The organism is Fictibacillus sp. Mic-4 (genome assembly GCF_049843615.1).
GTDB classification, from domain to species: Bacteria; Bacillota; Bacilli; order Bacillales; family Fictibacillaceae; genus Fictibacillus_A; species Fictibacillus_A gelatini.
The window spans coordinates 1-52219 of the sequence record NZ_JBBHZM010000027.1 but is presented as its reverse complement, the minus strand read 5'-3'; the positions used below and the strand labels follow the sequence as shown (position 1 = coordinate 52219).

Genomic DNA, 52219 nt, shown 5'->3' with positions numbered 1-52219 from the left:
GGCCTGTGTCGGACAATAAAATGAGTATGTTGTCCAAAAGTAAGATTTTCTTGTCTAAACCGGATGATTTATTGTCTAAATAAGATCACTTATTGTCCGAGAACGAAATCATTTTAAATGATGTAACGATTCGTGATCGTTTTTCCTCATTTCACAGGTGTTCTTAAAATAAGAATGTCCTATTACTGAAATCAAAACTATTTTTCTAGAAGGAATACTAGAATAAGAGGCCGCCCCGGCTAATTGGAACCGGGACGGCCTCGACGTCCGTTTATTGAACATATTTGCTTAAGAAATTCGTTACCTTTTTCTCATATCCGACCGGGTCGACTTTGTGCGACATACCGTGGCCCGCGCCGTGGACAACATACAATTCCTTTTCACTGCCGCAAGCGTTGTAAAGCTCATAAACCATTTTAAACGGGACAAAGACATCTGCATCCCCGTGGATGAAAAGCATTGGGGTATGTGATTTTTTAACCTGTTCTAATGCAGAAGCCTCTTCAAACGAATATCCTGCCCTTATTTTCGTAAGCAGGCTCGTACTCTGCACTAAAGGAATAGGCGGCAGATGATACATGCGCTTCATTTGATAGGAAAGCTCATCATCGACTGATGTATAAGCGCAATCCGAAACAATCGCCTTCACGTTTTTAGGCAAGTTCTCCCCGCTCGCCATCGATACGGTTGCCCCTCCCATAGACACCCCATGAAGGACAATTTCTGAGTCGTCCCCTACTTTTTGAATAACGTAACGAATCCATTTCACATAGTCTTTTCGCTCTTTCCAGCCAAATCCGATATAATTCCCTTCGCTCCTGCCGTGACCCCGTGCATCCGGCAACAACACGTTGTAGCCCAGCTTTTCATAATAAAATTGGGCATAGGGCCCCATTTCTTTCGCTTCCCCATTATAGCCATGGGCAATAATCACCGTCTTCCTCGTTGGCGATTTCGCCTTTAAATAATACCCATGGAGCTTCAATCCATCATCAGATTCAATCGAAACGTCTTTAAGCGGCATCTCTTCCAGCCAATTTATTTCTTTTACAGCCGGCACGTGATTTAGGCCGGGGTCATCATTTAAAAAACGTTTATCCGACCGGCTTACCGCCACATTGTAAAAATAAAAACTCGCCCCAATATCGGCTATAACTATTAGCACGAAAAAAATGAGCAACACTCGCCATATCCTTTTCTTCATTGAAATCCCTTCCTATGGTAAATAGACATTTATTCTATAGTTAAGGGTAAGCGATAAAGGTAACATTTGTCTATTCATTATATAAAAAGGATGCCTCACTATTTTCAAATAGGAAGCATCCTTCGCGTTTATGATCCATTTTTTCTTCTGAGGGCGAAGCTTGCCATAATGACAAGGGCTACAATGAGTGAACAAAGCGTGCCGATGACAGGGGAGGTGAAGACAATGCCGACAAACGTCGCTAAGAGTGCAATCAATGCCATCCAGGACGTGTATGGAAAGCTCTTCACATGAAAGCCTTCAACTTTTTCCCCTCTTTTCCGGCTTTTTAAATGGGCTGCCGTTAAGAGAATCCATGTCACTAACACTCCGAAGCTCGGCAAAACCATAAGGTAATCAAATGTTTTTCCTTTTGCAAAAAATGCAATGATTACGCCAATATAGAGAAATGATGTACTGGCAAGCAGCGCCCGAACCGGAACTTTATTTCTCGATAGTTTTGCGAAAAATCGCGGCGCTTGCCCGTCTAACGCCTGTGTGTAAAGCAAGCGGGATGCCGCATACATCCCTGTATTTGCAGCGGACAGAACAGCCGTTAAGAGAACAAAGTTCATAATTCCGCCGACATACGGTATGCCTACCGTATGAAATACCGTAACAAACGGGCTCTCTTCTGTTCCTACCTTATTCCACGGCACTAAAGAAACGATGATGAGAAGAGGCAATACATAAAAGATTAATACACGGAAAATGACATTTCTTGCTGCACGCGGAATCACTTTTTCCGGATTTTCTGTTTCTCCCAATGTCATCCCGATCATTTCAGTACCGCCAAAAGAGAACATGACGACAAGCATAGATGCCGCTATTCCTTTAATTCCGAGCGGAAAGAAGCCCCCGTGATCCGTTAAATTCTTAAAACCAACAGCCTCGTGATCCCCAAAACCAATGAGCAAAAGCGCTCCGCCTAATATTATAAATACCGTTAGAACGGTGATTTTTATCGCAGAGAGCCAATACTCTGTTTCTCCAAATATTTTTACAGCCAATACATTTAAAACCGTAATACCAATCGTTATAAGCAACGATAACAACCAGAGTGGAACATTTGGGAACCAATATTGGAGAAAAGCTGATGCTGCCGCAATCTCTGCGGCCATTACGAGCACCCATGTTATCCAGTAAAACCATCCGGCAAAAAAACCGGTGAATGGCCCCAACACGGCCTGGATTAAATCGCGGAGAGTCTTTGCTTTCGGATTGCGAATGGCAAGCTCCGCAAGTGCCTGCATGACAAAATATAAAATAAAGCCTGCAAATAAATAGGAGATGACAACACCAGGGCCGGCGAGATTAATCGATGAACTGCTGCCTTTGAAAATCCCTGAGCCAATCGCCCCGCCTAATGCAATCATCATAATGTGCCTTGCTTTCAATCCTCGAGCCAATTCTTGTTTATTCGAACTCATGTTGCATGCTCCTAACTTTAGCGCATATTTTCTTTGTATTATTAAAATAATATTCTTTTAATTTACCGCTTCTTTTTCCTGATAACAACGATCGATCTATAAATAATACTATTCAAAATAATATAGAATTTCAAGAACATTTTAGAAAACGCTTACAAAATGTTTTATCGACACTTACAACCTATTTTTCCAATACCCGCCAGTGCAAATCTTGATTTATGCATTATTTTAAAGTGTATGATATGTTAGTTTTAGAAGTTTCATATAAGAGAATAAGAGACATATACCTTAAAATAACCAGGTTTTATAAAATAGGGAGATGATTAAAATGGGGTTATTGAACAAAGGTGTAACTGTTTTAAACTTCGATGAAACTTATGATTCTCAAGCTACACTTCAATCTTATCCACATGAAGAAATAGACTTCCGCCACTTACAACACGTCAATTTATTTTGCGAACACGACTCTTTAAATGAAATTAAACGAAACTTAAGTAAAAGAAAAAACAGAGGGATTACGTTTATCGGAAGCGGCAATTACCATTATGTAACATTCTCGCTATTAAACGAAATACGTACTCCTTTTACGCTCGTTTTATTCGATAATCATCTTGACCTTGACTTATCGAAAAACAAGGAGAAGCGTGTGCTTTCCTGTGGCTCCTGGGTATCGTTTGCCCTTGAATACATTCCCATGCTGAAACAAGTTGTTATTATTGGGGCTTCACACGCTGCCAGCATCCCTTCAACCATTTCAAATGTTGTCATTTTTCCAGGCAAGTCCCAACAAGTTTATTCTTCAAAACTCATACTTTCTACCATTCCGACAGAAGCCGTTTATATAAGCATTGACAAAGATGTACTCATTCAAAGAGACGCGATAACCAATTGGGATCACGGAAATATGGAACTGCGTACTTTAATTCATTTTCTAGATGACATACAAACACATAAACATGTCCACGGAGTTGATATTTGTGGTGAAATCAATGCATCACCTCTTGATCGCCTTCTACCGCATTACAAGGCAATGATTCGCAAAAACGAGATTGCGAATATCAACATTTTACAATCCTGTTTGAGCAGCACTTCTCACGATGTCAGGGGAGCATAATCGATTCCTTATAAAGGCATGAGGGCTATTCGACTCAATCGAAATAGCCCTCATGCGATTTACCATCTATTCGCTAATTACTTCTTAACAAAGTTGTGGTTCAATTTGTTCCTTAGCCTACTTTCGACTGGGTGGTTCTACACCATCTGTTTCGATCCGCGGCTCATCCAGGGAGAGCGAACAACCCAATATTAGAATAGAAGTGAGCTAATTGCGCATACAGCTGTATCTTACGGCGCTTTGATCAAATGATCGTCCACCGATCCAGGTCCATAACTAAAAATTACAGGCCTTTTGCTTCAGTGCAAAAGGCCTGCCGCTCTTTCTTATCGGTTATCGACTTTCTCAGGATAAAGGTCGTGGTTCATTAAACGGAAATTCGCCATCTCTTCATATTTGGTGCCCGGTTTCCCGTAATTGCACCATGGGTCGATGGAAATCCCCCCGCGCGGTGTAAATTTCCCCCAAACTTCAATATATCTCGGATCAAGCAACTTGATTAAATCATTCATGATGATGTTGACACAGTCTTCATGAAAATCCCCATGGTTCCTAAAACTGAAGAGATATAACTTAAGGGATTTGCTCTCCACGATTTTTTTATCCGGAATGTAGGAAATGTAGATCGTCGCAAAATCCGGCTGATTCGTTAACGGGCATAAACTGGTAAACTCCGGACAATTAAATTTTACGAAATAATCCCGGTCTGCATGTAGATTATCAACTGCCTCCAACACCTCAGGAGCGTATTTGAACGAATATTGAGTTTGTTTATTACCAAGCAACGTCAAGTCCTTCAGACCTTCTTCATGGCTTCTGCCAGACATAAAAAAACCCCCTTGTCATGCGCCGCATCTTAAAACAAGAGAGTTCCGCCAGCCATCTATCTTAACTAAAAAGGATAAAAAACATATAAAGCCACGTCCAGTATGGACATGGCGAATCGTCATGTATCCATAGTTTTTTATAGAGGGTTTCAGCTATGAACCTCTCCCATTTAAGCACGGGCATTCACTTTTCTATTTTGATGATAATGAACAAACAGGCATCCGTCAAATGGATTTTTTTCCATCAGAGCATTCATCCCTTAATGCGTCTTTCCACAAAACATGTCAGTCTTTTTTCAAAAATGTGCCCGGCATCACTACAGCTACCACTTCTCCGCGTGCGCAAACCGTGCCATTAGCAACAACTTCCACATCTACTTTCCACTTTTTCGGGTGGATTTCCTCCACCGTCCCAACCGCTTTTAATGGTACGCCATGTGGAGTCGGTTTTAAAAAATCTACCTTTAAGGAAGCGGTTACAAACCGAGGTGGTTCGGCCCCATCTCCTGGTTCATGCCCGTTTTTCCGATGCAGAGCCAGAGCAGCCGAACCCGTTCCGTGGCAGTCGATTAATGAAGCAATCACTCCACCGTAAACAAAACCAGGCAACGCTGTATGTTCCGGCTCCGGTGTATAGATCGTAACCGTATGTTCCCCTTGCCAGCCCGTCCGAATATGATGCCCCTTTTCATTCAACCGGCCGCACCCGTAGCACCATGCAAAATCATCTGGATACTCATCTTGAATCGCTTTTACGATGTTTTCTTCCATCGGATCTCCCCCTTTTTCAGAATAGTATAACATAACGCAGGATTACATTGTTGTAATTAGGTGGGATAAAATCGAGCCTTGCAACAGGAGAAAATCTATAAGCTGGTTCTAATTGGACAAAATTAGACACTGTGATGCGAAAATTGGCTTTTAGATTGGTTCTATCGGACAAAATTGCGCTCTGTGACGAAGCCACTGAAAAAGTTCCTTTTAATAAAAAACTAAAATTTTCGAAAAACCAAAACCCAAAAAAACAGTATTTTTCACTTAGGAAGTGGGGGATAGCATCGTGTTTACAATGCATTTCGCTTACCAAAGTGGGGATGTATTTTTTAGGAAAAAGCATTTTTGAAAATTTCTTGGACTTTTTCAGTGACCTCCTCTGTGACGTAAAAATTGTTCTTGAGACTGATCCTAAAGACCAAATTCGCCCCCTATGACTGGAAATAAGTCAACAAGAAAAGCGCATCAAAAGAGATGCGCTTCTTCAACTTAAATGGCTTTGTCTTTTTTTATTTGCTTACTTCTTAACTGGCCGCATGCGGCATCAATATCCGTTCCGTGTTCCTGGCGAATAACACAATTGATGCCGTTTTTCTTTAATGTGTCATAAAAAGCAAGGACACTTTCTTTTTCCGATCGTTGATATTGGCTATGTTCATCTACCGGATTATATGGAATTAAGTTTACATAGGCAAGGTGCCGCTTGTCTTTAAGGAGCTCCGCCAATTGAAGGGCTTCTTCCTTATGGTCATTTACGTCTTTCAACAAAATATATTCGAATGTAATTCTCCGGTTTGTTTTTTCAATATAATAATCAGCCGCTTCCATTAGTTTTTCAATCGGATATGCGCGATTGATTTTCATAATTTCTGTTCGAAGTTCATTGGTTGGCGCATGCAGGGAAATCGCGAGGTTCACTTGCAATTTCAAATCGGCAAATTCATAAATTTTCGGCACAATTCCGCTTGTGGAGACGGTAATATGCCGGGCACCGATTGCCAGCCCCTTCTGATCCTTAATGACCTGGATGAAATCGATCAGGTTTTCGAAGTTATCAAACGGCTCGCCAATTCCCATGACAACGACGTGGCTCACTCTTTCACCTTGTCCTGCATGATCCAAATGATGTTGGACGTTCATAATTTGTTCTACTATTTCGCCGCTCGACAGGTCGCGACTTTTCTTTAATAGACCGCTCGCGCAAAACGTACATCCGATGTTGCAGCCGACCTGTGTCGTGACACATACAGACAAGCCGTATTTATGCCGCATTAAAACCGTCTCAATCAGATTGCCGTCTTGCAACTGAAATAAAAATTTAATCGTTCCGTCCGCAGATTCTTGCTTCACCTTTTGCTTTAGCGTGTGAATAACAAAATGCTCTTCCAACAACTCGATGCACTGTTTATTGACATTTGTCATATCGGAAAAGTGCGTGACCCTTTTTTTATATAGCCAGTCCCATACTTGTTCGGCGCGGAACCTTTTATGCCCCCGCTCCGTAAGCCACGATGTAAGTTGATCTAATGTTAATCCATAAATGGATGGTTTATTCATTGGTTACCCTCTTTTCAAATACATTGCAATTACATTCTATACTACTGAAAATCATTTCATGCCGCAACCCGAAAGCAAATTATGGCATTTCGAGTTAAAGAATATTCCTGAAATGCATCAGAGAAAATAACCTTGTATGAAACAACAACGAGGAGGTTTTTCAATCATGGCATTAGTACCTTATGATCCATTCAGGCAGCTTGCGAATATGCGGAAGGAGTTCAATCATATCTTCTCCGATTTCCCTTCCCTATTTGAAACCGAACATCATGTAGGCGGCATTCGCGTCGATGTTCATGAAACAGCAAATGAAGTCGTTGCAACCTGTGACATTCCCGGGTTGGAAAAGAAAGAAGATGTCACTATTGATATTGAAAATAACATGCTGACGATCAGCGGGTCGATCCATAAATCCCATGAAATCAACGAAGAAAATATGCATAGAAAAGAGCGTTATGTCGGCCGTTTCCACCGGTCCATCACTCTGCCAGGCCCCGTATCGCATGAAGGGGTAAAAGCAACGTATAAAAACGGCGTTCTTGAAGTGAGGATGCCTAAACTGACGAAGGATACCGGCAGAAAAATTGATGTGGAGTTTCATTAGAAACAAGAGGAGAGGCGGGCTGCCTCTCCTTTTCTCATCCTTTATTTTACCATTTGTTGAATGATGTCCCGATTGCGCTGTTTGAAAACGTCATTATGGGAAGATACCATTGCATGTTTGGCCGCATTAGGCTCGATAAACCGTTTTGCTTGATTAACGGCGTTTGCGGCATCATGAAACGCGCCGGCAATTAAATGCAATTTTCCTTCATGCATTAAAATATCGCCAGCCGCATAAAGCCCCGGAACAGATGATTCACTGTTTGCATTCCCCTTAATGTAAAAATCATCTGCCATCGCTATTTCCAGTTTACTATTTTTCAATAATGTTGCATCCTGTTCATAGCCATGGCTGATCACGACTTCATCTACTGGCAAATACGAAACTTCTCCTGTTTGATGGTTCGTAAGTTCCACTTGTTCGATGACTTCGTGATTGGATGAGGCGATCAATTTTGTAATCGAAGTATGAAAAAAACAATCGGCACTGCTCGTTAGAAGTTGTGTGACTTGAGCTTCATGACCGGTTAAAGCCCCTTTTCGATAGGTGACATACACTTTTTTAGCAATGGGCTCTAATTCGTTGGCCCAATCGACCGCCGAATCCCCGCCTCCTGAAATGATGACCGTTTTCTCCTTGAATTGTTTAAGCGACTTTACCGTATAATGTAAATTCGCCACTTCAAATCGTTCAGCGCCTTCGATTTTTAACTTTTGCGGCGTAATAATCCCGCTTCCGACTGCGACAATAACGGTCTTTGAAAAATGCCTGGCTCCGGATGCCGTATGCAATACGAAATAACCTTCATCATTTTTTGTCATTGACTCCACTTTTTCATTCAAAATCACTTCCGGGTTAAATGTTAATCCTTGCTTTACAAGCTGGTCGATCAATTTTGCTCCGGTAATGGGGGGCTGACCGCCAACGTCCCAGATCATTTTCTCAGGATAGACATGAATTTTCCCGCCTAGTTGTGGCTGGTATTCAATAATCTTCGTTTTCATTTCCCGTAGCCCGCTATAAAAAGCGGAGTACAGACCCGCCGGACCTCCTCCGATAATTGTCACATCAAATAATTCCTGACGCTTCATTTCTGTTCACTCCTCAACTATTCCGAGCAAATGATTATCATTCTCAATTAAATATACGATATTTTTTTAAAACCTACAATAAAAAAATAGGTTGACAACGAAAAAAAAGTCGTATTATAGTTAGTTTGTGAACATTAGTGATAATGATTATCATTATTGATAAAAGCTGAACATTGGGGGTTACATCATGGTTCGCCTTTATACCGAAAGCTTAAATATTGGCTATGGTGAACAATTAATTGTGAAAGACGTGAGCGTTGCCATTCCCGATAAAAAGGTGACAACGATCATCGGTTCAAATGGCTGTGGAAAATCAACGCTACTGAAGGCCATTACCCGGATTCATAAACAACAATCAGGGGCTGTCATTTTAGACGGGGAAAATATTGCGAAAGAAAATACGAAAACCCTCGCAAAAAAAATGGCGATCCTCCCGCAAACTCCGGAAAGCGCAAACGGTCTGACCGTCGGTGAACTCGTTTCTTACGGCCGCTTCCCTTATCAAAGAGGCTTTGGCCGACTGTCCAAAAAGGATATTGAAGCCATCGACTGGGCGCTTGAAGTAACGGGGACGTCCGGCTTTAAATTCCGCCCGGTCGACAGCCTATCCGGAGGCCAGCGCCAGCGCGTCTGGATCGCTATGGCGCTGGCCCAGGAAACCGATATTATCTTTCTTGATGAGCCAACGACGTATTTGGACATGGCCCATCAGCTGGAAGTGCTCGAGCTTTTGCAAAAGTTGAACACTGAGCAAGGGCGCACGATCGTCATGGTTCTTCATGATCTAAATCAGGCTGCCCGGTTTGCCGATTATATGATTGCATTAAAAGATGGAGAAATCGTAAAAGCGGGAGATTGTGAAGAAGTGATGAACCGGGATGTATTGAAAAAAGTATTCCAGATTGATGCTGAAATCGGGCGCGACCCAAGAACGAACAAACCAATGTGTATCACATATGACCTAGTTAAAGGAGCGTAACCATCGTGAAAAAGATTATACTTCCGATTATTCTTATATTCACACTTATTCTCAGTGCTTGCGGCAATTCTTCTGAAAGCAAAAATGGCGAATCGCCGACCGACAACAAAAAAGAAGAAATGATGACCTATCAATCGGAGAATGGGCCGATCAAAGTTCCGGCCCACCCTAAACGTGTCGTCGTTCTTTCTTCGTTCGCAGGGAACGTTATGTCTTTAGGTGTTAATATCGTCGGTGTCGATTCCTGGTCGAAAATGAATCCCCGTTTTCAAGATAAATTAAAAAATGCCGAAGAAGTATCTGATGAAAATATAGAAAAAATCATGGCATTAAAACCGGATTTGATCATTGGTCTATCCACGGTGAAAAACGTAGATAAATTGAAAAAAATTGCGCCTACCGTCACCTACACCTATGGGAAAGTAGACTACTTAACGCAGCATATCGAAATTGGCAAACTTTTAAACAAAGAAAAAGAGGCGAAAGCGTGGGTCGCCGATTTCAAAAAACGCGCCCAAAAAGCCGGGGAAGACATTAAGGCGAAAATCGGAAAAGACGCGACGGTTTCCGTCATTGAAAACTTCGATAAGCAGCTTTATGTTTTCGGCAATAACTGGGGCCGCGGCACTGAAATTCTTTATCAGGAAATGAAATTAAAAATGCCTGAAAAAGTGAAGAAAATGGCGCTAAAAAAAGGGTATTACGCATTATCTTCTGAAGTTCTTCCTGAGTTTGCCGGAGACTATGTTATTTTAAGCACAGACAAAAAAGCGGACAATTCATTCCAAAAAACAAGTACGTATAAAAACATTCCGGCCGTAAAAAACAACCGTGTCTTTGAAGTGAACCAAAAAGAATTCTACTTCAATGATCCATTAACATTAGATTACCAATTAGACTACTTTACGAAACATTTTCTTAACAAATAAAGTTTAAAGAGGAATTCTGGGTTTCTAGAATTCCTCTATTCTATAAGAGAAAGATGAGATGCTATGACGAAATACAACCAACACTCCATCCCATTTGTCGTGAAGCTGATTGCAGCCTTCGTTTTCTTTGTTGCCATGTTTGTTGTTGCCTGTGTTTTTGGGGCGGCGGACACGACAGTCAAAGATGTATGGCTGGCGCTTACATCGGAAGCTTCAAGCAAAAACATTACTCTTATCCGGGAAATTCGTTTACCCCGTGAGGTCGCAGGCATTTTTGTCGGTGCGGCGCTTTCAGTTTCCGGGGCAATTATGCAAGGGATCACGAGAAATCCGCTTGCCGATCCCGGCCTTCTCGGCCTGACTGCAGGCGCAAACGCACTACTAGCCATTGTATTAGCATTCATTCCTTCTGCAAATGACTTTTCGATCATGCTTGCTTGCTTTATTGGAGCGGCGCTAGGGGCCATCATGGTTTTCGGGATAGGCGCAATGAAAAAAGGGGGATTTTCCCCTCTTCGTATTGTTTTAGCAGGTAGCGCCATTTCAGCCTTTCTTTATGCCATTGCTGAAGGAGTCGGGCTTTACTTTAAAATTTCAAAAGATGTATCGATGTGGACGGCAGGAGGACTGATCGGCACATCATGGGACCAACTGAAGATGATCGTTCCATTTATTTCACTGGGAATCTTAATTTCTTTCTTTCTATCAAAGCAGTTGACCGTTCTCAGTTTAAATGAGGAAGTCGCAATCGGCCTTGGCCAAAAAACAACCTGGATAAAATCCATCCTGTTTATCGTCATTATTCTACTTGCCGGTGCGTCCGTGGCGCTTGTCGGGAAAATGACATTTATCGGTTTAATGGTTCCGCATATCGTTCGGGCCATCGTTGGAACCGATTACCGATTCATTCTCCCGATGTCCGCGGTTGTAGGAGGGGCGTTTATGCTGCTTGCCGATACACTGGGCCGCACCATAAATGCCCCATACGAAACACCGGTAGCAGCCATCGTGGCGGTCATGGGCTTGCCTTTCTTTTTATTCATCGTTCATAAAGGAGGGAGGGCCTTCTCATGATTCAACCCGCCTTACACAGAAAACAGAGAATCATCCTTTTCGTCCTATTATGCCTAATTGTTATTAGCGCGATGATCAGCATGGGAACAGGCTATGCTTCCCTTTCGTTGAATAGGCTAATTCCCACTCTCCTCGGCGAGGGTACGTTTCAAGAACACTTTATTTTGTTTGAAGTGCGTCTGCCGCGCATAATCATAACATTGCTTACGGGCATGGCACTTGCTTTATCCGGGGCCATTTTACAGGGAATCACTCGAAATGACCTGGCGGATCCAGGAATCATTGGGATCAACTCCGGTGCGGGTGTTGGCATCGCCGTTTTCTTTCTCTTTTTCCCTGTTGATGCCGGCTCTTTTGTTTATGTACTCCCGCTTGTCGGCTTTGTCGGCGCCATACTCACGGCTGGCCTGATCTATTTGTTCTCTTATAGTAAAAAAACAGGTCTCGCCCCTGTTAAATTAGTGCTGACAGGTGTCGGCGTTTCAATGGCGCTATCCGGGGCGATGATTGTCCTTATTTCATCAGCTGATCGGCAAAAAGTTGATTTTATTGCGAAATGGATAGCGGGCAACATATGGGGAGTAGATTGGCCATTTATTTGGGCCATTTTGCCCTGGCTCGTTGTTCTTGTTCCTTTTACTTTGTACAAGGCGAATCGGTTGAACGTGCTTGCCTTAAATGAACCGGTAGCGATCGGTGTCGGGGTGTCTGTTGAAAAAGAACGCCTTGTATTGCTAATGACGGCTACGGGCCTCGCCGCTGTTGCCGTTTCTGTCACGGGAGGCATTGCGTTTATCGGACTGATGGCGCCGCATATCGCAAAAGCATTAGTCGGTCCGAGAAACCAGCTTTTTCTTCCAATCGCCATTTTATTGGGCGGCTGGCTTTTATTACTTGCCGACACAATTGGCCATAATATCGGCTCCTCCGACGGCATCCCGGCAGGCATTATGGTCGCTTTAATCGGCGCCCCCTATTTTATCTATTTATTGTTGAAAAAATAAGTAACCGCGTTTTGCATATTACCCTTGGGAGATTATTATTTCCCGAGGGTCCATCCACCCCGCTTTTACGAATCTCTAAAATCCGTCATTAATCCCAGGACAAAACTCTATTTTTCTTCCTTTTTGCACGTTTTTATAAAAACAATAATAGTATTATTACATAAACGATACCTTGACTGTCATAGTAATGTGATATACATTATATATGTGGAGGTGAAACAGTGACTGAAAATAAAATCTCCTCAGATTTACTTAGAGGACACACAGATACCATTATCCTGAAATTGTTGATGAGTGGTGATAAGTATGGGTACGAAATATCGAAATTGATCCATTCAAACTCGGGTGGCGAGTATGAACTTAAAGAGGCTACGATGTATTCAAGCCTAAAAAGATTAGAGAAGGATGGCAACATCACTTCATATTGGGGTGACGGGACCCAGGGCGGCAGGAGAAAGTACTACAGCCTTACGGAAAAAGGAAAAGAAACGTATCTTGAAAATAAAAAAAGTTGGGAAATCGCTAAGCGCATTCTTGATCAATTAATTTAAAGAAAGGCGGTAATCGCAATGAATGAAAAATTGACAAACTATTTAAACGGCATATTCTCACCTTATGAGGATTTGCATGGGGTCAAAGATTTGAAAGAAGAGCTGTTCATTGATTTAAATGAAAAGTTGAGTGATTTAAAAGCCCAGGGATATGATGACGAAGCTGCTTACCGCATGACGGTCAGCTCCCTTGGAGATGTATCCGAAATCATCGAAAGCATTACGTCAAAGACAAGAGAACTGCAGCAAATGATCGGAATGGATTTTTCAAAAATCAACCTCCAGAATTCTGATTTTAAAGACGTGAAGGTTCATGATGGGAAGTTTAACTACAGCGCCTTAAAAGGGTCGGACTTTAGCGGTGCAGATTTGACGAACAGCACTTTTAAATGCAGTGACTTGACGAATGTGAAATTTGATGGAGCTAATCTAACTGGCGCAAAGATCATTAAATCCTCACTGAAGGAGGCAAGTTTTAAAAACTGCGTCTTTGATCGTACGGATTTTAGCAGCTCCGATTTGTCCGGCATTTGTTTTGACAACCAAACGTTCATTGGTACCATTTTTGATTACTCGGGGCTAAAAAGAACATCTTTTAAAAATGCCGTTTTTAAAAATGTTTCTTTTAAAACTGTTACAAAGAAAGCCATTTTTGACGGCGCTACAATGGATAAGTTGACCTACGCTGTTTTGAAAGGGAGCCATGCAAATTTGACGAATGTTACGGTCATTTAGATAAGCAACATTACTTTTGCTAAAAGGCTGCTCCCTCTTCAGATGGAACAGCCTTCGTTTTCTCATTGATTCTAAATAGGACATTACAACAAACGTTTTTACGCCGTATGATTTACTTTTTTACAACCGGAATCATTATGGTAAATTCCGGATCGTTATCATACGGGTCCTGGTTCATCGGATATCGCTCAAAATGCGTTAAATTACCGACTTGATTTTCCACTAGTTCTTGTGCCTTGATCCATTCGTAAATATTATTGTAAGACTTTTCTATGCTTTGCCCCTTCCGATGCTCGCATTTGGCATAGGTTAACGACGGGACGGAAATGCTTGTCATTCCTTCAGGCACTTCTTCTACCTTTTCCACTTCCACAACAGCGTAATGAATGAAGCCTGTATTGTCCGAATCGGCATGGTATGATAGCCCAAGCAACGTATCACCATTTACAACATGGCGGATTTCCTTTAACCGTTGATGCATTTCTTCATGGATAAGACGAATTCCCCCTGCCGCCGCTTCTTCAAAAGTGCCTTCCCACTTCAATCCAACCGCTTGAAACGCCTCTTTAGAAACCAAAACGGCTTTATTCTTTTGTTCAACTGACATGTCAATCACTCCCTTTCCTTGTTTTCCCCTCCATTATATACTGATAATGTGACAGAACCTGTCAGATTATTAAAAATAGGGTGAGAAAACGTGCCGAAAACCGAGCGAATGATTGAACTGATGATGCGGGTATACGAAAAAGAGCATTTTACAGTGGAGGAACTTGCAGAGGAATTTGGAGTCTCTTACCGGACGATGCTTCGATACTTGCAGGAATTAAGCGGTCTTGGCGTCCCCCTTTTTTCACAACCAGGAAAAAATGGAGGGTACAGCATCATGAAAAATAAAGCGAAGGCACCCGTTATAGCCAGGTCCGCCGGGTCGATTAACCGCGTGATAAAGCCTGTTACCCATGTTGTCGGAGTGGAATTGAAAGCCCCTTTCACGGCGTTTTATATGGCAAAGGCGATACGGCCACAGCTCTGGAAAGAGATTGAAAATAGACGAGGCGAAATTCAATTGGTTAAAAAGGAGGGAACGTTTACTGGAGCCGTCCTTAGTAAAAACCGGATTTATCATTACATCGCGGGCGTAGAAGTGGCAAGGCCGGTCTCCATTCCCCCGAACATGGTAAGCATTACTCTTCCGGCACGTGAATACGCCGTCTACACCCATGATGGTGACTTAGACCGGGAAGAGTTTGACGAAACGTATTTTTACGCCCTCGAAAAGTTAAGGAAACAAGGCTTAAACCACGACCCTGATGCCTATAGCCTTGAAATCTTCAAACGCGGCACAGGCCAGGAATATACGATATATGTTCCATTAAGCAGCGACTAACATAAGTCTCTTTCGTTGTCGTAGAAAAAAGCGTGGATATCACGGATATCACAGGAAACGCCGGCCTTCACCGGGCGCCGATGCATAACCATTATTTTCTTGAAATTTGTGCGCGTATATAATGATTTTTCAACAGTCCCCGTAAAAGGGGCTTCTTTTTTTGCCATCTTATCGGGGATTTTTCTTTTATTTTTGAAGGCTTAAGCCGATATTCGTCTAATTTGGAGTTTATTCGTCTATCAAGGGAACTTATTCGTCTAAGTGAAAGTTGCCGCTGCAGGGAAGGCGAGCAAAGGAGCCGGGCGCCCGGGTTGCCATGACCTTAGATGAATTTTTCTCCAAATGAAAAAAGGAGAGCGCCCCCAAAACCGGGGACGCCCCTCTTCTCGCCATTAAACCATCACTTTGCAAATATCGTTTGTAAACTCGACCGGATCGTGTATAGGCAATCCTTCGATGAGCAAAGCCTGGTTGTATAACAAATTCGTATACAGTTTTACTTTTTCTTTATCCTGTTCAAACGCGGCTTTTAACGAAGCAAATACATCGTGGTTCACGTTGATCTCCAAAATCTTGTCCGCTTTAATGTTCTGGTTGTTCGGCATAGCGCTTAACACTTTTTCCATTTCAATCGAGACGTCACCTTCTGCTGCCAGGCATACCGGATGTGACTTTAACCGTTTTGAAACCCGGACATCTTTTACTTTGCCGGACAAAACTTCTTTCATGTAGTCAAGAAGCTCTTTATTTTCTTTCTCTTCGGTTTCTGTTTTGTTTTCGTTTTCTTCAATGCCTAAATCGCCGCTGGATACTGATTTGAACTCTTTCTCCTTGTAGGACATGAGCATTTTGATCGCGAATTCATCGACATCATCAGTGAAGTATAAAATTTCATAGCCTTTGTCGGCCACAAGCTCGGTTTGTGGCATTTTATCGATTCGTTCATTCGATTCGCCAGTCGCGTAATAAATGTATTTTTGGTCTTCTGGCATTCTTGATACGTATTCATCTAATGTGACCAGTTTCTTCTCTTTTGATGAGTAGAACATCAATAAGTCTTGCAGTGTTTCTTTATCCCGGCCGAAATCATTATAAATGCCGAATTTCAGCTGCCGGCCAAACGATTGATAGAAAGACTCGTATTTCTCGCGGTCATTTTTTAAGAGGCTTTCCAATTCTTTTTTGATTTTGCTCTTAATATTCTTTGCAATGAATTTCAACTGCTTATCTTGTTGCAAAATCTCCCTTGAAATGTTTAGTGACAAATCTTCTGAATCGACCATCCCTTTGACGAAGCTGAAATAGTCCGGGAGAAGATCCGGGCATTTTTCCATAATGAGCACGCCGTTGGAGTAGAGCTCCAGTCCTTTTTCAAACTCCTTCGAATAGTAATCAAATGGAATCCGCTCCGGAATGAATAAAATCGCATTATATCTTACAGTACCATCGACTTTAATATGAATATGCTTGATCGGGTTGTCAAAGCCGTATCGTTTTTCATGATAAAAATTCTTATAATCCTCTTCGGTCAGCTCATTTTTGTTCTTTCTCCAAATCGGAACCATGCTGTTGATCGTTTGTTCCTCTTTATAATCCTCGTACTCATTGTCGCTTCCTTCTTTCAGTCTTCTACCCGTTACATCCATCTTGATCGGGTAGCGAATGAAATCCGAGTACTTTTTAATAATTGCTTTTAAGCGGTATTCTTCAAGAAATTCATCATACTCTTCGTCTTCCGTATTTTCCTTGATTTTGAGAATGATCTCTGTGCCGACTGCTTCTTTTTCGAACGGCTCAATCGTATACCCGTCAGCACCTTCCGATTCCCATTTGTACGCTTCCTCTTGCCCGAGCGCCTTGCTGATGACCGTCACGCTGTCGGCAACCATGAAAGCAGAATAAAACCCGACGCCGAATTGTCCGATAATATCATGGCCATCTTTAATTTCATTTTCGTTTTTAAATGCAAGGGAACCGCTTTTGGCGATCGTGCCGAGGTTGTTCTCGAGCTCTTCTTTCGTCATGCCAATCCCAGTATCGGTAATTTTCAACGTCCGGCTATCTTTATCCGTTTCGACTTTAATAAAGTAGCTATCTTTATCAAACGTTAACGACTCATCCGTCAATGCTTTATAATAGATTTTGTCAATCGCATCGCTCGCGTTTGAAATCAGCTCACGCAAAAAGATCTCTTTATTGGAGTAAATCGAGTGGATCATCATGTCCAAAAGCCGTTTCGATTCTGCCTTGAATTCTTTCTTTTCCATTGAAATCTCCCCTTTCGCCACTTGAACTTTTTATGAAATAGGACCATAAACTTGCGACTACATTATTAGCACTCTTTCCCTTCGAGTGCTAACCACTTCTTAAATAACATACACTGTTGCCGGTGTCAATAACAATGTTTCACGTGTAACATTACTGGGAAGAGTAGAAGACGAAATAAAATAAAACGGACTTCACCTGAATTAAGGAAGTCCGTTTTTAGTAACGATCGCGCTTTTTAATTATATTCTAATGCCAATTATTTGGTATCAATGGCTTTACGATAAAGGTCCCGGCTTTTGTAACCGGCGCCGAGAATCATCTTCATCTCTTCGCGCCGTTTTGCTTTCGTCGCCTCTTGTTTTGCGCTGTACACATAACGGGCCCAGTCTTTTTGGTAGCCCGGGGTGAGGGATTGATAGAAGGCAAGCAATTCCGGGTGGTCCTTTAAATCGTTTTCCACTTCCGGGATCATTGCGGCATAATCATCCACACGTTGGCTTGCTTTCGCAGTTGCCTTATTTTTGTTTCGGGCCTCTTCCTTCAGTCCGACGACCGTAAACACATCATCCAACCCGACCATGCGCGCAAATTTAATCGTGCTATCCCCGACATAGCCATCTTCATCGGCGCCGAGCCCGGCCATTAAATCATCGCGGTGAATGAACGTTGGATATGCTTTATTCCCTTTTTTAGGATAAGCCAAAAAGAGATACCCGCCTTTATTCAATTGATTATGTTCGATAACGCGATTCACAAGTGCTTTTAAAGATTCCATATCGAGCACAAATGCAAAAATGAGATCATACGGGGCATCCTTAAGCTCCGTATCATAGCCGGCCAGCCCTTCAAAATAATCTGCCCCTTCCGGCAAATTCAATACCGCCGCTTTTTTATATTTCGTTAAGTTGAGCTTTTCCACGATTGTTTTAGCCATTGTTATTCCACCTATTACGCATCATCTTTTACCTTTAGTGTAAAAGTTATTCAAGTCATTGGCAAGTTGACTCCCCCAAACGATAATAATGTAATATAAATCAATATTTTTTTATTGTAAAACGATAAATGCCATGTTAAACTCAGACCACAATCATTAAGTGAGGTGCTTTTTATGCAACGAGTGTCAACGCTCTTCTTAAAAATAGCAGTTATTTTTATCGGGATTCCGGTTCTTGCATTGTGCATCTTTTTAGTTCCTGAGATTGGGAATATTGCAGCAAAATTGCTTCCTGAGTTTACTTCGATAAAATATTTCGTTTTCATCGTTTTTTATGCATCCGCGATACCTTTCTACTTTGCTTTATACCAGGCTTTCAAACTTTTACGCTATATTGACAAAAATAAAGCTTTCTCCGAATTGTCGGTAAAATCTTTAAAGAAAATTAAACACTGTGCCATCACAATCAGTACCTTGCATGTGTTGGTCTTGCCGCTCTTTTATCTCTTTGCTGAGAAAGACGACGCCCCGGGTGTCATCTTTATCGGAGTGGTTGTTCCTTTTGCTTCCATGGTAATCGCGGTCTTTGCGGCTTTACTTCAAAGGCTTTTAAAAGAGGCAATTGATATAAAATCAGAAAACGATTTAACGGTCTGAGGTGGATCACATGGCGATTATAATCAATATTGATGTGATGCTGGCCAAAAGGAAAATGAGCGTCACGGAACTCTCGGAGAAAGTTGGAATAACGATGGCTAATCTTTCTATTTTGAAAAATGGAAAGGCAAAGGCGATTCGATTATCAACCTTAGAGGCTATTTGTAAGGCTTTGGAATGTCAGCCCGGAGATATTTTAGAATACCGAAGTGATGAAGCCACACAGCATTAGTATATTAACCTTAAAAGAAAAATTTCTTTTTAAAAACCTTTGGAGGCGTCAATCATGAGAGCACTAAAACAACTCGTTCACTTTGGGTGGGAGCAGGCCCTATCCTGTTTGTTTCCTGTCGTTATTTTTGTCTCTTTGGCATTTACAAACTTCATCTCCCTTCCCTTCTTGCCACGTTATGACTGGCTGCTCATGATCTGCCTTCTAATGCAGTGGTGGATGGTGCGCTCCGGGCTCGAAACACGGGATGAACTAAAGGTGATCACTTTGTTCCATCTTATTGGACTTGCTCTTGAACTTTTCAAGGTACATATGGGCTCCTGGTCTTATCCGGAAGAAGGATATTCTAAACTATTTGGAGTTCCATTGTATAGCGGATTCATGTATGCAAGTGTAGCAAGTTACCTTTGCCAGGCATGGAGGAGGCTTAAGGTTGAACTAATCAAGTGGCCACCATTTTTGGTAGTAGTACCTCTTGCAGTTGCGATTTATTTGAATTTCTTTACCCACCATTATTGGATTGACGTCCGCCTGTGGTTATCCGGACTTGTGATTATTGTCTTTTGGCAATCATGGGTCACATACGAGGTTAATGGAACTCGTTACCGTATGCCACTCGCGCTCTCTTTTGTCCTCATCGGTTTTTTTATATGGATCGCGGAAAATATTGCAACGTTCTTTGGAGCCTGGGAATATCCAAATCAAACCGAATCATGGAGTCTCGTTCATCCAGGAAAGGTGAGTTCATGGCTCTTATTAGTAATTGTTAGCTTTCTTATCGTAGCGACGTTAAAGCAAGTTAAGGAGAAAAATTTCGCTCGTATGGAAACGAATCAATGTCTATAACTGTTTAGAACCCTCTTACAAAAATCCGGATCCTCTGTACAAATTTATGTTCGTTAGTATTGAAAAATCGGGCGAGATCGTTTTTTGGCAGTGTGTATGTAACGAATCTTTCGCGGTTCGGATCTAGGCCGGAATTAGCATTTGCTTCTGTTAGATATAAATAGTCATGTTCTTCTAAAAAGGAAAAAATTATTGACAAAAATAACCGGCTATTGTTAAACTAATTTCATAGTTAACCTATAGGAATTATAAGTATTAACTGACCAGATAAACTGGAGGCCCTTAGCATACACGATCAGTACAGATCATGTATGTTGTAGGGCTTTTTTTGTTTCCTTTTTAGGATCTTTTTCCGTATTTACATCCTTGAAGCGAAAGGAGATGAGTATCAGTGTCAAGACAAATTGATTTAGTTACAAATGACAAAAAGGTGGTGATTTCAACCAGGTGGGTTTCGGCTGGTACTATAATTGTCTTAATCTTATTATGGACGGCGGTTACAAGCTTTCAATGGATCGATCCGTTGTTTTTGCCTTCTCCGCATTCAGTATGGAGTGCATTCGTAGAACTGGTCAAAGACGGCTATAAGGGTTCTTCTTTAGGAACACATATCCTTAGCAGCCTCTATCGGTTGTTCATCTCCCTGCTGATCGTATTTATGACTGCTGTACCTCTTGGGGTGCTATGTGGGTACTCGAAATATATCCGCGCCATTTTTGATCCATTGATTGAGTTTTACCGGCCGCTTCCGCCATTAGCATACTATGCCTTATTAGTCCTTTGGTTAGGTATTGATGATACTTCAAAAATAGCACTGCTTTATCTTAGTGCATTTGCACCGTTGTTTATTGCTACTGTATTCAGTGTTCAAAAGGTTCCTCAAGATCTAATCAATGGGGCTCTCTCATTAGGAGCATCTAAATGGAAAGTACTCGTCTTTGTTATCTTTCCTGGCTGCTTGCCTGATATTATCACGGGTTTAAGAACAGCTGTTGGTGTTGCATATGCCACACTGGTAGCGGCGGAAATGGTTGCGGCCACTTCCGGAATTGGCTGGATGGTCCTGGATGCTAGTAAATACTTACGAAGCGATATTATTTTTGTCGGAATCATCATCATGGGCGGGATAGCCATGATCATGGATGCATTGATTCGACTCGTTCAACGTTACAAGTTTTCATGGGCGGGAACGCAAGAATAATAACGTTTAAAGGAGGCTTAACGAAATGTTTTTACGGAAAAAAGCAAGCTTATTCTTACTAACGATTCTATCAGTCATGCTGATTGGTTCATTGGCTGCCTGCTCTAAGCAAAAAACAGCATCCAGCTCCGAAAAGAATTCATCACTGCCGCAAGAGGTGCGCATCGGATATCAGGTTTCTCCAAGCGGAGAGCTATTGGCAAAAGCTCTTGGGTTATTAGAGAAAAAATATCCGGAAATAAAAGTGAAATGGATTCCGTTTGATTCAGGAAGAGATGTGAACAACGCAATGGCAAGCGGCAGTATAGATTTTGGAAATGTCGGAACGCCGCCTGCCTCCATCGGAATTGCCAAAGGATTGCCTTATCAAGTTTACAATGTGCACGATATCATTGCTGAGAGTGAAGCATTAGTTGTAAAAAATGGATCAGGCATTCAATCCATAAAAGACCTCAAGGGGAAAAAAATTGCAACCACTTTCAGTTCCACTTCCCATTACAGTTTGCTGGGTGCCCTGAAAGCAGAAGGGATTGATCCAGTGAAAGAAAAGATCACGATTTTAGATATGCTCCCAACTGATATTTATGCAGCTTGGAAAAGAAATGACATCGATGGTGCCTATATGTGGCAGCCAACACAGGCGAAGCTTGTGAATGAAGGAGGCAAAGTAATCATATCTTCGAAGAACCTGGCAGATAAAGGGGTTGTTACAGCAGATTTAGGCATTGTCCAAAAAGATTTTGCAAAAAAGTATCCTGGCTTTGTTAAAGAATATATCAAGGTTTTAAGTGAAGCGGTCCATTATTACCGGGATAAACCGAAAGAATCTTCCCAGCTGTTTTCCAAAGAGTTAGGACTGCCTCCTCAGGATAGTTTAAAAACCATGCAGCAAATCCTCTGGCTGGATGCCTCACAGCAGAAAAAATATATTGGGGATGCCGGGCAGAATGGAGAACTCGCCAAAGTATTAAAGGATACTGGTGATTTCATGGTTAAACAGAAAGCCATCCCATCATCCCCAGATTTAAAAAGTTATCAGCAAGGTTTACTAAAGTAGAAAGGAGGGATACGTATGTCCTTGCCCATTTCAGACGAAGTTGAGGAGAAAGTGCCAACAAATGAAACAGTCATCGAGACAAAGAACGTCCATTTATTCTATGAAGATTTCCATGTGTTAAAAGCTATTAATCTTAAAGTGTACCGAAATGATTTTGTTTGCGTGCTTGGTGCATCGGGGTGCGGGAAATCATCACTCCTTCATGTATTGGCCGGATTTTGCCAACCGGCATCCGGTGAAGTAACGGTTGGCGGCAAGCTGCATAAGAAACCAAATCCCGATGTCGGTGTCGTTTTTCAAGCCCCCAACTTATTTCCATGGCTCACAATTGAAAAGAACATTGCATTTGGGTTAAGAATGAAATCCATTTCGAAAGCGGAACGGAAGAGAATTGCTTCCCATTATATACAACTGGTAGGACTAGAGTCTTCTGCCAAGAGGTTGCCGCATCAACTTTCAGGAGGTATGAAACAAAGGGCCTCCATTGCCCGGACTTTGGCTGCGGATCCAAAGGTCATTTTAATGGATGAGCCATTTAGCGCCCTGGATGCATTGACCCGTAAGTCCATGCAAAGCCATCTCAAAGAAATTTGGAAACTGACAAAAAAATCGATCATTTTTATTACTCACGACGTGCATGAAGCTCTCCTGCTAGGAACCCGAATTGTCATTATGCATCCAGGCCCCGGGAGAATTACACTTGATATTCCTAACCCTTTAGCGAAAAAAAATGATCCACCGCAGCAGATTGAACAGTCAAAGGAATTTACTTATTTACGTGAATACTTGCTTTCTATCATACGCAATCCTCAGTAATCATGTCGGCTTAAAAATTTTATATCATTTACGTTCATTAGAGAGGAGAAAAACAAATGACTAAAGCGAATGTTGTTGATGCTTCCCGTCCATTGGCCATTTCCCGTAATCGTTATACAGGGACTCGGATTCTACGCCGTCTTCCCGAAGAGGTGGAAGCAAAACCATACAGCTTGTTTCAAGTGAAGCCATTAAGTCCTCTGATTGGGGCAGAAATTACCGGAGTCGATTTGCGAAATCCCCTTACTGCGGAAGTGAAAAATGAGCTGCACCGTGCCTTGCTGGAGTGGAAGGTCCTTTTCTTCCGGAACCAAGAAATTACAAGTGAACAACATATTGCTTTCGGCCGGAATTGGGGAGAACTGGAAGTCCATCCTTTCCTTCCAGAAGGCGATTTACCAGAGATTGTCCGATTTACGAAAGGAAAAACAGCTACAAGTTATGAAAACATTTGGCATAATGATGTCACATTCCGGCAGACGCCGGCCCGTGCCTCCATCCTCAGGGTGAGTAAAACTCCTCCATTGGGAGGCGATACACTATGGGCGGATACGGCAGCTGTCTATGATAATTTACCAGATAAAATCAAAGAGCGGATTAATGGTTTGACAGCTATTCATGATTTTACCCATGTGTTTGGTCACCAACTAAACGAAGAACAGTTAGCCTATTGGCAAAGAGAATACCCAGTTGCAGAGCACCCTGTAGTGATTAAACACCCAGATACGGGGAGAAAGACGTTATTTGTCAACCAGGATTTTACCGTTAAAATTGTTGGACTTGATGAGGCGGACAGTGAGGAACTGCTCCAGTTTCTGTTCCAGCAGATTCATATTCCAGAATATCAGGTAAGATTTAAATGGGAAGACAATTCCATTGCATTTTGGGATAATTTTGCCACGCAGCATTATGCAGTCGCAGATTATTATCCAAACGTGAGAATAGGGGAACGAGTGGCCATCGTTGGTAAACGGCCGATTGGTGTGTAAAGAAGATTTTTCGGAACGATACGGTCCTTTTGGAAGATTCTTCCGTAAGTAGTGATTACCATTTTAAAGCATTTGTTAATTATATCGATCCGCTGCCGGAATCCCATTTTTTAAATGATACGAGGCTGAATACTGTTTTCAACGTGGCGAAGCTGATTGTTAAGATGATTACAAAAATACAATAGGCTATAGATTCTAACAAAATAGTCGAAGCCCCCGCATTCAGAATGACTCTGAATATGGAGGCTTCATTGTTATGCGAAATTAATGAAAAGCACTTGTTACAAAAGCCACAGCGATAATCACCAGAGAGCAATGAAGCGTCCATTTTAAGGCATAACGCTAGAATTCCGCCATTTCTTTGAAAGCTCCCTGATATGGCGAGGAGTTGTTCTACAGCATCCTCCTATTATCTTGGCCCCCGCATGGTACCATTCTTCAGATTTTATTTCGAATTCGTTGCAAGATTCTTGCCCATGCCATGTCTTTGTTTCCGGATTGTAGGTTTCCCCGGAGTTCGGATAAACGATTATCGGCTTATTTGTGTTTGCGCTCAATTCTTTGATGGCTCCAGTTACAACTGCCGCTGGCGCGCAATTCACGCCAATTGCGATAACTTGCTTGCTATTGTCAAACACCCGCGCACATTCCGCAAGCGCAGTCCCATCGCTTATCTCCTTCTCATTTTTCAAAGAAAAAGAAAGCCAGGCATACGCGTCTGGAAAATCCCGCAATAAAGCATCTAAAACGTTTGCTTCTTGAAAGGAAGGGATCGTTTCAAATGCTAATAAATCGGCACCCGCTTCAATCAACGCAGACATTCTTGGACGGTGAAATTCCGCCAATGTTTCGTCTTCCACGCCATAATCGCCTACATACTCTGAACCATCCGCAAGATAAGCCCCATAAGGTCCAACGGATGCGGCAACTAACGGCTTCGGCCTGTTGCTTTGTGCATGTTCCTCCCAAAAATCGTCTCTTGCTTTTTGAGCGAGCCACACTGTTTGCTTAATCAACTCCATAGCGTCTTTCTCTTGAATCCCCCGCCCGGAAAAACCATCAATCGTCGCCTGGTAGCTTGCCGTGATGGCACAGTCTGCCCCGGCGCGGAAATAGTCAGAATGAACTTGATAGATCAATTCTGGATTTTCAAGCAATACACGCGCAGACCATAGGGGGTCGTCCAAATTGCATCCATGTGACTCCAGTTCTGTGGCTAAAGCTCCATCAAGGATCATCATTCGATATTGAGATATGATAGCATCAATCGGGTTAATTTTGTTCGGCATAATCCGCGCCCCTTTTCTTTAAAGATTGTGTAAGATAATAGCTTCCATAGCAAAACAATATAAATGGAATGCCGCAATACAACGCAATTCGTTGGGTAGGGTCGAAGGCGATCCCAATGCATGAGGCAAGGCATAGGATAAAAGAAGCGATGGGCACGAGCGGATATAGCGGCGCTCGATAGGCCAAATCCTTTACGGACTTCCCTTCTTTAATATATTGCCTGCGAAATAGAAACTGTGAAGCACTGATGCTCATCCAAACTGCAACCACTGCCAAACCCGAAATGGAGACAAGCACGATGTACACAGTATCTGGTGCAACAATGCTTGACAATAAAGCCAAAGCCCCGCCTAACATGCTGAAAATGACCGCATTGATAGGAACGCCTCGTTTTGTCAATTTTGCGAAAAATGGAGATATCGTGTTCTTGTTTGCCAGTGACCAAAGCATTCTGGAGGAGGCGTAAAGGCCCGAGTTTGCAGCGGATAAAATGGCAGTCAGTATGACAAAGTTCATAATGTCCCCTGAATAAGGCACGCCAATTCGTTCAAGGACCGTGACAAAAGGGCTCTTGGCCACTCCTGCATCGGAAACAGGCAATAATGCGGATAATACAACGATTGTCCCTACAAAAAAGATGATCAATCTCCACAAGGTCGTGCGTATCGCCTTCGGTATCGTTTTTTCTGGATTTGCTGTTTCACCAGCTGCAATCCCTATCAATTCCGTTCCAGAAAAAGCGAAATTAACTGCGAGCATTGTCATGATCAGGCTAAAAGCGCCATGAGGAAATAGACCTGCTTGATTAAAATTAGAAAAGAGCGGGGCCGATTCTGAATGGGCCATTGGAAGAAGGCCGGCCATCGCCGCCCCCCCTAAAACGATAAATATTACAATGGCCACTACTTTGACCGATGCGAACCAGAATTCAGATTCAGCAAAAAATTTAACCGTGAGCACATTCAATACAAAGATTAAAATGGCAAAAAATGCGCTCCATACCCAGACATTGATGAAAGGAAACCATCTTTGCATAAGCAATCCAGCAGCGGTGAATTCTGAACCTAAGGCGACGGTCCAGGTTAGCCAATAGAGCCAGGCCACTGTATATCCTGTTCCCGGCCCAATGTATTTGGCGGCATAGCTATGAAATGCACCCGTTTCGGGCATATGAACAGAAAGCTCCCCTAAACATAGCATGACTAGATAGACGACCAGCGCACCAATCAAGTAGGAAAGAATCGTGCCAAACGGTCCAGCTTGCTGAATCGTGTAGCCCGAACTTAAAAACAATCCAGTTCCAATTACCCCGCCCAGTGAAAGCATAACTAAGTGGCGCGTTTTCATTTTTCTTTGAAATTCTTGTTGCCTATTTTTGTCCATTCCTGCTCTCCTTACGTTTCTATCCAGAAAAAACAAAAACGCACCCTGCTAAGAGTGCGCTGCTGACAAATAAAAAACGTATGCTCTTATCTATCAGGATCATCACCCGCTGGAATTAGCACAGTGTCTAAAAGCAGACCTGTTGCTGAGGTTTCATAAGGCCAGTCCCTCCACCTCTCTGGATAAGAAATATTTTTTATAACCTTATCAATTGATGCAAAGATTGTCAAGATTCTATAAAACTATTTTTTATGAGTATTATTCGTTCCCTCGTCTATTAATGGATGACAGTTGGACCAACCAATGCCGCTGGTTCCTCCCCTAATGCCAGCTTGCTAATATTTGCGTAACTAATTTGTTTATACGAGTCGAGCAATTGTTTTAATTCCGAGAATCTCTCATCTGTCTTTAACTTTTCGATTTCCTGGCGATAGATCGACAACACATAATCATCCTGGCACCTCGGCTGAAATTTGCCCGGCTCTTCATCCATTAATAAAGACCCCATAAATTGGTATCCAAACTGTAATTGGCGAGTCAGACGAATAACATTTAAAAATTTCTTATGAATGGATGGCTTTGTTGCATTTAATTTCTCAATCGCCAATTGTGCATTTTTCAATTCATCGTAACTTGATGCGATCAGCATGCTCAATCTCTCCTTTTAATTCGTATTAATCCCATGGTTTTTTTAGTGAAAGTTTGGACACAAGCTCTTTATTTTGCTGTCTTTTCAACTTGCGAATCCGCTCGCGTTCTTTCCCCGTTTCGTACAGATATTTTTCTTCCTCCGTTTCCGGAATAACAGGTGCTACCGGTAGCGGCCTTTTATTTTGATCGAGGGGAACAAACGTTAAAAATGCTGTCGCTGCAATTCTCCGTTCCCCGGTTTCAAGATCTTCTGCAATCACCTTGCAGAAAATCTCCATTGACTTTTTGCCTGTATAGCTGACAAATGATTCAATGCAAACCGAATCGCTCACCCGGATCGGTTCAAGGAAATTAACAGAGTCTGTCGATGCCGTGACACATTCCTTCACCCGTGAATGCCTGCGGGCGGAAAGCGTTGCACATGCATCCATCTTTTTCATTAAGACTCCGCCAAATAATGTATGGTAGTTGTTCAAATCATTGGTAAGTACCTGGTCGGTTTGAACAACGCGTGTTTCCTTCACTTTTTTTGCTTCCATCATGATCACCTTTTATATAAAATGCATTTGCCATTGCATCTGCATTAAAATTTTCACAAGTGAATTATAAGGTAACTTGATTGGAATAATACAATGCCAATCCCACATGCCTTTCATAACAAAACCGCATGTAAGCGCTCTTTATCCAAAACAAAATCAAAAGGCCTTCCCTTAAAAGGGAAAGCCTTCTATCGTACATCAATCTGGATAGGGATTTGCTGCCTGAAGCTTTACTTTTGCAAATCGAATAAACTCCTTCTCCACCTGGGATAAATTTGCGTCTTTTCTCCAAATCATGGCCAGATTCCATTCGATTGCCGGATGGGTAACGGTCACCGTTTGAAACGCATCCTCCAGTTCCAAACATGTGCTTTCTGGCAGCAAAGTGATGCCAATATTATAAGCAACCATATCTTGAATAAATTCTAATTGAGAGGTTTCCGAAATGATTTTCGGTTGAAAGCCGGCTTCTTTGCAAGCATTGATGATAAGGTTCCTCAACTCAAAATTCCGGTTGAACATGATAAAGCCCTCTTCTTTCAATTCTTGCAATGACACTTCCTTTTTCCCTGCAAGGGGATGGGATGAGGGAACTACGAGCTTTAATTTTTCATGGACAAACATAAAACTGTCGAGGTTATCATTTTTTTCAGAAAGAACGACAACTCCGAAATCCAATGAATCATTGAGCACCTTCTCTTCCGTCCGCTTTGTCCCGCCTTCTTCTAATTGAAATGTCACCTCTGGAAATTCTTGATGGAAGGACGCGATGAGCTCTGAGAAAAAAATAGTGCTAGTAATGGTGGGAAGACCGATGCGCACATGCCTATTTTTAAGCATGAACAGTTTATCAAGTTCCGCATCCAATTGTTGGAGCTGATTCACAATTTTTAAAGCATGCTTTTTTAAAATGCGGCCTGCATCTGTTAAGACGAGCTTTTTTCTTGTCCTTATGAACAGTGGAGTGCCAAGTTCGTCCTCTAAAGATTTAATGATCCTGCTGAGGGCAGGCTGCGTTATGAACAAATTTTCAGCTGCAGTCGTAAAATTGCCGGTACGCGTAACTTCAAGAAAAGACTCTAATTGTTTAATTTCCAATACGATCAAACACCTTATATTCGTTTTAATTATTCGTTAAGTTGAGTTTCTCTACTATCGTTCTGGTCATTGTTCATTTACCTGTTTACTAAATGTTTCAGTAGCTATAGTGTATCCGTTCTCCTTATTGTTAGCAACTCAACGATTTCAGCGCTAGCTCCTGGTTCAACCGCATGGACGGTCCAGATCGTTCCACGGAAAGCATGCATTTAAACAGAACCGAAAGTAAATTGCTTTCCTTTTCAGACACTCCTATTTATAATTATTTTTGGAAGACTACATCATGAATCCCCACATTTCGCAGTCCCGCCCAAATCCATATAACTTCTTAATGAACAGCTATTTTTCTTTAGTACATGACGACCCGTCACTCTACTACTAGAAAGCCATTAGGTGTTCTTTTTATCATTGAGCAAAATTTCACACGTAAATGGAGGGATAACGATGAAAAAGTCGGCAATCATTTATTGTGAAAATCAATTTGGTTCTATGGACGGGAAGACAGCGAATGGGCTCATCCGCGACCCGGGGAATTATGTCATCACTGCCGTAATTGACAGCACGAAACACGGGCAGGACGCCGGATCCTACCTGGACAATAAGTTCAATGGAATTCCAATATGCAAAGACCTGGAGGAAGCCGTTCTTTATTCAACAGAAACGCCGGATGACTTTATTCTTGGCATTGCACCGGCTGATGCCTTTTTAAAAATGGCGGAAAGAAAAGTCATCATCCAGGCGATGGAAGCTGGGATGAACATTATCAACCCTCTCCAGGAATTTTTGACAGATGATGATGAAATGATGAGCTATGCAAGACAATACGGCGTAACCATTCATGATATCCGCAAACCGAAGCCTAAAAAAGAGTGGACTCTCTTTACTGGAGAAATTTTAAACATTACAACGCCTATTATTACTGTACTGGGGACAGATGGAGCTTGCGGCAAACGGACAACGGCAAAAGTTCTTGAAAAAGGGCTCATAGACAGAGGATACAAAACAGCTTTCATCGCAACCGGCCAAACGGGGCTCATTCAAGGGGCTTCCTACGGATTTGCGATGGACGCTTTTCCTTTGCAATATTTGATTGGCGAGCTGGAGCGGGAAATCCTCCGGGCCAACAACACCGAGCAGCCTGACATTATTATTGTGGAAGGGCAAGGCGCGCTAAGCCATCCGGCGTATGCCAGCTCGTGTGCTATTTTAAAAGGGGCAAGGCCACACGCCGTTATCCTGCAGCATCCTCCGAAAAGAAAAGTTTTAGGGGATTTTCCTTTTGTCCAAATGCCAGACGTGAAGGATGAAATTAGCCTGATTGAACATTATGGAAATACAAAGGTCATCGCGATTACACTTAACCATGAAAATATGACAGACGAAGAGGTCATAGCGACGATCAATGAATATGAGAAAACATACCGTCTCCCGGTCACCGACGTCTTAAAAACAGGCAGTGAAAAAGTGATTGAATCGATCATCGATTTCTTCCCTTCCTTAAAGAAGGCAGTTGTATCCTGATGGTTCGGTCTCCGAGAGTTGAAATCAACCTTGAAAAAATAAAGCATAATGCAAAAATGTTAAAAACGATATATGGGAAGAAAGGAATCGAAATTACCGGGGTTGTAAAAGGGGTAGCTGCCGACTGTAAAATAGCGAAGGCTTTAGTTGAAAGCGGGCTGGCGAGTCTTGCTGATTCAAAAATTACCAACCTCGAAAAATTGAAAAAAGCTGATTTAAACGCCACCTTGCTATTACTGCGCACACCTCTTATGAGCGAAATTGAAAACGTCGTCCAATACGCTGATATTAGCATGAATACGGAAATTGATGTCATTCGGGCGCTGTCGGCAGAAGCAGTGAGACAAGGGAAACGGCACAAAATGATCATCATGGTCGAAATGGGCGATTTGCGGGAAGGCGTTCTTTTAAAAGATGCTCCTGACTTCATCCGTGAAGTGCTCAACTATTCCGGTGTTGAAATTGTCGGAATCGGCACTAATTTTGCCTGTTTTGCAGGAGCTGTACCGACGGAACAAAAAATGAACCAATTTTCCCGCTTCGTTCAAAGAATAAAGGAGCAGTTCTCCCTCAATCTTCCCTATGTTTCGGGAGGCAATTCCGCCAACTACAATTGGCTCATAAAAACGAAAAACAGAGGAGCCGTTAATCATATCCGACTGGGAGAATCGATTTTTTTAGGCCGTGAGACGACAGAGGGCGATGCCATTCCTTCTTTACATCTTGATGCATTTCATTTTATTGCAGAAGTGATTGAATCGAAAATGAAACCATCCGTTCCTGCCGGTAATGTTGGAAGAAATGCATTTGGTGAACTCGTTTCCTTTAAAGAGTGTGGAAATCGGAGAAGGGCCATCCTTGGTGCGGGGCGGCAAGACGTACTGGTCTCGGGACTTACCCCCGATCTTCCATTTGAGGTTCTCGGATCAAGCAGCGACCATATCATCGTCGATACAAAGAGCACCGTCCTCAAGCCGGGAGATGAAGTGCGCTTCTCCATGAACTATGGGGCACTGCTTTCTGCCATGACTTCACCCTATGTCCATAAAACCTATATTCAATCAACAGCTAAAACCCGTAAAAACGACGTTTATAAAAAACATTTCCTTATCAGCAAACCCGTCCAAAACGTTCAAAGTAAAAAGGCATTTTAACCCGGAAAGAGGCAATCCCCCTTTCCGGCTTTTTTGTGAAAAAAAACCCCATGTTTACACATGGAGTTATACGATCGATCTATTTTTACAAAAGGCAACATTAAAAGTTCGCCGTTACACGTGCATCGTGTTCTGTTTCTACCGGCAAGGTTTCGTTCAGGCCGAGCGTCTTCGCTGTGGAAGCATGAATTTCACGGAAAAGCTCTGGATTTTCCGCAAGTCGAACGCCGTAAGAAGGTATCATTTCTTTAATTTTTGATTCCCACTCTTTCATATGTTGCGGGAAGCATTTTTCGATGACTTCAAGCATGACGTGAACAGCCGTAGAAGCACCCGGAGAAGCGCCGAGCAATGCAGCAATTGTGCCATTCGCCCCGGTAATGACTTCCGTGCCAAATTGGAGCGTGCCTTTTCCTGCTTCTGTATCTTTAATAACTTGTACACGTTGGCCTGCTACGACAATATCCCAATCTTCGCTTTTAGCATTCGGAACAAATTCCCTTAATTCCTCAATGCGTTGTTCTTTCGATAACATCAGCTGCTGGATCAAGTATTTTGTTAATGGGATATTTTTCACACCAGCCGCTAACATCGTAAGGACATTACTTGGCTTTACAGAACTTAATAAATCCATGTTTGAACCCGTTTTTAAGAACTTTGGCGAGAAGCCGGCAAACGGCCCAAATAACAATGATTTTTTATTATCAATGTATCTTGTGTCAAGATGCGGAACAGACATTGGCGGAGCCCCGACTGCAGCTTTGCCGTATACTTTTGCATGATGCTGGTTAACAACCTCTTCATTGTTACATACTAAAAATAGTCCGCTAACCGGGAATCCTCCAATATGCTTGCTTTCAGGAATACCCGTTTTTTGAAGTAACGGCAGGCTGCCGCCACCGGCACCAATAAAGACGAATTTTGCAGTATGGTATTCGAGATGGCCGTTAGCGTTTTGCACTTTTACTTCCCATAATCCACCGCTCGTGCGCTTAATATCTTTCACTTGATAGTTGTAGTTGATTTCAACGTTTTGATTTTTTAAATGGTCAAATAACATGCGTGTTAAAGCGCCGAAGTTGACGTCCGTTCCAGAATCGATTTTTGTTGCTGCAATCGGTTCATTGGATGTGCGTCCTTCCATAATGAGCGGAATCCATTCCTTTAATTTTTTCGGATCATTGGAAAATTCCATTCCTTGAAACAGTGGATTTTGCGAAAGCGCTTCAAATCGTTTTTTCAAAAACTCTACATTTTTTTCCCCTTGCACTAAACTTAAATGAGGCAATGGCATAATAAAGTCCTGCGGGCTCTTTATAAGATTGCTATTTACAAGATAAGACCAAAACTGTCTTGAAAGCTGAAACTGTTCATTGATTTTTATCGCTTTGCTAACGTCTATAGATCCGTCCGGCTTTTCGACGGTGTAGTTAAGTTCGCATAGTGCAGCATGACCCGTACCCGCATTATTCCATTCGTTAGAGCTTTCTTCTCCCGGGTTTGCGAGTTTCTCAAATACTTTGATTTCCCACTCTGGTGCTAACTCTTTCAATAATGATCCCAAAGTCGCGCTCATGACTCCGGCACCAATTAAGATAACGTCTGTTTCAGTTTGTCTGTTACTCATGTTTACCGTCCGTCCTTCTACCTTTAGATTTGCAGAAAGGATGTAGGCGCTCCTGCTTAAGTCTAACAGCAAGACAGGGCTCAACTAGTCATACACCTTTTCTGTATCAATTACCCTAATTCTAGTGTATCACTAATATTTACAAATTTAAATACTTTGATAGTTTTTCAGCGATTCAAAGGCCAGTAAATAGTTGGAAGTACGTCTACAAGAATCTATCGAACGATGCCTCTTTTTCTTCCTAAAACTTTATTTATAGGTTGAGAAATTATATAGGGAGGAAGATGGCGATGAAGTCCGGATACATTGAAAAATATCAACTATTAAGCGAGTTTAAAACGGTGAAGGAATTTAACGAGCATATTTGGCGGTTTCTTGATGACCATCGAACGGCGTTTTCAAAAAGCGAGTTGATCGCGTTTCATCAGCTGACAAAGTATAGCGTAAAAGTGATTGGCGTGTGCAATGCGAAAATTGGCACGCTTGTTTCCGCATCCCATAAAGAAAAAGGCGGCATTTCCCGCTCCACTTTCGAACGTATGCTCCGCAAAGCGAAAAAATTAGGCATTTTATCTGTTCATCATGCGCTCCGTCAAAAGGGCGGGTATGCCCATAATGTTTTTGTTTTCCATCGCTATGACGCACCGCTTGAGGAGAACATGAAGGATCGGCCAACTCCCGAAATCCCATGTCCTATAAGCGAAACAGAGGCAAAATCGGAGCCGGAAACTACTTCTTTTTTAGAAACTAATTCAATAAAAACTATAAAAAACGAATACATACGTAAGGAGAAGGCGCCATCTTTGACGGAGCTTGATGAGACGTACTTGCCTGACTATATTCCGGAAGCGTTTGTGAATTGCGTGAAACCCTTTTTCCCGGAAGCGACGAACATCTATACTTTCTGGAAAAAAGCAAGGCTCGCCTATCACCAATTTGAGTTTAACTCGCCGCTTGAACTCATGGTAGCTACAGTAATCAAAGCCTTTAAAACAACCGTCTGGCAATATAAGCGAAAGAAAATCAAGACAACCTTTGTCCAATACTTTTACGGCACGTTATACGGCCTATTCAGAGTGGAAAGACGACGCGAAAGGAGACGCGAACTGTCTTCGCTCTGGCCATTCAACTATAATTGGCTCGAAGCTGAGGGGTGATGTTTTTTTGGGGAGGAACCAGACGAATAAACGGTCCAAATCGACGAATAAGTGGTTGATTTTGACGAATAAATTGGTCACTTAGACGAATAAAAAGGCTTTTTAGACGAATAAGTGCCGCGATTGGACGAATAAATGCGGCCATGTAGAGAAATAAGTGCCCGGAAATTAAATCAGGCTCAACATGTTTTGGATTTTAACCGGCATTGCTTATGGACTGAATAAGCATAATCTCTCTTGCAAAGCTTCTAAGACTTCGTTTGGCAATTCCCTGACCTTGATATCCTTACCGAGAAAAAGCAGCCAATTGGCCATTTCGGTCAATTTTTCGGGGGTAGTAAATGAGGTTTTCAATTTTTAGATTACCAAGACCATGAACAGATGGTATAATTATGAAAAACCTTTTATTGAGGAGTGGCAATATGAGAGTACTAAATATCCATGATAGTGATTTATATGAAGAACTAATTAAATACCATAAAAAAAATTCCTTAATCCCAATATTAGGTGCAGGTTTTTCTAGAGGGTCTCAGGCTAAAGTAGGAAAAGTACCTAACGCAAAAGAAATGATTAACCATATGAAAAATTCCTTGAAGGTAACTTTAAATGAATCAGATTTCAATTTGATTCAAAATTATAATTTTAGAGAGTTATCAGAAACCTATTTTGAAAATTGCGAAGATAGGGAAATTAAAAAATATCTTAATGATTATTTTACTGATGTAGTTCTAAGTCAATATCAGCGGCAATTCATTAACCTTAATTGGTCACATATATATACATTAAATATAGACGATGCTATTGAAAATAATCATAAAAATATAGAAGTTATTCATCCATTTAAAGAAATTTCGGAGTTTTACGAAGAGAATAAAGCAGAAAAAACTCACCTATATAAGCTACATGGAGACGCTAGAGAATATATAAAACATAATCAAAAATGTATATTATCTACAAGTTCATATTTACAGAGTTTACAAGAAAATAGGGAGTTATTGAGTAGACTTATAAGTGATATTAAATCTAACTGTGTACTTTATTTAGGATGTAGTTTAGATGACGAATTAGATATCCTGTATCAATTAAATTTAAAAAGTGGTAACTATAACACAGATTTAAAAAATACATATTATGTTACTTCTTCAGAAATAGAAAATTCTAAAATAAAAATTCAAAAATTAAAAAAGTTTGGTGTAGATACAATAATTAAAGTATCCGATTACAATGATTTTTATTCATTGTTACAAAAAATGGATAATGAATCAACAAAACATTCTAGCGATGAGATGAGTTTATTTATGAATCCTAAATTTATTAGGACTGATAAAGGACATCAAAATAAAGAAAAAAATCTTCAATTCTTTATTAACTCAAACCAGTACTTTAATAATATTGAAAATAAAGAAATTCATTTGCCTTACTTTTTAATTAATAGAGATTTGTTTAATACTGAAGAAAATCTCCAAAAAAACTTCTTTTCCAAAAACCTGATAATAATCCAGGGACACAGATACTCTGGGAAAACTAGTGCATTACTAAGTTTAGCAGAGATGCATCACAATAATAATATTATCTTTATTTCTTCCGGAAATAGAATTAATACAGCATTTTTAAAGTCACTATTAAATGAAAAAAATATAACTGTATTTTTGGATACAGGTGTAATCGATTTTGAATGTTGGAAAATATTAAAGTCTAATGTTGAAAACTTAATTAATAAAAATATTAGATTTGTAATAGCTGTTGATTCATCTGATGAATTTTTATATCAAATCGAACTTTTAATTAATGATCAATATTTCAAGGAATATATAAGAGTTAATACAATTAGTAACACATTAACTTTAGAAGAAACTAAAAGGATTAATGAAAAATTAATCTCGTGTGTAATTCCTGAATTTAAACTTCACAAAAATATGAAATTTAATAAACGTAAGAACCAGATTAAGACATATACCCCAACTTTATTAGATAATGTATATGAAATATTAACCAGTCAGAATGTAACTATCATGTTGAAAAATATTGAAAAAATGGATGTTGATGAAGCAAAATTAATTTTGTTAATATTGCTGGCTACAAGATACCGTTTAAGTTATGCAGAAATTGAAAAATACCGATTAGATAAAATAGTGCATTCATTTATTGAAGATATATCACCAGTTGCACATTTTTATCAGACATTAAAACTAGAAAAAAATAAAGATGATCATGCTGGTATAAAGCTGATTTGCAACTCCAGAATATGGATTCTACACAATTTAGGGAAATTTGCATTGGATAGGAATAATCAAGATTTAATAGCAAAATCCTACAAAAGAATTGTGGAGCTAATAATATATCATTATCGACCATACCCAAAGAAAGCCCGGGAAGAGATAGGAAAATTTATTAAATTTGATGATATTAATGATATTTTTCCAAAAACAAACAAAGGTTCTCTTCAATTGATACAAAAAATTTATTCGAATTTGGAAGATATTCTTGCAGATAACTACCATTTTCCTCATCAAAGAGCTAAAAGTTTGTCTTGGTTAAATAATATTACAGAACTAAATAAAGCTAAAGACTATGCTCAAGTAGCTTTAAGAAAGATAGAAAACACTTTTCCTAATAATTATGAATCAAATTATTCATACATGCACGTTTGGTATACCCTAGCAACAATTACTACCAAAATTGCTTTGATAAATAATTACCAGGATCCACCAAAAAATATTGAAGCATTGAATACGGTTTATAGAGCTTTATCTTTCAAAGAAAATTTAAATTATATTACTAATGATGAACGATCAAATTCTTCAAAAAGTATTCGAGAGTTTGTAAAAAATCTTTCATTTAAATGCGCCTTAGAGAAATCTGAACAAGAAGTTCTAAATTCTTTAGTAAACTTATTAAACTCTAAACAAGTTGTTTTTAAATAAATTTAAAAAATTAATACAACGTACAACACCCTTGTAATGCATTTGTATGTGATATAAGGGTGTTATTTTAAATTATATTTTTTATTAACCCCACCTACTTATGACAAGGCTCGCCGTCCCAATCTAAAGGTAATGATTTTAAAAAAGCCATGTAGTGATAAAACTACATGGCTTAAATTATTGACCGCCTTTGGGAAATTTAATTCCTTAAGCATCTTTTTGAAACAACATTTAAACATTTGCAAATGATGTTTTCATTACCCCTAACCATTAAGATAGATAGTTTTTAATTAAAGGGTTTAGTTTGGTAAAAAAAACCTCATTTAATTATGATACGGTTCACCGTGAAATGTCTAATGAGGTTTTACTATTTTATATAAAATAATCTTATTAGATTGAAGTAACAATCAACCATTATAAGGCCAACAGTTAAACAATAGTTTATGCAACAAATGTTCATTTAATGACCCAAATTATAAAACAGCACCTCTCTACTAAATCAAGATGGTGCTATTACCATTAGAGACTTACAGAAATTTCAATCCCTTTCTAAAAATTAATATTCAAATGCTAAGAGTTATTATAAAACGTTCTCTCTTAACATATATCCAGCAGCTGATCCTTTCTCAACTAAAAAGTCCAATATAACGAGAACTTCTTGTTTTAATTTTGTTTCTTTTCTTATCTTTTCACGATTCTTATAAATATAACTTTTCACCAAGTTTTCTAAATGATAAATAGTATTGACCTCTAAATGCTTTGTCCATATATTTTCGTATTCAATCAAGATCTTTGTAATCCAAGAGATCCCATTATTAAGATACTTTTGCCCAATTCCATTTAGTAATTTTGCTATTGAATATAAAACGGTTGGAGATTCTCCCATATTTTTTGCAACTTTACTTAAAAACCTTATATTATTATCTTTAAATGCATGCCATTCAGAAACATTTTCATTCCAAGGTGTCTCAGCAAAGAGATAACTCTTGATTATTTTTTGATTATAATAACCGTAACTTTCACCCTTACATAACTCAGCGACTTTATCATAAAACAAGTCCCATACTAACCAAAAGTTTTCATAAGTTTTTAGCTTATCTTCGGCAATGATGAATTCTTGAAATAAATATGCCATAGAATCAGTGTTATTAAAACCTTCAATAAATGGGTATAAAAACACAGGAACCTTATCCTTTTGGGAAGCTAGAACAATCCTGGATAGTTTCCTCAAGAAACCATGGCTCACTTGATAATCAATTTTTTCCTCTTTATCATCAGATAACAATTTCTCTGCAAAAACAGATATGATGGATTGAGTAATTATTTTATGGGACTCATCAAAGCTCTTTAGGGGAATCAATTGAAACGCTGTTCTTAAGATGCTTAAATTTAAATATTTTAGATCTTTTATGTCATCTAAAGTTATCGAATTCGATATAACCTTTTCTATATCTTTTTCATACTCCCCTACAAATTTTTCAATTAACTCATTCTCATACAGTTTGTATTTATTTTGTTTATAATTTTGTTGTCTCAATATCTCTCGCATTGCTTCATACTTCGGTTTCAAATATAAAAATCCAATGAGTAGAGATTGTGCATCAGCAAAACTAATGCTCCATAAATTATTAAGTATGGTATTCGCTGAGTAATCTGAAAATTCGGCATACATTCCTATTGGATGAGAATCGAACAAAGTTAACAACAGGATGACTTTTATATATTCTTTTTCTTCAGGAAACTTCTTTAATAAAATAGGCAGTACAGAAATTGTTGATTCAACACCATCCCATATCTGATATAAATAATTCGGCCTGAAAGAGGAGGAAGCAAATGTCAATATTACCTCTTTACAAAGTTCTTTATCAGATTTTGAAAGTTCCTCAAAATAATCCCGTACTAAAACAGTGCAAACATGAGCAGGGATCGCCTTATTGAAAAGGTGAAATTCAACATCATTCTTTTTTAAGTTTTCAAGAATTTCCATAACTTCCTTTAATGCCTGTTTTGGGTTCTCTTCATATTGAGTAAATTCTTTGTACCTCTCATCATTTTTAACTTTATAGTCAGCCCACAGTTTTAATGATGTATATTTCAATGCTTCAGAAACTTCCTGGTGAGATTTGTCACTAAACTCCTTTAAGCTTTGATCGATCTCAGGATTGAAATTTATTTGCAATCCTTCATCCACTACTTCAAAAGTAGGATTCATTTTTCTCCTATCCATTCGAGCAAGGAAAAGTCTCCAAGTATTATCGTCATCCCTGGGGGGGTCTGTAAATTCCTTATAATACTGATCAAAAATTGCCCAAATAAACTTTTGCCTGTCTTCTACTTCCTCATCAGTTACACCTTCACCCTTAAAAAATTGATACATTAGAGCCAGATGCTCAAGTGATTTTTTTCTATGGCTATCATCACACGACTTAATTCTTTCTTCTTCATGAATTTTATTTTCAGTTATCAATCCAGCTCCAATCAAGAACTGACTTTTTGCTGAGTGATCCAGTATCATTCTGCTAGTGTCATAAAGAAAGAATTCTTTTGTTTTAAATAAAACCTTGGCAACATTAAAAGTTTTTTCGGGGTGGGCTAAAACTACACTTACCACTATTGCTGTTACCGAAGTAGAATTTGAGTTTTTGATTAAATATAGAAGATTACTTTCAAGTATTTTAGAGTTAGTATTTATTGCTGTTTCAAGAAGGAACCTTTCTAACGCCATATGAAGAGATTGAAAAACATTAGGTGAAACCTGGGTGCCCCTATATGTGTTCCAAAGTCTGTTACTTATATATTGTTTTACTACATGGGAGTCGGTAACAACTTCTACTTCTTTAACTTCCGATTTATCTAAATCCGATTTTACATAGCATTCAACTGTTTTATTTATAAATCTAAGTAAGAAATCAACGGTTTCTTTAAGTGAATATTGGAGCAACCAATAAATGGGTGTTTGAAATGCACTTGGAGGATAATAATCCCCATGATTCTCGTCTATACAGAAATCATCTTCGACGCCAACACTATAATGAAATGGGTGACGTTTTTCCTGAGGATTAAACCAGTATAAATCTGCTAGTCTTAATACATAATTAGGAAGAGACTTAAGAACCATCTGATTTTCTCCTACTTTCGATAAGATAGCATTTACTAACTTATAATAAGGATCTCTATAATTCCTCCACTTATTTTTAATTACTTCATCAAAAATTGCAGAAAGTTCCTCCTTTATTTCTGCAGCTCCATATAAAATTGTTTGAATAAGTTTCTCCTCGATATCTTCTCCTTCTGAAAGGTAAATGTCTTCCTTAACAATTTCTTGATAATATTTTAAGGCAATTAAAGCTGATAACTTTGTCGTTTCTCCATTTTTAAATTTATTATTCCATTCATTTATTATTGGTAAAATAAAGTTAAGTTTTTCTAGCGTAAATTCGTCTTTAGATTTGTAAATTAGTTTAATTATACTTTTCCATCATTTTCCTTTTGGTTTGGTAAATATGTACTGCATATAAGATATGGAATACTTATCCAATCCTACTTCTTTTAAAAAATCTTCATCAACTTCTTTACACGCTATTCTTAATAAAAATGTTACTCTTTTTAATAATTCTTGATTATTCTCAAGTAACTTTTCCTCAAATAAATTAATAAAGTGATCCGAATAAGCTGACAGTAACACTGATACCAAAACTTCATCTTTCCAAAAATAAGGAATGTTTTCATCTTCAATTACTTCTTCTATAAAATTCTTAATGGAATCATCTTCAGTTAAGAGCTTATCAGACACCCATTTTCTGAAACTTCGCCGTATAGGCAGAGATTCCCCAATTTTCTTGAAGAAATCATGGTAATTTTCTTGCCTGATAAATTCAGATTCGATTTTTTTTTCCAAAGCCCACTCTTCGTAAATATCATGGGTAATAAAGTATCCTGCTGTTTCATATCCTAGGATACCATCCTGCACCAAGGAATTAATAATGGTCCATTCATTAAAATTAGGAGAAATAAAAAATTGACCTTCACTTGCTCTTTGAAAAGCAAACTCTATAAAACATTGCTCTCTGATTGGCTTGGATTTTTTTATTAACCTATTCCATAGTTTCTCTTTAAAATTTTGATAATCAATTACTTCGTCATTATTATAAAATCTTAAAAATTCGTTTAAATAAAAAGGGTTTCTGAGTAACTCCAACAGCTTCGTGTCGGTTGGCAAGTTAAAATTATAAGCTTGAGAGCAGCCTATCAGTTCTTCCACGCTCAGGGTTTCAATATAAAATTTGATAGGTTTAACTTGGTACTGGTCAATAAACTGCATGTCCAAATCGGACAAATAATTACTTCTGGCTGTAAATATAATTTTCCATTTATTTTTTATTAAAACAAAGACAAATTCTTTGAATGGGTCTGTGTTTTCTAAATCTAACAACTTTTCAGCTGAATCAATTACGACTAACTTTTTCTCTTCCTCGTTATGAGCTTCAATAAAATCCTGAAAACTATAAACGCCGAACAAATTATTTACATTATTTATTTCGAACTCACTCGCCTTAAAAATATAAAAAGGGGTATTTGTCTTTTGATCTTCGTATAGCCTTTTGATAACTGCCGTTTTTCCAACTCCACCTGCACCAGTTACCATCAAAACTTGTTCATTTTCGATTTCACTAATAATCCTTTCAAGAAGAGCGTTTCTATTTATTTCTATTTTCTTCCCATGGAAGTTTATAGATGTTTGAATATCCTCTAAAATAGACTCGGCATGGGATTGTTTTTCCGATAAGAGTTGAACAATACTCTTTTCAAAACTAAAGAAATGTTGAACAATTAACTCATTTTTTATGGTAACAAACGGTGACTCAAAGAAACTTGCTGTCCTCCATTCAATTTGGAGACCAAGCTCCTTAGCCTTACTTTCAATATCAACTTTTGCTTGGGGATCGTTTTGTCCAGGATTATCAGGATTATGACTTTGCCCCCATTCTTGATTTGTATAGAAAATAATTTTTGTTAAATCTGAATAGTCTCTTTTGCTTTTTATTAAGGTAATTATTAAATCACCTTTATGATCCGACAAAGTTGTTTCATAAAACTTTGCTTGCCATCCTATAACTTCTTTATCTACATAAACTGGATTGGTCTCAATCCCAGATTGATTTTTATACCTAAAAATACCAAACTCTTTTCCAAACTCTACGCAAAATAAAAGGTAACATAGCCATTCAAAGTTATTCTGTGGGTTCTCACTAAACTTTGCTTTAAAAATGTTCCAATTAGGTTTAATCATGGAATACACTCCTTTCATAGGTTAGTACACCATTTCAAAATCTTTTATACAAATTTAACATGACACTTAATAAAAAATCACATATTTAATAAGTTTCATTAAAAGAATAGATCTATTTCTTACAAGAATTATAAAAATAAAAACTTCCCATTATTAAGTATTGTTAAGGGTGATTATATTTCACTTATTAGTGATAGCATGTCAACCTAATTTATTCAGTTAAAATTATGGAAAAAGAATTCCTACTTTTGAAGATACTCTTTTCGACTATTTTTGCTAAAGAAAAAACCCCATTCACTTATGATACGGTTCCCCCCTCATAATCCGAAACGCCCGGTAAATCTGCTCGACCAACACGAGTTTCATCAACTGGTGGGGATATGTAATCTTTCCGAAGGAAAGCTTTTCGTTTGCTCGTTTCATGACGTGGCTGCTCAGGCCGAGAGAACCCCCAATCACAAACGCAACCTTGCTTTTGCCGTAGGTGGCGAGCTGGTCGAGGCCGCGGGCGAGTTCTTCGGATGATTTCATCTTTCCTTCGATCGCCATGGCGATGACGTGCGCGTCTTGCGGGATCTTCGCCAGGATCTTATCGCCTTCCGCTTGCTTTACTTGCTCCATTTCTTGTTCGCTTAAGTTTTCCGGCGCCTTTTCGTCGGCTACTTCAATGACTTCCACTTTCGCATACGGCCCGAGCCGCTTTAAATATTCGTCAATTCCCATCTTTAAATATTTTTCTTTCAGTTTTCCAACCGAGACAATTAAGATATTCACAGGTGGATGACTCCTTTACAAACAACTTATTCACAACACTTATCCACATATACACAGACACTGTCCACATTTTGTGGCGGATCATTCGTTCGATACTTTATATACGGGTGTTTCTTCGCAATATGAACAGCTTGTTGATAACTTATCGTTTTCTGTTAATAACTCTACAACAGGAGCGACTTCACATTCATCAATAATTTCTTCCATTGCAATATCCACATGTGTATGACAACAAAATTTAATCAAAATTCAATTCCCTCACTTATCCACAATTTCTATTCTACGTTTTATTATATTCTAAATTTCAATCGTTGCCGAGCTATGACCTTAAAGATCAAAAAAACAGGAAGGTTCCCCCTCCTGTTTTCCTATGATAATTGTGGTTGCTGTTTTCCAAGTTTTACGGTTGTTGTTTCTTTATGTCCGGCACGATAGTAAGTCACTTTAATCTTATCACCAATATGTGCTTTGTTGTATAAGAACTGGCGAAGTTCAATTTGCGATTTGATTTTCTCGCCATTCAGCTCGGTAATGACGTCAAGTTCCTTCAATCCTGCCTCTTTCGCCGGCCCTTCCACGCTTGTCACGACAACGCCGTCCGTTACTTTATCGGAAAGCTTCAATGTTTGGTGGCGATGGTAGTCGCTGATTTGTGACAGGTCAACAGATGTTACGCCAAGGAATGGACGTTTCACTTCACCGAATTGCTCGAGATCCGCAATAATTGGTCGGGCTAAATCGGATGGAATCGCAAAGCCAATTCCTTCAACCGCTTCACCTGTCCATTTGCTTGAGTTAATGCCGATCACTTGTCCAGCGATATTTAATAGCGCACCGCCGCTGTTGCCCGGGTTAATGGAAGCATCGGTTTGAATGACTTCCGCCTGCCAGTCCGGCTGGTTGTCATCATTAATATCAACAGGAATCGTCCGGTCTACGCTTGAAACGACGCCCTCAGTTACGGAACCGGTAAATCGTCCAAGCGGGTTGCCGATCGCAATAGCCGGCTCGCCTGGCTTCAAGTTTTTCGAGCTGCCGAATTGGGCAACCTTATCTACATATTTCCCGTTAATTTCAATAACGGCCAGGTCTGTCCAAACATCCGCGCCAAGAAGTTTTGCAGGCACTTTCTTTTTATTGCTTAACGTGACCTCAAGCTGATTTGCATCTTCGACCACGTGATTGTTCGTGACGATGTAAGCTTTGCCGCCCGCTTTTTTATAAATGACGCCTGAACCAATGCCAACTTGTTTATTTTCTTGATCCCAGAAGTTGCCTTTCTGGATGTTTGTTACTTCGACTACAGCATCCTGCGCTTTTGCGACTGCATCGGTCACATTGCTTGTGACATTAACATTAACGGATTTTGTCGGCCCTTTATCAACCGCCGCCTGATCCGTTTCCTGGTTGTTGAAATAATCCGGCAAAAGCCCGGCATTGCTCAGGATCGGCAAGCAGATTAACATAATTAAAGCACCGACAATGGCACCGGCCAATGCCGGGAAAAACACGCTTTTCCTTCTTCCTCTGCCCCGTTGGTCATCAGGGCCTGGTTCATATCCATCATAATAGCCCATATATTGTACCCCTTTCTGAAAAATATGCGATTTATCCTTGTGTCACCATTATAATAAAAATCATTTCCAACGCTTAAAATATGGGTGTTTTTTTACATATTTCCACATCTATTGTTATTCCCTAATTGGGGGAGATTAAACTAAAAAGCCGAAGAGAAGGGCTTATTCTCCAAGGCTTTTTAAAGTTAAGTATTAAAGTTTTACAAGCTCTGTCGGTACGCTTGCATCGGTATGATATAACTGAAGCTCTTCGCCAATTACGAACCCTTTACTCTCCAGCGTTTGTTTTACGGAAAGGTGGGCAATATCCTTCATGTTGTTGTCTTTGCTCAGATGGGCTAAATAGATCCGTTTCGTTCGGTCGCCGATCACGTCGCAAAGTGCATGTCCACAATCTTCATTCGATATATGGCCATGATCGCTCAAAATCCGGCGTTTAATGTTCCACGGATACCGTCCCATCATCAACATGTTGATATCGTGATTGGCTTCAATCACAAACGCGTCACTCCCCTTAATGGAGCCTTTCATCCGGTCGCTGACATAACCCGTGTCTGTCATTAACGTCAGCTTTTTTCCTTCGTGGTGAAAAATATAAAACATCGGCTCAGCCGCATCGTGAGAAACACCGAATGACTCGACATCGATGTCCCCGAATGTTTTTACCGAATCCATTTCGAATTCGAATTTTTGTTCAGATGCGACTTCACCAATTAACCCGTCCATTGCTTTCCACGTTTTGGCGTTTGCATAAATCGGGAGTTTATATTTGCGGGCAACGACGCCGAGACCTTTAATATGGTCGCTATGCTCATGGGTGATTAAGATCCCGTCAAGCTGATCCAACCCGCCGCAGCCCGCCTTTTCGAATAATAGATTCATTTGTTTCGCACTTAGACCGACATCGACTAACAGGCGGGTATTTTCCGATTCTACATAAATCGCGTTCCCCGTGCTTCCGCTCGCAAGCACGCTAAACTGCAAAGCCATGATTACATCCCTCTCTATTGTTTTCCCTCTAACTTCTGTACCGAGCTATCAATCGCATTCACTAAATAATGGGCATCTTCCGTTTCAATCGACCATGTCGGGGCATATACCTGCACATCTTCCACGTTGGCAAGGCTATAATACCCGAGGACGATATGCTGAATGGAGTCTCCTTTTACTAAATGATTCGTATTAAGGAGCCGGCCGAGTGCCTTTTTCGGTGAAATGATTTCCTGGGGCGCGCCCTGTCTCATCACACTAATGTACGTCTGGGTAAAGCGAATGAGATTTCCTTTCTCATCTAGCTCACATTTTATTGTACCACTTGGTTGCTCAGCCGTGTTCTTTTCCGCCACAGCGTTTGTTCCAACCATAGGATTTGTATCGACAAAAATTTGCTTGTCCTGGTACATTTGTGAGAACCATACGACATTGTCTTCTTTATCAAATTTAAAAAACTCGTATTCGTCGCCTCTTGAACTATGATCTTTTATAAAGCTTTCTAGTTCATCTATTTTCTTCTCATTACTTTTCGCAAGCCCCAGTGGCTTCTTTAATTCAAAGACGAGGGTATTGCCTTCATCCGTATCGTCTACAAGAATATCTTTCGCCTTGAGCTCCTTCACTTCATCCGTTGTGAACGTATAGCGCTGGCCGCTGATCAATGTCTCTTTTTGATCGTATGCAGGAATTGTCCCTTTGTACGAAATATGCTTGTCCGCCAATTTCTTTTCTAGCGGTTGTTCTACAAGGTTTTGAAGCTTATTTTTGTTCACTTTCATATAAAGCTGATAGCCAAGAAAGAGGTTGAGGACAAGAAAGGTAAGGATAAAAATCGTTTTCGTTCGTTTCCAATCCACTTATACATCTCCTCCCGGCTACTCATCTTTCACAAACAAAGGCTGCCACTCATCGCCCTCGCGTATAAACCATTTTGGCTCAAGCGTGCAAACTTGTCCATTTACCTGGCTCATTTCATATCCAATCCTTACATCTTCTACGAGCGTTAAATCGTATTCGTTTTTTAGCCGGGAAATAACTTCTTTTGCTGACTCGATCGATTGGCCTTTTTTACTTTTATTCACAAGCTCCGTCATCTTCAGCAACGACCGGCTGTATTTATTAATTTCATTATTTTCCCGCGACAGGCGCAATTCCATTTCCGGGCTGAGAACAGGAAGACCTTTCATCTCCAAATGGAAAGTCGCTTCATTGTCCGATAAGCTCGAAAGAAAATAAGAACCGCCCCATCCCGCATGGGTATTGACGAAATTGACGCTGTCAAACAGGACGCTTTTATGATCCATTACGTTTACATCGCCTTCGCCTGTATCTAAAGCAAAATTCGTATAGGTTAAGCGATTGTTGAAAATGTCCATCTCTGATTTATCATCGGTGTAATATTCACGCGAATTCCGGCTTGAGCTTTTAATTGACATTTGATCTTTAAACAGCGCTTTTTTATACCTTTCGATCGTTTCATCTTTAACCGGCGGTGTATAAAAGCTATACGACGCGAACGTAACATGTTCAGTGGGAAAATAAAAGCGCCGGTTAATTACTTCTTCATTTTTATTGTTCAGCCTGGCATCATCGAACTTTGTAAAGGGTACAAGATGTGCCTCATTCATTGCCTTTTTAAAATCTTCGTAGGCAAAACTCGTTCGGGCAACAATCTTTTGCTTTTTCGGATAAGAGACGAGCCATGCCCTGATTTCATTCGTTTTGGTCGTATAAAAATAAACTCTGTCCACATCATCCAACGAATAATTGCCATTTCCGGATAAATTAAAAATTTGGCTGTACACATCAGGCGGCATATTTGCCGGGAATACCATCTCGATGTATTCGCCGTTTTTAAAATCTCTAGTATCATCCGGGTCAAACGTCTTAATTTGCGGATCATAAAACCGTGTGTTTTTTAATTGGCTGACCGCTTTTCGTTCAAATTTCTCGTTGCCGACCACACCTAAAATTTTGTCTCCGGTATGTTTTAAAATTTGGCTCGGCTGAATGACGTCAGTAACGGTTTTCACATCTGGCACTTCGAGTTGTTTTAATGTCCGTGGATTTTCAAGAACTCCATAATTCGGCTTATACGTCCAGAGTGTCCATGTCAAAATCAAACTGAGTAAAATCAACACAGTAAGGAGAACGGATTTAATGTTTTCCCTGTTTTTATAGATTTTTTTTACAACGTTTTTGAATGAATGAAAAAAATTCAAGCCTGACATAGCTCTAACCCTCCTTCACTTTTTTCAAAGGCAGGGTAAAATGAATGGTTGTTCCTTGTCCCCACTCGCTTTCAGCCCAAATTTCGCCGCCATGCACTTGCACAATTTCCCTGGCGATCGCAAGGCCTAATCCTGTGCCGCCAAGATCCCTTGAGCGGGCCCGGTCGACACGGTAGAAACGGTCAAATATTTTCGACACGTTGTTTTTCGGAATTCCTACCCCCTGGTCGGATATGCTGACTTTAATTTTTCGTCCTTTAAGCGACACGTCAAACGTAATCGTACCGCCTTCTGGTGAATATTTAATGGCATTGGAAATGACATTATCGAGCACCTGGGTCATTTTATCAGGGTCGATTTGAACCATAATTTTACGTTCAGGCAAGTTGCGGACGAATTGAATATGTTCGTGCTGGAGCATTTCAAACCGATCAATGATGTCGCTAAGAAATTGAACCAATTCAACCTGGATAAAATCAAAACGGTAATCCTTGCTGTCCATTTTTGACAACTGCAAGAGATCAGTGACAAGCCTGATCATCCGCTCGGTTTCATTTTGAGTCACTTCTAAAAAGCGCGGTGCGATCGTTTCATCCCGCCACGCTCCATCTGCAAGCGCCTCAAGATAGCTTTTCATTGTCGTCAACGGTGTTCTCAGTTCGTGCGAGACGTTAAAGACAAATTCCCGCCGTTCATTTTCAATTTGTTCCTGTTCGGTCACATCATGAAGCACTGTAATTAAGCCATTGGCTGGTCCGCCTTCTTTCTGGACGATCGAGAAATTAGCCCGAAGCACATAATGCATATCTTCCGTGCTTAAATCGAGCAGCATCGTTTCATATTCATTAAACAGTTCTTCCCAAGTGTACTGATCATTAATTCGGAGCAAATCAACCAATGATGTACCGAGGGCATGCTGGCGTGAGACGTTCAACATTTCTTCCGCCCGGTTGTTCATGAGAATGACGTGTCCGTCCTGGTCGGTCGCAATAACACCGTCGGTCATATACGTTAAAACGGACTTTAGCTTTCTTCGTTCGCCTTCGGTAATGGCGGTCGCATCTTGAAGGCGGGTGGTGAGATCATTAAATGTCATCGCAAGCTGGCCAATTTCATCGTCGCCATATACTTGCACCTTTCGCGAAAAGTCGCCCCGGGCCATCACTAGCGCCTGCTTACGCATATCCGCCATCGGCCGGGTAATTGTCCTTGCAAGGAATATGCCGAGAAGGGCGGTGATGACTAAGGCGATAACCGTCCCCGTCGTCAAAATTTGATTGATGTTTCGAATTTGTTTATAAATATCTTCAATCGGCATTTCGATGTAAATGGCCCCGATCGTTTTGCCATCCTTGCCGATTTTGATCGGTTTTGCCGTCACGTACACCCGCTCATTGTTCTTTGGATCATACATTTCGTCCGGGTCTTCCGTGCCTTGAAGGGCAAGCTTGATTTTACTGTTCGTGCTGTATTGCCCGATCAGGCTTTCTTTATTGCTTCCGATCACGATCCCATCTTTATTCAAGACCTGGATGTTGTTGACGCCGCTTTTAAACTCTTCTAAGAGCTGGTTAATGTCTTTTTCAAGCGTTGTCGGAGTTTCTTTGCTTTCCTCTTTATCCTTTTGATCTTCTGTCATTTTTTGCTCAATAAAAAACTCCAATTGCTCTAAACGGGAATTCGTTGAATTTCTGAAATTCGTATATAGATCCCGCTCGAGCCTTTGGGTGAAGTATACGCTAATGACTTGCATCGCTATTAAAATAAGCAAAACATAGATCAATACAAATTTGACATGTATTGATCTAAAAAATCCAACTTTATTCATTTATCTACTCCTGATCAGGATTTCGCAAATAATACCCGACGCCGCGTCTTGTAATGATCCATAGCGGATGGCTTGGGTTGTCTTCGACTTTTTCACGGAGACGGCGGACAGTGACGTCAACGGTGCGCACATCGCCGAAATAATCATAGCCCCATACGGTTTGGAGCAAGTGCTCCCGTGTCATCACTTGCCCGATATGTTTAGCAAGATAGTAAAGCAGCTCAAATTCGCGATGCGTCAATTCAATCGTTTCGCCCCTCTTTGTAACAAGGTAGGCATCCGGGTGGATGGTGAGAGATCCGATCGAAATTTCGTTGCTGTCATCGTCCTCGCGTTCCACTTCCTGTTGCTGTCTTCTTAAGTTGGCTTTGACCCGGGCGATCAGTTCGCGCGTGCTGAATGGTTTCGTCACATAATCGTCCGCTCCGAGTTCAAGCCCGAGCACTTTATCAATCTCAGAGTCTTTTGCCGTCAACATGATGATCGGCATATCATATTTTTTGCGAACTTCCCGGCACACTTCCATTCCGTCTTTTAACGGAAGCATAATATCAAGCAAGATCATATCCGGCTTCTCGTTCTCGACCTTTTCAAGGGCATCGACCCCGTCATGGGCACAAATGACATTGAACCCTTCTTTTTCAAGATTGAACTGTATAATATCTGCAATCGGTTTTTCATCATCGACAACCAATATCTTTTTTTCCACAAAAGCTTCCCCCTTTTGGAAACTCTACATTTATTTTTATCTATCTGTCTGATTGTTATAAAATTGCATTTTAATACAATTCTATTTTATCATACAAAACACCTTTCTCCCTAATGGATAAAACTCTCAATTTCGACAAAGATTTAGATTATACAAAAGAGCATACTGGATAGATCCAGCATGCTCTGCCAAATGTAACTATGAAGGTATTGAAAAGTAAAATGGTGGCTCGAGACGGAATCGAACCGCCGACACGAGGATTTTCAGTCCTCTGCTCTACCGACTGAGCTATCGAGCCAATATTAAAAGGCGCTTTTTAGTAATTTAAAGGTCCTTACAAAGTCCTCTGTCCCTTCCTCTACTAGCTTTTGCTTTGTAGCCGGCTGCGTCGGGACAACTCGCAGTTATTCATGATGTGTTGCTCGTTGCTCTACCGACTGAGCTATCGAGCCAAGATGATTTAACTGTCCGTCGGAACCTGTCTCTTCCTCTACAAGAGTATCAAAGAAGTGGATCCGTCGAGACAACTCGCCGCTTATTCACGAAGTAATGCTCGTGACTGAGCTATCGAGCCAATATTAATTTCAAGTGTTCAAGTTTAAATATAGTAAATGGCGGACCCGACCGGGATCGAACCGGCGATCTCCTGCGTGACAGGCAGGCATGTTAACCACTACACCACGGATCCATTGAATGGTGAGCCATGAAGGACTCGAACCTTCGACCCTCTGATTAAAAGTCAGATGCTCTACCGACTGAGCTAATGGCTCAAAGAAGTAATTCAAGGAAGACGCTCACTCGGTTACCCTGTCTCTTCCTCTACTTGTATTGCTTCGCTGCAAGCTGTGTCGAGACAACTCGAAGCTTTTTCGTGATGATTTGCTCGTGACTGAGCTAACGGCTCAAATCAATTATGTAATAATTGAATTTGTCATTTTTTCACGACAAGAGTTATCATATCATTGCTTAGCATTTTTGACAAGTCATTTTTTAATTTTTTTGTTTGAAGTTTACGCCTATCTTTAAACTTGCTTCACTTCTTTCATAGAAGCTGGAGAACCTCTGTTCAATCAATGTTCCTTCATAAAGGCACCTTTAACGTTTTTATAAAATGCCTATTATCAACATTTTTTGGACAACATATAGTACTCCCACTATGTCCTTTAGGCATGTT

The 52219-nt window shown here is 40.4% G+C and carries 45 protein-coding genes, 3 tRNA genes, 1 pseudogene and 2 riboswitches; of the genes and pseudogenes, 20 read left to right on the top strand and 29 right to left on the bottom strand.

Going from position 1 to position 52219, the window contains the following annotated elements:
• Positions 1-271: 271 nt before the first annotated feature.
• Positions 272-1204: an alpha/beta hydrolase gene (locus WD019_RS16020; RefSeq protein ID WP_425712144.1), complete on the bottom strand. Its 933-nt coding sequence runs from the start codon at positions 1202-1204 to the stop codon at positions 272-274.
• Positions 1205-1332: 128 nt separating this feature from the next.
• Complete coding sequence (locus tag WD019_RS16015; protein ID WP_425712143.1) at positions 1333-2673, bottom strand: amino acid permease; 1341 nt, start codon at positions 2671-2673, stop codon at positions 1333-1335.
• A 328-nt stretch (positions 2674-3001) separates the two neighbouring features.
• Here WD019_RS16015 and WD019_RS16010 point away from each other — a divergent pair, with 328 nt between their 5' ends.
• Entirely contained in the window at positions 3002-3787 is a 786-nt protein-coding gene (locus WD019_RS16010) for an arginase family protein (RefSeq protein WP_026678886.1), read from the top strand.
• Positions 3788-4113: 326 nt separating this feature from the next.
• On the opposite strand, the gene queF is transcribed toward WD019_RS16010, so the two are convergent.
• The 3 genes from queF to rlmN all read right to left on the bottom strand — a co-directional run bounded on the left by queF (position 4114) and on the right by rlmN (position 6945).
• Positions 4114-4614, bottom strand: a complete 501-nt coding sequence (gene queF, locus WD019_RS16005; protein WP_026678887.1) for a preQ(1) synthase — start codon at positions 4612-4614, stop codon at positions 4114-4116.
• 123 nt (positions 4615-4737) lie between these two features.
• Positions 4738-4784: riboswitch (PreQ1 riboswitch) on the bottom strand.
• A 115-nt stretch (positions 4785-4899) separates the two neighbouring features.
• The gene (locus WD019_RS16000; protein ID WP_425712142.1) at positions 4900-5385 is read right to left on the bottom strand and encodes a PaaI family thioesterase; all 486 of its coding nucleotides are present in this window, start codon (positions 5383-5385) and stop codon (positions 4900-4902) included.
• 492 nt (positions 5386-5877) lie between these two features.
• Positions 5878-6945, bottom strand: coding sequence for a 23S rRNA (adenine(2503)-C(2))-methyltransferase RlmN (gene rlmN / locus WD019_RS15995; RefSeq protein WP_026678890.1), 1068 nt, complete (start codon positions 6943-6945; stop codon positions 5878-5880).
• Between the two features lie 166 nt (positions 6946-7111).
• Here rlmN and WD019_RS15990 point away from each other — a divergent pair, with 166 nt between their 5' ends.
• Positions 7112-7549 (top strand): Hsp20/alpha crystallin family protein, encoded by a 438-nt coding sequence (locus WD019_RS15990; RefSeq protein WP_026678891.1) that lies wholly within the window; start codon positions 7112-7114, stop codon positions 7547-7549.
• Between the two features lie 41 nt (positions 7550-7590).
• Here WD019_RS15990 and WD019_RS15985 read toward each other — a convergent pair whose 3' ends face one another.
• Positions 7591-8640 (bottom strand): NAD(P)/FAD-dependent oxidoreductase, encoded by a 1050-nt coding sequence (locus tag WD019_RS15985; protein WP_026678892.1) that lies wholly within the window; start codon positions 8638-8640, stop codon positions 7591-7593.
• A gap of 187 nt (positions 8641-8827) precedes the next feature.
• Here WD019_RS15985 and WD019_RS15980 point away from each other — a divergent pair, with 187 nt between their 5' ends.
• The 6 genes from WD019_RS15980 to WD019_RS15955 all read left to right on the top strand — a co-directional run bounded on the left by WD019_RS15980 (position 8828) and on the right by WD019_RS15955 (position 13912).
• On the top strand, positions 8828-9619 hold the full coding sequence (locus tag WD019_RS15980) for an ABC transporter ATP-binding protein (RefSeq protein WP_026678893.1): 792 nt from the start codon (positions 8828-8830) through the stop codon (positions 9617-9619).
• A gap of 5 nt (positions 9620-9624) precedes the next feature.
• On the top strand, positions 9625-10548 hold the full coding sequence (locus WD019_RS15975; RefSeq protein WP_425712141.1) for an iron-hydroxamate ABC transporter substrate-binding protein: 924 nt from the start codon (positions 9625-9627) through the stop codon (positions 10546-10548).
• 63 nt (positions 10549-10611) lie between these two features.
• On the top strand, positions 10612-11622 hold the full coding sequence (locus WD019_RS15970) for a FecCD family ABC transporter permease (RefSeq protein WP_425712140.1): 1011 nt from the start codon (positions 10612-10614) through the stop codon (positions 11620-11622).
• Entirely contained in the window at positions 11619-12626 is a 1008-nt protein-coding gene (locus tag WD019_RS15965) for a FecCD family ABC transporter permease (RefSeq protein WP_425712139.1), read from the top strand. The genes WD019_RS15970 and WD019_RS15965 overlap by 4 nt, the downstream gene beginning before the upstream one ends.
• 221 nt (positions 12627-12847) lie before the next feature.
• Entirely contained in the window at positions 12848-13177 is a 330-nt protein-coding gene (locus WD019_RS15960; RefSeq protein ID WP_425712138.1) for a PadR family transcriptional regulator, read from the top strand.
• 18 nt (positions 13178-13195) lie between these two features.
• The gene (locus WD019_RS15955; RefSeq protein ID WP_425712137.1) at positions 13196-13912 is read left to right on the top strand and encodes a pentapeptide repeat-containing protein; all 717 of its coding nucleotides are present in this window, start codon (positions 13196-13198) and stop codon (positions 13910-13912) included.
• Positions 13913-14024: 112 nt separating this feature from the next.
• Here WD019_RS15955 and WD019_RS15950 read toward each other — a convergent pair whose 3' ends face one another.
• Positions 14025-14519, bottom strand: a complete 495-nt coding sequence (locus WD019_RS15950; protein WP_425712136.1) for a GyrI-like domain-containing protein — start codon at positions 14517-14519, stop codon at positions 14025-14027.
• A gap of 90 nt (positions 14520-14609) precedes the next feature.
• Between WD019_RS15950 and WD019_RS15945 the strand changes: the two genes are divergently transcribed.
• The gene (locus WD019_RS15945) at positions 14610-15299 is read left to right on the top strand and encodes an HTH domain-containing protein (protein ID WP_425712135.1); all 690 of its coding nucleotides are present in this window, start codon (positions 14610-14612) and stop codon (positions 15297-15299) included.
• 392 nt (positions 15300-15691) lie between these two features.
• Here WD019_RS15945 and htpG read toward each other — a convergent pair whose 3' ends face one another.
• Together htpG and WD019_RS15935 are read right to left on the bottom strand one after the other, a co-directional pair.
• Positions 15692-17566: a molecular chaperone HtpG gene (gene htpG / locus WD019_RS15940; protein ID WP_425712134.1), complete on the bottom strand. Its 1875-nt coding sequence runs from the start codon at positions 17564-17566 to the stop codon at positions 15692-15694.
• Between the two features lie 257 nt (positions 17567-17823).
• On the bottom strand, positions 17824-18501 hold the full coding sequence (locus WD019_RS15935) for a YdeI/OmpD-associated family protein (RefSeq protein WP_026678741.1): 678 nt from the start codon (positions 18499-18501) through the stop codon (positions 17824-17826).
• A 174-nt stretch (positions 18502-18675) separates the two neighbouring features.
• On the opposite strand from WD019_RS15935, the gene WD019_RS15930 reads away from it, so the two are divergent.
• The 7 genes from WD019_RS15930 (at position 18676) to WD019_RS15900 (ending at position 24299) form a co-directional block, all read left to right on the top strand.
• A complete protein-coding gene (locus WD019_RS15930) occupies positions 18676-19158 on the top strand; it encodes a DUF2975 domain-containing protein (RefSeq protein WP_026678742.1) in 483 nt (160 codons plus the stop codon).
• Positions 19159-19168: 10 nt separating this feature from the next.
• Complete coding sequence (locus WD019_RS15925; RefSeq protein ID WP_026678743.1) at positions 19169-19390, top strand: helix-turn-helix domain-containing protein; 222 nt, start codon at positions 19169-19171, stop codon at positions 19388-19390.
• A gap of 54 nt (positions 19391-19444) precedes the next feature.
• Positions 19445-20236, top strand: a complete 792-nt coding sequence (locus tag WD019_RS15920; RefSeq protein ID WP_425712133.1) for a DUF817 domain-containing protein — start codon at positions 19445-19447, stop codon at positions 20234-20236.
• Between the two features lie 430 nt (positions 20237-20666).
• Positions 20667-21437: an ABC transporter permease subunit gene (locus tag WD019_RS15915; protein WP_035351309.1), complete on the top strand. Its 771-nt coding sequence runs from the start codon at positions 20667-20669 to the stop codon at positions 21435-21437.
• 25 nt (positions 21438-21462) lie between these two features.
• Positions 21463-22494 carry an aliphatic sulfonate ABC transporter substrate-binding protein gene (locus WD019_RS15910; RefSeq protein ID WP_425712132.1) on the top strand — a complete coding sequence of 344 codons (1032 nt, stop codon included), beginning with the start codon at positions 21463-21465 and terminating at the stop codon, positions 22492-22494.
• A 15-nt stretch (positions 22495-22509) separates the two neighbouring features.
• Positions 22510-23310: an ABC transporter ATP-binding protein gene (locus tag WD019_RS15905; protein WP_425712131.1), complete on the top strand. Its 801-nt coding sequence runs from the start codon at positions 22510-22512 to the stop codon at positions 23308-23310.
• Positions 23311-23366: 56 nt separating this feature from the next.
• Positions 23367-24299 carry a TauD/TfdA dioxygenase family protein gene (locus WD019_RS15900; RefSeq protein WP_425712130.1) on the top strand — a complete coding sequence of 311 codons (933 nt, stop codon included), beginning with the start codon at positions 23367-23369 and terminating at the stop codon, positions 24297-24299.
• A gap of 329 nt (positions 24300-24628) precedes the next feature.
• Here WD019_RS15900 and mmuM read toward each other — a convergent pair whose 3' ends face one another.
• The 5 genes from mmuM to WD019_RS15875 all read right to left on the bottom strand — a co-directional run bounded on the left by mmuM (position 24629) and on the right by WD019_RS15875 (position 29260).
• Positions 24629-25588 (bottom strand): homocysteine S-methyltransferase, encoded by a 960-nt coding sequence (mmuM, locus tag WD019_RS15895; RefSeq protein WP_425712129.1) that lies wholly within the window; start codon positions 25586-25588, stop codon positions 24629-24631.
• Positions 25572-26972, bottom strand: a complete 1401-nt coding sequence (mmuP, locus tag WD019_RS15890; protein ID WP_425712128.1) for an S-methylmethionine permease — start codon at positions 26970-26972, stop codon at positions 25572-25574. The genes mmuM and mmuP overlap by 17 nt, the downstream gene beginning before the upstream one ends.
• 83 nt (positions 26973-27055) lie before the next feature.
• Positions 27056-27161: riboswitch (SAM riboswitch) on the bottom strand.
• An 88-nt stretch (positions 27162-27249) separates the two neighbouring features.
• Entirely contained in the window at positions 27250-27621 is a 372-nt protein-coding gene (locus WD019_RS15885) for a hypothetical protein (protein ID WP_425712127.1), read from the bottom strand.
• 25 nt (positions 27622-27646) lie between these two features.
• The gene (locus tag WD019_RS15880) at positions 27647-28162 is read right to left on the bottom strand and encodes an acyl-CoA thioesterase (protein ID WP_425712146.1); all 516 of its coding nucleotides are present in this window, start codon (positions 28160-28162) and stop codon (positions 27647-27649) included.
• A 198-nt stretch (positions 28163-28360) separates the two neighbouring features.
• Entirely contained in the window at positions 28361-29260 is a 900-nt protein-coding gene (locus tag WD019_RS15875; protein WP_425712126.1) for a LysR family transcriptional regulator, read from the bottom strand.
• 444 nt (positions 29261-29704) lie between these two features.
• On the opposite strand from WD019_RS15875, the gene WD019_RS15870 reads away from it, so the two are divergent.
• Positions 29705-30781: a DUF1611 domain-containing protein gene (locus tag WD019_RS15870; protein WP_425712125.1), complete on the top strand. Its 1077-nt coding sequence runs from the start codon at positions 29705-29707 to the stop codon at positions 30779-30781.
• Positions 30781-31935, top strand: coding sequence for an alanine/ornithine racemase family PLP-dependent enzyme (locus tag WD019_RS15865; protein ID WP_425712124.1), 1155 nt, complete (start codon positions 30781-30783; stop codon positions 31933-31935). Before WD019_RS15870 ends, WD019_RS15865 begins: the two co-directional genes overlap by 1 nt.
• A gap of 100 nt (positions 31936-32035) precedes the next feature.
• Here WD019_RS15865 and WD019_RS15860 read toward each other — a convergent pair whose 3' ends face one another.
• Positions 32036-33604: a malate:quinone oxidoreductase gene (locus tag WD019_RS15860; protein ID WP_425712145.1), complete on the bottom strand. Its 1569-nt coding sequence runs from the start codon at positions 33602-33604 to the stop codon at positions 32036-32038.
• 248 nt (positions 33605-33852) lie between these two features.
• On the opposite strand from WD019_RS15860, the gene WD019_RS15855 reads away from it, so the two are divergent.
• Positions 33853-34719: a hypothetical protein gene (locus WD019_RS15855; protein ID WP_425712123.1), complete on the top strand. Its 867-nt coding sequence runs from the start codon at positions 33853-33855 to the stop codon at positions 34717-34719.
• 210 nt (positions 34720-34929) lie between these two features.
• Here the strand turns inward: WD019_RS15855 and WD019_RS15850 are convergent.
• Positions 34930-35049, bottom strand: a pseudogene (locus tag WD019_RS15850) (helix-turn-helix transcriptional regulator); the annotation flags it as partial.
• Positions 35050-35141: 92 nt separating this feature from the next.
• Here WD019_RS15850 and WD019_RS15845 point away from each other — a divergent pair.
• Complete coding sequence (locus WD019_RS15845) at positions 35142-37643, top strand: SIR2 family protein (protein WP_425712122.1); 2502 nt, start codon at positions 35142-35144, stop codon at positions 37641-37643.
• Between the two features lie 580 nt (positions 37644-38223).
• Here the strand turns inward: WD019_RS15845 and WD019_RS15840 are convergent.
• The 13 genes from WD019_RS15840 to WD019_RS15780 all read right to left on the bottom strand — a co-directional run bounded on the left by WD019_RS15840 (position 38224) and on the right by WD019_RS15780 (position 51815).
• Positions 38224-40761 carry a hypothetical protein gene (locus WD019_RS15840; RefSeq protein ID WP_425712121.1) on the bottom strand — a complete coding sequence of 846 codons (2538 nt, stop codon included), beginning with the start codon at positions 40759-40761 and terminating at the stop codon, positions 38224-38226.
• A gap of 360 nt (positions 40762-41121) precedes the next feature.
• Entirely contained in the window at positions 41122-42933 is a 1812-nt protein-coding gene (locus WD019_RS15835) for a hypothetical protein (protein WP_425712120.1), read from the bottom strand.
• Between the two features lie 294 nt (positions 42934-43227).
• Complete coding sequence (rlmH, locus tag WD019_RS15830; RefSeq protein ID WP_425712119.1) at positions 43228-43707, bottom strand: 23S rRNA (pseudouridine(1915)-N(3))-methyltransferase RlmH; 480 nt, start codon at positions 43705-43707, stop codon at positions 43228-43230.
• Positions 43708-43788: 81 nt separating this feature from the next.
• Positions 43789-43953 carry a CxxH/CxxC protein gene (locus WD019_RS15825; RefSeq protein ID WP_425712118.1) on the bottom strand — a complete coding sequence of 55 codons (165 nt, stop codon included), beginning with the start codon at positions 43951-43953 and terminating at the stop codon, positions 43789-43791.
• A gap of 122 nt (positions 43954-44075) precedes the next feature.
• A complete protein-coding gene (locus tag WD019_RS15820; protein ID WP_026678508.1) occupies positions 44076-45284 on the bottom strand; it encodes a S1C family serine protease in 1209 nt (402 codons plus the stop codon).
• Positions 45285-45476: 192 nt separating this feature from the next.
• Entirely contained in the window at positions 45477-46274 is a 798-nt protein-coding gene (locus tag WD019_RS15815; RefSeq protein ID WP_026678507.1) for an MBL fold metallo-hydrolase, read from the bottom strand.
• Between the two features lie 14 nt (positions 46275-46288).
• The gene (locus tag WD019_RS15810) at positions 46289-47134 is read right to left on the bottom strand and encodes a two-component system regulatory protein YycI (RefSeq protein WP_026678506.1); all 846 of its coding nucleotides are present in this window, start codon (positions 47132-47134) and stop codon (positions 46289-46291) included.
• A gap of 18 nt (positions 47135-47152) precedes the next feature.
• Positions 47153-48508 (bottom strand): YycH family regulatory protein, encoded by a 1356-nt coding sequence (locus WD019_RS15805; protein WP_425712117.1) that lies wholly within the window; start codon positions 48506-48508, stop codon positions 47153-47155.
• 4 nt (positions 48509-48512) lie between these two features.
• Positions 48513-50336, bottom strand: a complete 1824-nt coding sequence (gene walK / locus WD019_RS15800) for a cell wall metabolism sensor histidine kinase WalK (RefSeq protein WP_026678504.1) — start codon at positions 50334-50336, stop codon at positions 48513-48515.
• A gap of 4 nt (positions 50337-50340) precedes the next feature.
• Positions 50341-51045, bottom strand: coding sequence for a response regulator YycF (gene yycF, locus WD019_RS15795; protein WP_026678503.1), 705 nt, complete (start codon positions 51043-51045; stop codon positions 50341-50343).
• 222 nt (positions 51046-51267) lie between these two features.
• Positions 51268-51343 (bottom strand) — tRNA-Phe (locus tag WD019_RS15790).
• A gap of 314 nt (positions 51344-51657) precedes the next feature.
• Positions 51658-51733, bottom strand: a tRNA-Asp gene (locus WD019_RS15785).
• A gap of 6 nt (positions 51734-51739) precedes the next feature.
• A tRNA-Lys gene (locus tag WD019_RS15780) sits at positions 51740-51815 on the bottom strand.
• Positions 51816-52219: the final 404 nt, after the last annotated feature.

Bases quoted from the DNA above. Each gene is read 5' to 3' on its own strand.
- WD019_RS16020 (WP_425712144.1), bottom strand. From the start codon at position 1,204: ATGAAGAAAAGGATATGGCGAGTGTTGCTCATTTTTTTCGTGCTAATA.
- WD019_RS16015 (WP_425712143.1), bottom strand. From the start codon at position 2,673: ATGAGTTCGAATAAACAAGAATTGGCTCGAGGATTGAAAGCAAGGCAC.
- WD019_RS16010 (WP_026678886.1), top strand. From the start codon at position 3,002: ATGGGGTTATTGAACAAAGGTGTAACTGTTTTAAACTTCGATGAAACT.
- queF (WP_026678887.1), bottom strand. From the start codon at position 4,614: ATGTCTGGCAGAAGCCATGAAGAAGGTCTGAAGGACTTGACGTTGCTT.
- WD019_RS16000 (WP_425712142.1), bottom strand. From the start codon at position 5,385: ATGGAAGAAAACATCGTAAAAGCGATTCAAGATGAGTATCCAGATGAT.
- rlmN (WP_026678890.1), bottom strand. From the start codon at position 6,945: ATGAATAAACCATCCATTTATGGATTAACATTAGATCAACTTACATCG.
- WD019_RS15990 (WP_026678891.1), top strand. From the start codon at position 7,112: ATGGCATTAGTACCTTATGATCCATTCAGGCAGCTTGCGAATATGCGG.
- WD019_RS15985 (WP_026678892.1), bottom strand. From the start codon at position 8,640: ATGAAGCGTCAGGAATTATTTGATGTGACAATTATCGGAGGAGGTCCG.
- WD019_RS15980 (WP_026678893.1), top strand. From the start codon at position 8,828: ATGGTTCGCCTTTATACCGAAAGCTTAAATATTGGCTATGGTGAACAA.
- WD019_RS15970 (WP_425712140.1), top strand. From the start codon at position 10,612: ATGACGAAATACAACCAACACTCCATCCCATTTGTCGTGAAGCTGATT.
- WD019_RS15965 (WP_425712139.1), top strand. From the start codon at position 11,619: ATGATTCAACCCGCCTTACACAGAAAACAGAGAATCATCCTTTTCGTC.
- WD019_RS15955 (WP_425712137.1), top strand. From the start codon at position 13,196: ATGAATGAAAAATTGACAAACTATTTAAACGGCATATTCTCACCTTAT.
- WD019_RS15950 (WP_425712136.1), bottom strand. From the start codon at position 14,519: ATGTCAGTTGAACAAAAGAATAAAGCCGTTTTGGTTTCTAAAGAGGCG.
- htpG (WP_425712134.1), bottom strand. From the start codon at position 17,566: ATGGAAAAGAAAGAATTCAAGGCAGAATCGAAACGGCTTTTGGACATG.
- WD019_RS15935 (WP_026678741.1), bottom strand. From the start codon at position 18,501: ATGGCTAAAACAATCGTGGAAAAGCTCAACTTAACGAAATATAAAAAA.
- WD019_RS15930 (WP_026678742.1), top strand. From the start codon at position 18,676: ATGCAACGAGTGTCAACGCTCTTCTTAAAAATAGCAGTTATTTTTATC.
- WD019_RS15925 (WP_026678743.1), top strand. From the start codon at position 19,169: ATGGCGATTATAATCAATATTGATGTGATGCTGGCCAAAAGGAAAATG.
- WD019_RS15920 (WP_425712133.1), top strand. From the start codon at position 19,445: ATGAGAGCACTAAAACAACTCGTTCACTTTGGGTGGGAGCAGGCCCTA.
- WD019_RS15910 (WP_425712132.1), top strand. From the start codon at position 21,463: ATGTTTTTACGGAAAAAAGCAAGCTTATTCTTACTAACGATTCTATCA.
- WD019_RS15905 (WP_425712131.1), top strand. From the start codon at position 22,510: ATGTCCTTGCCCATTTCAGACGAAGTTGAGGAGAAAGTGCCAACAAAT.
- WD019_RS15900 (WP_425712130.1), top strand. From the start codon at position 23,367: ATGACTAAAGCGAATGTTGTTGATGCTTCCCGTCCATTGGCCATTTCC.
- mmuM (WP_425712129.1), bottom strand. From the start codon at position 25,588: ATGCCGAACAAAATTAACCCGATTGATGCTATCATATCTCAATATCGA.
- mmuP (WP_425712128.1), bottom strand. From the start codon at position 26,972: ATGGACAAAAATAGGCAACAAGAATTTCAAAGAAAAATGAAAACGCGC.
- WD019_RS15885 (WP_425712127.1), bottom strand. From the start codon at position 27,621: ATGCTGATCGCATCAAGTTACGATGAATTGAAAAATGCACAATTGGCG.
- WD019_RS15880 (WP_425712146.1), bottom strand. From the start codon at position 28,162: ATGGAAGCAAAAAAAGTGAAGGAAACACGCGTTGTTCAAACCGACCAG.
- WD019_RS15870 (WP_425712125.1), top strand. From the start codon at position 29,705: ATGAAAAAGTCGGCAATCATTTATTGTGAAAATCAATTTGGTTCTATG.
- WD019_RS15865 (WP_425712124.1), top strand. From the start codon at position 30,781: ATGGTTCGGTCTCCGAGAGTTGAAATCAACCTTGAAAAAATAAAGCAT.
- WD019_RS15855 (WP_425712123.1), top strand. From the start codon at position 33,853: ATGAAGTCCGGATACATTGAAAAATATCAACTATTAAGCGAGTTTAAA.
- WD019_RS15845 (WP_425712122.1), top strand. From the start codon at position 35,142: ATGAGAGTACTAAATATCCATGATAGTGATTTATATGAAGAACTAATT.
- WD019_RS15840 (WP_425712121.1), bottom strand. From the start codon at position 40,761: ATGGTTCTTAAGTCTCTTCCTAATTATGTATTAAGACTAGCAGATTTA.
- WD019_RS15835 (WP_425712120.1), bottom strand. From the start codon at position 42,933: ATGATTAAACCTAATTGGAACATTTTTAAAGCAAAGTTTAGTGAGAAC.
- WD019_RS15820 (WP_026678508.1), bottom strand. From the start codon at position 45,284: ATGGGCTATTATGATGGATATGAACCAGGCCCTGATGACCAACGGGGC.
- WD019_RS15815 (WP_026678507.1), bottom strand. From the start codon at position 46,274: ATGGCTTTGCAGTTTAGCGTGCTTGCGAGCGGAAGCACGGGGAACGCG.
- WD019_RS15805 (WP_425712117.1), bottom strand. From the start codon at position 48,508: ATGTCAGGCTTGAATTTTTTTCATTCATTCAAAAACGTTGTAAAAAAA.
- walK (WP_026678504.1), bottom strand. From the start codon at position 50,336: ATGAATAAAGTTGGATTTTTTAGATCAATACATGTCAAATTTGTATTG.